General features: G+C 51.6%; 63 protein-coding genes and 4 tRNA genes (2 of these 67 running past the window's edge). 33 read left to right on the forward strand and 34 right to left on the reverse strand.

Annotated elements, in window-relative coordinates; all coding sequences use genetic code 11:
• From A3K92_RS07630 to A3K92_RS07645, 5 genes are all read left to right on the forward strand, one after another.
• On the forward strand, positions 1-422 hold the 3' portion of the coding sequence (locus A3K92_RS07630) for a dihydroorotase (RefSeq protein WP_088885689.1). Its footprint begins 832 nt before the window's first position; the window shows 422 of its 1,254 coding nt (coding positions 833-1,254); its start codon lies off the left edge, out of view; its stop codon occupies positions 420-422.
• Entirely contained in the window at positions 379-1,089 is a 711-nt protein-coding gene (locus A3K92_RS07635) for a dihydroorotate dehydrogenase electron transfer subunit (protein WP_088885690.1), read from the forward strand. Before A3K92_RS07630 ends, A3K92_RS07635 begins: the two co-directional genes overlap by 44 nt.
• Before the next feature lie 39 nt (positions 1,090-1,128).
• A complete protein-coding gene (locus tag A3K92_RS09645; protein WP_232460861.1) occupies positions 1,129-1,344 on the forward strand; it encodes a hypothetical protein in 216 nt (71 codons plus the stop codon).
• Positions 1,345-1,352: 8 nt separating this feature from the next.
• The gene (locus A3K92_RS07640; protein WP_232460862.1) at positions 1,353-2,624 is read left to right on the forward strand and encodes a HEAT repeat domain-containing protein; all 1,272 of its coding nucleotides are present in this window, start codon (positions 1,353-1,355) and stop codon (positions 2,622-2,624) included.
• Positions 2,625-2,695: 71 nt separating this feature from the next.
• Positions 2,696-3,043, forward strand: a complete 348-nt coding sequence (locus A3K92_RS07645) for a carboxymuconolactone decarboxylase family protein (protein ID WP_088885691.1) — start codon at positions 2,696-2,698, stop codon at positions 3,041-3,043.
• Here A3K92_RS07645 and A3K92_RS07650 read toward each other — a convergent pair whose 3' ends face one another.
• The 6 genes from A3K92_RS07650 to A3K92_RS07675 form a co-directional block, all read right to left on the reverse strand.
• The gene (locus tag A3K92_RS07650) at positions 3,044-3,379 is read right to left on the reverse strand and encodes a nascent polypeptide-associated complex protein (protein ID WP_088885692.1); all 336 of its coding nucleotides are present in this window, start codon (positions 3,377-3,379) and stop codon (positions 3,044-3,046) included. It lies immediately after the preceding gene.
• 49 nt (positions 3,380-3,428) lie between these two features.
• Positions 3,429-4,574 (reverse strand): cation:proton antiporter, encoded by a 1,146-nt coding sequence (locus A3K92_RS07655; protein WP_088885693.1) that lies wholly within the window; start codon positions 4,572-4,574, stop codon positions 3,429-3,431.
• Positions 4,574-5,044, reverse strand: a complete 471-nt coding sequence (locus A3K92_RS07660; protein WP_088885694.1) for a CBS domain-containing protein — start codon at positions 5,042-5,044, stop codon at positions 4,574-4,576. Before A3K92_RS07660 ends, A3K92_RS07655 begins: the two co-directional genes overlap by 1 nt.
• A 159-nt stretch (positions 5,045-5,203) precedes the next feature.
• On the reverse strand, positions 5,204-6,232 hold the full coding sequence (locus A3K92_RS07665; RefSeq protein ID WP_088885695.1) for a tetratricopeptide repeat protein: 1,029 nt from the start codon (positions 6,230-6,232) through the stop codon (positions 5,204-5,206).
• Positions 6,220-6,744 carry a methylated-DNA--protein-cysteine methyltransferase gene (otg, locus tag A3K92_RS07670; protein WP_088885696.1) on the reverse strand — a complete coding sequence of 175 codons (525 nt, stop codon included), beginning with the start codon at positions 6,742-6,744 and terminating at the stop codon, positions 6,220-6,222. Before otg ends, A3K92_RS07665 begins: the two co-directional genes overlap by 13 nt.
• A complete protein-coding gene (locus A3K92_RS07675) occupies positions 6,738-7,448 on the reverse strand; it encodes an RNA methyltransferase (RefSeq protein WP_088885697.1) in 711 nt (236 codons plus the stop codon). Before A3K92_RS07675 ends, otg begins: the two co-directional genes overlap by 7 nt.
• Positions 7,449-7,478: 30 nt before the next feature.
• Between A3K92_RS07675 and A3K92_RS07680 the strand changes: the two genes are divergently transcribed.
• From A3K92_RS07680 to rpl12p, 17 genes are all read left to right on the forward strand, one after another.
• Positions 7,479-8,051, forward strand: a complete 573-nt coding sequence (locus A3K92_RS07680; RefSeq protein WP_088885698.1) for a hypothetical protein — start codon at positions 7,479-7,481, stop codon at positions 8,049-8,051.
• A gap of 4 nt (positions 8,052-8,055) precedes the next feature.
• Positions 8,056-8,955, forward strand: coding sequence for a 2-dehydropantoate 2-reductase (locus A3K92_RS07685; protein WP_088885699.1), 900 nt, complete (start codon positions 8,056-8,058; stop codon positions 8,953-8,955).
• Positions 8,956-8,987: 32 nt separating this feature from the next.
• Complete coding sequence (locus tag A3K92_RS07690) at positions 8,988-9,635, forward strand: TIGR00153 family protein (protein ID WP_088885700.1); 648 nt, start codon at positions 8,988-8,990, stop codon at positions 9,633-9,635.
• Between the two features lie 2 nt (positions 9,636-9,637).
• The gene (locus A3K92_RS07695; protein ID WP_088885701.1) at positions 9,638-10,552 is read left to right on the forward strand and encodes a hydroxyacid dehydrogenase; all 915 of its coding nucleotides are present in this window, start codon (positions 9,638-9,640) and stop codon (positions 10,550-10,552) included.
• A gap of 81 nt (positions 10,553-10,633) precedes the next feature.
• Complete coding sequence (locus A3K92_RS07700) at positions 10,634-12,268, forward strand: metallophosphoesterase family protein (protein WP_088885702.1); 1,635 nt, start codon at positions 10,634-10,636, stop codon at positions 12,266-12,268.
• A 75-nt stretch (positions 12,269-12,343) separates the two neighbouring features.
• Positions 12,344-12,421 (forward strand) — tRNA-Ala (locus A3K92_RS07705).
• Between the two features lie 108 nt (positions 12,422-12,529).
• Positions 12,530-12,607, forward strand: a tRNA-Pro gene (locus A3K92_RS07710).
• A gap of 125 nt (positions 12,608-12,732) precedes the next feature.
• Entirely contained in the window at positions 12,733-13,752 is a 1,020-nt protein-coding gene (locus A3K92_RS07715) for an ABC transporter substrate-binding protein (protein WP_088885703.1), read from the forward strand.
• Positions 13,753-13,826: 74 nt separating this feature from the next.
• A complete protein-coding gene (locus A3K92_RS07720; RefSeq protein ID WP_088885704.1) occupies positions 13,827-14,744 on the forward strand; it encodes a phosphate uptake regulator PhoU in 918 nt (305 codons plus the stop codon).
• A 39-nt stretch (positions 14,745-14,783) separates the two neighbouring features.
• Positions 14,784-15,617 (forward strand): D-aminoacyl-tRNA deacylase, encoded by an 834-nt coding sequence (locus A3K92_RS07725; protein WP_088885705.1) that lies wholly within the window; start codon positions 14,784-14,786, stop codon positions 15,615-15,617.
• A gap of 122 nt (positions 15,618-15,739) precedes the next feature.
• Complete coding sequence (ftsZ, locus tag A3K92_RS07730) at positions 15,740-16,867, forward strand: cell division protein FtsZ (protein WP_088885706.1); 1,128 nt, start codon at positions 15,740-15,742, stop codon at positions 16,865-16,867.
• 83 nt (positions 16,868-16,950) lie between these two features.
• Positions 16,951-17,148: a protein translocase SEC61 complex subunit gamma gene (locus A3K92_RS07735; protein ID WP_088885707.1), complete on the forward strand. Its 198-nt coding sequence runs from the start codon at positions 16,951-16,953 to the stop codon at positions 17,146-17,148.
• Between the two features lie 12 nt (positions 17,149-17,160).
• On the forward strand, positions 17,161-17,619 hold the full coding sequence (locus tag A3K92_RS07740; RefSeq protein ID WP_088885708.1) for a transcription elongation factor Spt5: 459 nt from the start codon (positions 17,161-17,163) through the stop codon (positions 17,617-17,619).
• Positions 17,620-17,658: 39 nt separating this feature from the next.
• Positions 17,659-18,156 carry a 50S ribosomal protein L11 gene (locus tag A3K92_RS07745; RefSeq protein WP_088885709.1) on the forward strand — a complete coding sequence of 166 codons (498 nt, stop codon included), beginning with the start codon at positions 17,659-17,661 and terminating at the stop codon, positions 18,154-18,156.
• A 116-nt stretch (positions 18,157-18,272) separates the two neighbouring features.
• Positions 18,273-18,923: a 50S ribosomal protein L1 gene (locus A3K92_RS07750; protein ID WP_088885710.1), complete on the forward strand. Its 651-nt coding sequence runs from the start codon at positions 18,273-18,275 to the stop codon at positions 18,921-18,923.
• A 5-nt stretch (positions 18,924-18,928) separates the two neighbouring features.
• Positions 18,929-19,948: a 50S ribosomal protein L10 gene (locus A3K92_RS07755; RefSeq protein ID WP_088885711.1), complete on the forward strand. Its 1,020-nt coding sequence runs from the start codon at positions 18,929-18,931 to the stop codon at positions 19,946-19,948.
• Between the two features lie 67 nt (positions 19,949-20,015).
• The gene (gene rpl12p / locus A3K92_RS07760) at positions 20,016-20,339 is read left to right on the forward strand and encodes a 50S ribosomal protein P1 (RefSeq protein ID WP_088885712.1); all 324 of its coding nucleotides are present in this window, start codon (positions 20,016-20,018) and stop codon (positions 20,337-20,339) included.
• 7 nt (positions 20,340-20,346) lie between these two features.
• Here the strand turns inward: rpl12p and dcd are convergent, their stop codons facing one another.
• Positions 20,347-20,817, reverse strand: coding sequence for a dCTP deaminase (dcd, locus tag A3K92_RS07765; protein ID WP_088885713.1), 471 nt, complete (start codon positions 20,815-20,817; stop codon positions 20,347-20,349).
• Between the two features lie 47 nt (positions 20,818-20,864).
• Between dcd and A3K92_RS07770 the strand changes: the two genes are divergently transcribed.
• Positions 20,865-20,940 (forward strand) — tRNA-Arg (locus tag A3K92_RS07770).
• Positions 20,941-21,243: 303 nt separating this feature from the next.
• Here the strand turns inward: A3K92_RS07770 and A3K92_RS07775 are convergent.
• The 3 genes from A3K92_RS07775 to tpiA all read right to left on the reverse strand — a co-directional run bounded on the left by A3K92_RS07775 (position 21,244) and on the right by tpiA (position 22,906).
• Positions 21,244-21,321: transfer RNA gene (locus tag A3K92_RS07775), tRNA-Val, on the reverse strand.
• Positions 21,322-21,361: 40 nt separating this feature from the next.
• On the reverse strand, positions 21,362-22,156 hold the full coding sequence (gene dph5 / locus A3K92_RS07780) for a diphthine synthase (RefSeq protein WP_088885714.1): 795 nt from the start codon (positions 22,154-22,156) through the stop codon (positions 21,362-21,364).
• 69 nt (positions 22,157-22,225) lie between these two features.
• A complete protein-coding gene (tpiA, locus tag A3K92_RS07785) occupies positions 22,226-22,906 on the reverse strand; it encodes a triose-phosphate isomerase (protein ID WP_088885715.1) in 681 nt (226 codons plus the stop codon).
• Between the two features lie 161 nt (positions 22,907-23,067).
• Here tpiA and A3K92_RS07790 point away from each other — a divergent pair, with 161 nt between their 5' ends.
• Positions 23,068-23,517, forward strand: coding sequence for a hypothetical protein (locus A3K92_RS07790; RefSeq protein WP_088885716.1), 450 nt, complete (start codon positions 23,068-23,070; stop codon positions 23,515-23,517).
• Here the strand turns inward: A3K92_RS07790 and A3K92_RS07795 are convergent.
• The 10 genes from A3K92_RS07795 to A3K92_RS07840 all read right to left on the reverse strand — a co-directional run bounded on the left by A3K92_RS07795 (position 23,494) and on the right by A3K92_RS07840 (position 31,938).
• Complete coding sequence (locus A3K92_RS07795; RefSeq protein WP_232460863.1) at positions 23,494-23,895, reverse strand: hypothetical protein; 402 nt, start codon at positions 23,893-23,895, stop codon at positions 23,494-23,496. The two genes, A3K92_RS07790 and A3K92_RS07795, sit on opposite strands and share 24 nt — an antisense overlap.
• A 25-nt stretch (positions 23,896-23,920) precedes the next feature.
• Positions 23,921-26,662, reverse strand: coding sequence for an alanine--tRNA ligase (alaS, locus tag A3K92_RS07800; RefSeq protein WP_088885717.1), 2,742 nt, complete (start codon positions 26,660-26,662; stop codon positions 23,921-23,923).
• A gap of 46 nt (positions 26,663-26,708) precedes the next feature.
• On the reverse strand, positions 26,709-27,755 hold the full coding sequence (locus tag A3K92_RS07805) for a DUF5305 family protein (protein WP_088885718.1): 1,047 nt from the start codon (positions 27,753-27,755) through the stop codon (positions 26,709-26,711).
• Complete coding sequence (locus A3K92_RS07810; protein ID WP_157722443.1) at positions 27,736-28,653, reverse strand: signal peptidase I; 918 nt, start codon at positions 28,651-28,653, stop codon at positions 27,736-27,738. The genes A3K92_RS07805 and A3K92_RS07810 overlap by 20 nt, the downstream gene beginning before the upstream one ends.
• 4 nt (positions 28,654-28,657) lie before the next feature.
• A complete protein-coding gene (locus A3K92_RS07815; protein WP_157722444.1) occupies positions 28,658-29,257 on the reverse strand; it encodes a SipW-dependent-type signal peptide-containing protein in 600 nt (199 codons plus the stop codon).
• Entirely contained in the window at positions 29,257-29,439 is a 183-nt protein-coding gene (locus A3K92_RS07820; protein ID WP_157722445.1) for a hypothetical protein, read from the reverse strand. The genes A3K92_RS07815 and A3K92_RS07820 overlap by 1 nt, the downstream gene beginning before the upstream one ends.
• A gap of 41 nt (positions 29,440-29,480) precedes the next feature.
• On the reverse strand, positions 29,481-30,185 hold the full coding sequence (locus A3K92_RS07825; protein WP_088885722.1) for a TasA family protein: 705 nt from the start codon (positions 30,183-30,185) through the stop codon (positions 29,481-29,483).
• A gap of 33 nt (positions 30,186-30,218) precedes the next feature.
• Positions 30,219-30,806, reverse strand: coding sequence for a TasA family protein (locus A3K92_RS07830; RefSeq protein WP_088885723.1), 588 nt, complete (start codon positions 30,804-30,806; stop codon positions 30,219-30,221).
• Positions 30,807-31,041: 235 nt separating this feature from the next.
• Positions 31,042-31,299, reverse strand: a complete 258-nt coding sequence (locus A3K92_RS07835) for a winged helix-turn-helix domain-containing protein (RefSeq protein ID WP_088885724.1) — start codon at positions 31,297-31,299, stop codon at positions 31,042-31,044.
• 357 nt (positions 31,300-31,656) lie between these two features.
• Positions 31,657-31,938, reverse strand: a complete 282-nt coding sequence (locus A3K92_RS07840; RefSeq protein WP_088885725.1) for a hypothetical protein — start codon at positions 31,936-31,938, stop codon at positions 31,657-31,659.
• Between the two features lie 109 nt (positions 31,939-32,047).
• Between A3K92_RS07840 and A3K92_RS09690 the strand changes: the two genes are divergently transcribed.
• Positions 32,048-32,173: a hypothetical protein gene (locus A3K92_RS09690; protein ID WP_257789294.1), complete on the forward strand. Its 126-nt coding sequence runs from the start codon at positions 32,048-32,050 to the stop codon at positions 32,171-32,173.
• Here the strand turns inward: A3K92_RS09690 and hisS are convergent.
• The 5 genes from hisS to A3K92_RS07865 form a co-directional block, all read right to left on the reverse strand.
• Positions 32,170-33,477: a histidine--tRNA ligase gene (hisS, locus tag A3K92_RS07845; protein ID WP_088885726.1), complete on the reverse strand. Its 1,308-nt coding sequence runs from the start codon at positions 33,475-33,477 to the stop codon at positions 32,170-32,172. The two genes, A3K92_RS09690 and hisS, sit on opposite strands and share 4 nt — an antisense overlap.
• A 41-nt stretch (positions 33,478-33,518) precedes the next feature.
• Entirely contained in the window at positions 33,519-34,136 is a 618-nt protein-coding gene (locus tag A3K92_RS07850; protein WP_088885727.1) for a MarC family protein, read from the reverse strand.
• A gap of 101 nt (positions 34,137-34,237) precedes the next feature.
• Positions 34,238-35,362 (reverse strand): cation:proton antiporter, encoded by a 1,125-nt coding sequence (locus A3K92_RS07855; protein WP_088885728.1) that lies wholly within the window; start codon positions 35,360-35,362, stop codon positions 34,238-34,240.
• A gap of 10 nt (positions 35,363-35,372) precedes the next feature.
• The gene (locus A3K92_RS07860) at positions 35,373-36,515 is read right to left on the reverse strand and encodes a cation:proton antiporter (protein ID WP_088885729.1); all 1,143 of its coding nucleotides are present in this window, start codon (positions 36,513-36,515) and stop codon (positions 35,373-35,375) included.
• Between the two features lie 52 nt (positions 36,516-36,567).
• A complete protein-coding gene (locus A3K92_RS07865) occupies positions 36,568-37,122 on the reverse strand; it encodes a CBS domain-containing protein (protein WP_088885730.1) in 555 nt (184 codons plus the stop codon).
• Positions 37,123-37,280: 158 nt separating this feature from the next.
• Here A3K92_RS07865 and A3K92_RS07870 point away from each other — a divergent pair, with 158 nt between their 5' ends.
• From A3K92_RS07870 to A3K92_RS07890, 5 genes are read left to right on the forward strand one after another with little or no spacing between them, the layout of a single operon-like run.
• Positions 37,281-38,744: an NAD(P)/FAD-dependent oxidoreductase gene (locus tag A3K92_RS07870; protein WP_088885731.1), complete on the forward strand. Its 1,464-nt coding sequence runs from the start codon at positions 37,281-37,283 to the stop codon at positions 38,742-38,744.
• 43 nt (positions 38,745-38,787) lie between these two features.
• Positions 38,788-39,714, forward strand: a complete 927-nt coding sequence (locus A3K92_RS07875) for an LEA type 2 family protein (RefSeq protein WP_088885732.1) — start codon at positions 38,788-38,790, stop codon at positions 39,712-39,714.
• Between the two features lie 35 nt (positions 39,715-39,749).
• Positions 39,750-40,277, forward strand: a complete 528-nt coding sequence (locus A3K92_RS07880) for a DUF3201 domain-containing protein (RefSeq protein ID WP_088885733.1) — start codon at positions 39,750-39,752, stop codon at positions 40,275-40,277.
• Positions 40,278-40,288: 11 nt separating this feature from the next.
• The gene (locus A3K92_RS07885; protein ID WP_088885734.1) at positions 40,289-41,440 is read left to right on the forward strand and encodes an RsmB/NOP family class I SAM-dependent RNA methyltransferase; all 1,152 of its coding nucleotides are present in this window, start codon (positions 40,289-40,291) and stop codon (positions 41,438-41,440) included.
• Between the two features lie 3 nt (positions 41,441-41,443).
• Entirely contained in the window at positions 41,444-42,499 is a 1,056-nt protein-coding gene (locus A3K92_RS07890) for a lysylphosphatidylglycerol synthase transmembrane domain-containing protein (protein ID WP_088885735.1), read from the forward strand.
• Here the strand turns inward: A3K92_RS07890 and A3K92_RS07895 are convergent.
• On the reverse strand, positions 42,438-43,274 hold the full coding sequence (locus A3K92_RS07895) for an NAD(+) kinase (protein WP_088885736.1): 837 nt from the start codon (positions 43,272-43,274) through the stop codon (positions 42,438-42,440). The two genes, A3K92_RS07890 and A3K92_RS07895, sit on opposite strands and share 62 nt — an antisense overlap.
• Positions 43,275-43,388: 114 nt before the next feature.
• Here A3K92_RS07895 and A3K92_RS07900 point away from each other — a divergent pair, with 114 nt between their 5' ends.
• Positions 43,389-44,714, forward strand: a complete 1,326-nt coding sequence (locus tag A3K92_RS07900) for an acetate--CoA ligase family protein (protein WP_198361937.1) — start codon at positions 43,389-43,391, stop codon at positions 44,712-44,714.
• Here the strand turns inward: A3K92_RS07900 and A3K92_RS07905 are convergent.
• The 3 genes from A3K92_RS07905 to A3K92_RS07915 are packed head-to-tail and all read right to left on the reverse strand — an operon-like array spanning position 44,703 to position 47,935.
• Positions 44,703-45,389: a potassium channel family protein gene (locus A3K92_RS07905; protein ID WP_088885737.1), complete on the reverse strand. Its 687-nt coding sequence runs from the start codon at positions 45,387-45,389 to the stop codon at positions 44,703-44,705. The two genes, A3K92_RS07900 and A3K92_RS07905, sit on opposite strands and share 12 nt — an antisense overlap.
• Positions 45,390-45,425: 36 nt before the next feature.
• Positions 45,426-47,000, reverse strand: coding sequence for a preprotein translocase subunit SecD family protein (locus A3K92_RS07910; protein ID WP_088885738.1), 1,575 nt, complete (start codon positions 46,998-47,000; stop codon positions 45,426-45,428).
• Entirely contained in the window at positions 47,000-47,935 is a 936-nt protein-coding gene (locus tag A3K92_RS07915; RefSeq protein WP_088885739.1) for a protein translocase subunit SecF, read from the reverse strand. The genes A3K92_RS07910 and A3K92_RS07915 overlap by 1 nt, the downstream gene beginning before the upstream one ends.
• A gap of 322 nt (positions 47,936-48,257) precedes the next feature.
• Here A3K92_RS07915 and speD point away from each other — a divergent pair, with 322 nt between their 5' ends.
• On the forward strand, positions 48,258-48,686 hold the full coding sequence (speD, locus tag A3K92_RS07920) for an adenosylmethionine decarboxylase (protein ID WP_088885740.1): 429 nt from the start codon (positions 48,258-48,260) through the stop codon (positions 48,684-48,686).
• Positions 48,687-48,691: 5 nt separating this feature from the next.
• Here speD and A3K92_RS07925 read toward each other — a convergent pair whose 3' ends face one another.
• The 5 genes from A3K92_RS07925 to A3K92_RS07945 all read right to left on the reverse strand — a co-directional run bounded on the left by A3K92_RS07925 (position 48,692) and on the right by A3K92_RS07945 (position 52,903).
• Entirely contained in the window at positions 48,692-49,237 is a 546-nt protein-coding gene (locus A3K92_RS07925; RefSeq protein ID WP_088886068.1) for an HTH domain-containing protein, read from the reverse strand.
• 26 nt (positions 49,238-49,263) lie between these two features.
• The gene (locus A3K92_RS07930) at positions 49,264-50,010 is read right to left on the reverse strand and encodes a KaiC domain-containing protein (RefSeq protein ID WP_088885741.1); all 747 of its coding nucleotides are present in this window, start codon (positions 50,008-50,010) and stop codon (positions 49,264-49,266) included.
• A gap of 84 nt (positions 50,011-50,094) precedes the next feature.
• Positions 50,095-50,598, reverse strand: coding sequence for a PUA domain-containing protein (locus A3K92_RS07935; RefSeq protein WP_088885742.1), 504 nt, complete (start codon positions 50,596-50,598; stop codon positions 50,095-50,097).
• Complete coding sequence (locus tag A3K92_RS07940) at positions 50,591-51,118, reverse strand: YkgJ family cysteine cluster protein (RefSeq protein ID WP_088885743.1); 528 nt, start codon at positions 51,116-51,118, stop codon at positions 50,591-50,593. The genes A3K92_RS07935 and A3K92_RS07940 overlap by 8 nt, the downstream gene beginning before the upstream one ends.
• Positions 51,119-51,127: 9 nt before the next feature.
• Entirely contained in the window at positions 51,128-52,903 is a 1,776-nt protein-coding gene (locus tag A3K92_RS07945) for a tRNA uridine(34) 5-carboxymethylaminomethyl modification radical SAM/GNAT enzyme Elp3 (RefSeq protein WP_088885744.1), read from the reverse strand.
• A gap of 98 nt (positions 52,904-53,001) precedes the next feature.
• Between A3K92_RS07945 and A3K92_RS07950 the strand changes: the two genes are divergently transcribed.
• On the forward strand, positions 53,002-53,674 hold the 5' portion of the coding sequence (locus tag A3K92_RS07950) for a Nif3-like dinuclear metal center hexameric protein (protein WP_088885745.1). The gene runs 80 nt beyond the window's last position; 673 of the gene's 753 nt are visible here — the first part of the coding sequence; its start codon is at positions 53,002-53,004; its stop codon lies off the right edge, out of view.

A 53,674-nucleotide genomic window follows, 5' to 3' on the forward strand; every position in this document is an offset into this window, starting at 1 on the left:
ACGCACCACACACCCTGGAGGACAAGACCAATGGAGCAGCCGGTATCCCGGGCCTCGAAACGGAGGTTCCGCTTCTCCTAGATGCAGTCAACAAAGGGTTTCTTACCCTCCAGGACATTGTGGAAAAGATGAACGAGAATCCAATAAGGATATTTGGAATAAAGGGAAAGGGCTTCAAATTGGGAGCAGACGCAGATTTTATCATTGTTGACATGAAAAGGGAGTGGACGGTCAGGGCCGACGATCTATACACCAAAGCTGGATGGACTCCCTGGGAGGGAAAGAGGCTTAGAGGAAAGGTAACAACGACTATTCTTAGAGGGGAAGTCGTTATGGAAGAAGACACCATTGTTGAAAAGCCCATGGGGGTGCGGCTTAATGTACACCGTAACGGAGATAGTGGAAGCGTGGGAAGTAGCTAAGAACGTTAAGGCCTTCAGATTCAAGGAGGCGTTTGAATTTACACCAGGCCAGTTCGTAATGGTCTGGCTACCCGGAATCGGAGAAAAACCCTTCAGTCTGGCAGACAGGGATCTTATAGTGGTCAAGAAGGTGGGCCCCTTCACATCGGAGCTTTTCAAGAGGGAAGAGGGGGAAAGACTCTGGATAAGGGGGCCGTACGGGAAAGGCTTCAAGCCGGTGGGCAAAAACGTGGGGCTTATAGCCGGGGGAATTGGAATACCCCCGATATACGCGCTCTCCAAGACCTGGCGGGAGAAGTTCGAAAAAATCACGCTGATCTACGGGGCAAGGAGCAGGGAAGAACTTGCCCTCTTAGATATTGAGAACCACGTAGACGAGCTAATTGTAACGACAGACGATGGTTCAGCCGGAATAAAAGGATTCCCCACAGACGTTCTAAAGAGAAAGAAGGAAGAATTCGACCAGGTTTATGCCTGCGGACCTGAAGGGATGCTGCTAGCAGTTCTTGAAGTTATGAACTATCACAAAACTCAGGTTTCAATGGAGAGGTACATGAAATGCGGAATCGGAGTCTGCGGCAGCTGCAATCTCGGAAAGTATCTGGTGTGCAGAGACGGTCCTGTGTTCAGAGCAGAGGTGCTAGAAGACGTTTTCAGGAAGACTTAAATCGTTCAAGCAACAAATTAAGAATCTGAGTGGTGGATTATGGTAAGGGAAGAACTGATAGTGGATAAAGAGGGCATCAGGGAAGATCTTCTTAACTGGCATATAAAGGAAGTTGCAGAATTGGCTGCAAAATATGACAAAATGTTCAAAATAGTGAAAGAGCTGCTCCACGATAAAAATCCACTCATCAGGGCCAACGCCCTCCAAACTTTGAAGGATATGGTAAAAAAAGGTAACCTTGATCAAAAAAGATAGAGGCCGTTTTGGATGACATAATAGACCTGCTAAAAGACTACAACGAGAGGGTCTCCCTGAAAGCAATTGAAACTCTGAACTTGATTCTCGAAAAGGGCGAACTAAATGAGAAGGACTACGAAAAGGTAACGGATGCCCTAATGGAAATCGTGAAGAAGGGAATGCCAATTCTAAGCGAGTACGCTGCCGAAGGGCTGGGTGAGATAGGAGCTAAAGCCCTCAAGGCTGTCAGGAAATTAATAGGATGGCTTTTCAACCTCATAAGATCCTCAGAAGACAGGCAGGTTCAGAGTGCTGCCATAGCGGCACTCACTGAGATAGCATACAGAACTGAGGATAAAACCGTTTTTAACGAAATATTTGACAAGATGACTGACCTTCTCGGCCATCTTGATCCCTATATCCAGGAGAGGGCTCTCTCGTCCATAGACAGGCTCACGGGAAGGGCGGAATTACTGACAAAGAGGAACAAGATAAAAGCCCTTCAGAAAATTAAAGAAATCAGTGGAAACGTCCGCACGGCCTCAAAGGCAAACCTGATTATGGAGAAGCTGGAGAAGCTCACAGGGGAGGAGGAAATATTAACAATCGAAGACGTCAGAAAGAAACTGGAAATAGCCGAATATGGGCCAGAAGACGTTGAAAAGCTTCTCGACTCCGGTAAAGCTGACGTAGTTGCAGAACTGGCAAAAATGGATCCGATAGTAGTGTCAAAAGTGATAGAGCTCCTGGAATCGGAGGATCCAACACGAAGAGCAGATGCCCTATGGGTCATCTCAAAGATAGTTTCAGTGCTGACACCAACGGACGCCTATTCAATACTCCCTGTTCTCGGGGAGTTCCTCAAAAGTAGAAACCCCTGGATCAGAAAAACCGCGGCTGAAACCATGGCCGAAATCTACGTTCTCTATCCCGGAACCGCCCAGTTCTTCACGTCTCTGCTTAACGTCCTCCTGAGCTCGGGCAAGCCAACTGACACGGAAGGGGCACTTGAACTGATCTATGCCCTCCAGAAAAAGTTACTCGATCCCGAGTTCAGCAAGGCGACGATACGCGTTCTCGTGGATTTGATAAAAAGGAAAGAAACGAGAGGCGTCGCCCTCAAGTTCATAGCCAGAGAGGCCCAGGAGCTCATCAACATGGACTACGAAGCCCTCACTACTCTAAAGAAAGCCTTCAAAGAAGTATATGGGGACGAAGGAGGAAAATACGACAACCTGGTAGGGGCAATAATAGACGTTGTTGATGACCTACTAAAGCTCAAATCTCAGAGCAGTTAAACCCATTGTTCTCAACCTTTTGTTCTGGAAATCCCTTTAAGCTGTCTCTCCAACCTTAAACGGTGACGGTAATGGAGAGCGGAGACGTTGAGGTTAAACTTAAAGAGATTGAGGAACTCCTCGAAAGGCTTGGGAAGGAACACCCCAAGGAGATATCGGCCTTCTCACGGTTCCTCCGCGAGACCCTGGACAACAAGGCCCTGACGACGAGGGAAAAGGAGCTCATAGCAGTTGCCCTTGGAATAGCGGCGGGCTGTGAGTGGTGCATCTACCTCCACACCCAGAAGGCCCTCGAAGCCGGAGCAAAGTCCGAGGAGCTGATAGAAGCTGGTCTCGTCGCCGTCCTGATGGCCGGCGGTCCGGCACTGATGCACCTCATACCGCTCATGAAGGCCATAGAGAAGTTTAAGAAGGAGTGATCACTCCCCCGTCAGCTTGAGGATAGCCTCCGCTATGTCCCCTTTCGTTTCTTTCAAGGCCTTGAGCGCGGTTTCTCTGTCAACACCGGCCTGCTCCATAACGAGCTGAACGTCTTCCTCAGGAATCTCAAGGACTTCCCTCACTTCCTCGCTTCCCGGGACAATCTGGTAGGTCTTCTCACCTTGGACGACCATGACGGTAACTGCTGGCTCTTTGAGAACTATTTCCTTCCCTTCAAACCTTAAAACAACTTCCTTAACGCCCTCAAGCTCCTCCATCTTTATGCCAAGCTGGCGCATGAGCTTCTTCATCTGCCTGGGGTTCATTCCCATCATCATGACCACCTGAAGAGAATTGAGGGAGGATTTTAAAAAGGTTGGGAAACTACGATTGCTCCCCTCCAAAGGTAGCCTTCAGAAGACTCGGGGTTATCAGCGTGCTCAGGAATATCATTAGGATTATCACAACGTAGGCATCTGGTCCCACTATGCCCTCCTTCAGCGCTATGGCGAGCATGGCAAGCTCTACACCCATCCTCGGTATCATACCGACGCCTATTCTCAGGGCAGACTTTGAATTTAAACCTGCCACCAACGCTCCAAGACCGCAACCTATGATCTTGCTGAGTATTGCGACGACGCTGAAGAGCAGGGCGAAGAGGCCAACTGAGGAGAGGTTCTTAAGCGGGATGTTCATGCCGACGTCGACGAAGAAGAGCGGGACGAAAAGGGAGTGCGCAATCACCCTCGTGTGCTCGAATATCGGCTTTCTAAACTCCGTCTCGCTGAGTGCAAGGCCAAAGAGATAAGCCCCGAGGATAGATGCTAGGTTCATGTGCTCTGCAAGGTATGCGAAGGCAAAGAGCGAGGCCATCGAGAGGGTAACCGTCGAGTCCGCGAAGCCTATCCTGACGACCTTTCTCAGGAGATAGTCCATAATTCCTGGAACGGCGTAGACCATTAAGACAAGAAAGAGGAGAACCATCAGGAGTATCTCGGCTATTCCTACGGCATTCACACCACCCTCCCCGAGGGCAGATATGACGATGGTCAGGACGATGATGCCGAGTATGTCGTCCACTATCGCGGCGGTGAGTATCGTGTTACCTTCAACCGTCTTCAGCTTGTCCAGCTCCATAAGGACTCTAACGGTCAGGCTCACACTCGTTGGAGTTGTTAAAGCGCCGTACAGGAGGGCCTGTTGAAAGCCCTTGAAGGGATACGCTATGCCAAAACCCATCAGAAAAGCCACAAGGACACCTATTCCAGCAACGGAGATGCCAGCTTTCCCTGCCTCCTTGAGTTCATCGATACTGCTTTCCAAACCGGCCAGAAAGAGGAGCATGAGGACGCCTATCATTGAGATGTCCTTAACTTCCTCCGTGGGAGGCATGGTTATTCCAAGAAGTATTCCCCCGACTATCTGGCCGAGAACCACGGGCTGGTTTATTCTGGCAAAGATCCAGCCGAAGATCTCAGCCGTTGCGAGCATGGCAGCTATGTAGAGTATCAACTCGGGCTCCACGGTCATCACCGCGCGAATACCCTAAGGAGCCTTATGACGCTCTGAGCCGAGAATGTTCCAACGACCTTCTTATTCTCGACCACAGGGAACTGCCTAACACCCGTTTCAAGTATCATTCCTAAAGCGTAGCCGAGGGTGTCCCTGGGTGACAAAGTTATCGGCCTTGGATTCATTATTTCCTTCACCGGCCTGTCCCAGTCAAAGTGGGCCTCTTTGAGGGCGTCCATACCCACGAGAACGTAATCCATCGGCGGGACTATGAGGTTGATTATCTCATCGACTGAGATGAAGCCGAGAAGCTTTCCGGCCTCGTCGGTGACGACGGCGCAGGTTCTGTGTTCGAGCCCCTTGATAAGGTCTTCAATCCTGTCATCAGGCGAAAGCCTGAGGAATTTCTCGTCCATAACGAGCTTCAGGGGCATCTTGGAGAGCTTGACGATGTTGAGCTTCGGCTTTTCCTCGTTCTCACTGGCCATCGCTAACACCTCCGATTAGCTTGGATTGGAGCCCAAAGTTTAAAACTTTTTAGGGGAGCCAGGAAGAGTGAGATTATGCCAACCTTCAGAACATTCTAGAGAACCGTCAGAACAACCGCGATTTCGACAAAATTAAGAAAATAAAGAGGGTCTTTTAGCTTACTCACCCTTCTCCTCAGGGAAATTTGATGTCTCCTCGTTGGCCTTCATAATTTTCTGCCGGTACTCCTCGTACTTCCTTCTAGCTTCTTCCGCCTTCTCCTTCTCGCCTAGATATTCATAGGCTTCAGCCACGTGCTTCCACCACATCGGGTCTTCTTCGGCCTCTTTCAGACAGTATTCGAGGAACTTCTGATAGGCCTCTCTAGCGAGCTCCTCCATTCCAAGTTTGCGCGCTATGTTGCCGACATCTTCCCAGAAGACGCCCTCCTCTTCCGCCTCCTTCTTGTAGTACTCAAGGGCCTTCTCCCAGGCCTCTCTGGCCTTCTCCTCGTTTCCGAGCTCCTCGTAGAGCTTTGCCACGTCCTCCCAGAACCAGGGCTCCTCTTCTGCGTAGCGCTCCAAAGCCTTAGCCGCTCTCTCCATATTTCCAGCCTTCTTCCAGTACTCATGGGCCTCCTTGAGGTAGTAGGTGTCCTTCTCCTTCTCGTAAAGCTGCTCGTAGATTTCAGCGGCTTTTTCATACTTCCCGGCCTTTTCATAGGCCCAGGCGGCGCTCTCAAGCCAGCCAAGCTTGAGGTACATTTCAGCGGCCTTCAGGTAGTTTCCGGCCTTCTCGTACTTTCTGGCGGCCTGCTTATACTTGCCGGCTTTTTCAAGGCTCTCGGCGCTCTTAAAGCGGTCAACCAGTCCGAGGTCTGGCTCGCTGATGTACCAGATTCCGAAGGCAATCACCGCGATGAAGAACACGATAATTCCAGCCACGACGTTGAGCTTCTGCCAGGTGGCGCTCAGATAAAGGCCATAGCCACTTATAGCCGTGAAGATGGCGAGTATCGCTCCATACTTCCAGCTCTCGGCGTAGAGCGTTAGGGCCGTGAAAAACAGCAGCATCAGCGTGACGCCGAGAAACCCGAGTGTGAGTATCACCTGGAGCAGTAGCTTCCAGCCGCCATACCAGACTATACCCACCGCTATGGCTATTACAGCTATCAGAAAACCTGTGAGGTAAGCCTTCAGCTTGTCCATTCTTTCACCCCCTCAATTTCCAGCAGGAACTTCTTTTCCTCAATCCCGGAGCTGTAATAACCTATTCCGTTTTTTGCAACGACTCGATGGCAGGGAACCACTATCGGATAGGGGTTTCTCCTCATGGCCCCCCCGATGGCTCTGGGGGACGTTCCGAGTACTTTTGCCAGACTACCGTACGTTATAACGGAGCCTCTTTTAACGTTTTTTGTAAGCCACTCGTAAACCCTTCTCTCAAACGCCGTGACCCCCTCAAAGGAGAGCTCAGACAAGAGATGCTCGTTGTCGAGTTCCCCCACTATTACCTTAAAGATTTTCTCGGGGTAATCACTTGGCCGAATGTCAAGGGAAACGTTAATCCCCCTTTTGATCAGATAGTTTGCCAACGAGTTTATCCGCTCAATCAGTGTTTTCCTGTCGAAGGCAAACGCTGTCCCGTAAATCCTTCCGGAAAAGAGAACCCCGATCCAAACTTCCCGGTCATTAACCCGGAACTTCTCAACGCTCAGCATTCGCATTCCTCCAGCTTTTTAACAGCCCTTCTTAGGGGACCTATGAGGGTGTGAACCTCCCTCCCGTACAGAAAAGCCTTTCCAAGGGACTTCCGGAAGAGTTTGATGAAAATCTCCCTTCTTTTCCGGTCCTTCGGATAGTCGAGAACGTTTAGAAGATCGGCCCATGTTTTCACAAGTACTTCCTTTTCCTCGGGGGTTGCAGGCTTTAACGACTCATCCGGTGGTTCAGGCCTTTCTTTAGACAGCTCGTAGAGTATCACCGCAACTGCCTGGGCCAGGTTCATAACTGGATAAGCCTCGCTCGTGGGTATCGTCACAGTTATGTCCATGGCGTTAAGCTCTTCGTTGGTCAGCCCCCTGCTCTCACGCCCAAAGAAGATTCCCACTTCCCCGGGATAACCCTTTAGCACCTTCGATAGCTCCCAGGGCATTAAGGGTGCCCTGTACGGAATAAATCTCCGCCCGGGTTTTCCTGTCGTGCCAACAGTGAGATCAAAAAGAGAGACGGCCTCTTCAAAGGATTCCAGTATTATGGCGTTTTCAAGCACGTCCTTGGCATGGACTGCATAGCTGTAGCTTTCCTCTGCTAGGTTTGGATTTACAAGGACTAGCCTGGAAAAACCGAAGTTCTTCATTGTCCTGGCTACCATCCCGATGTTAACCGGCCCCTCCGGTTCCACTAAGACCACAGTAACCCCCATGACGAAAGTATTAAATGAATGGGGGGTTAAATGATTTCTGGTGAGATGATGGAAAAAAGAAAAGAACTGATTCCGCTCATCATTGGAGTGCTCATCATGACTTATCTAGTGGAAAAAATCCCTTCCGATAAAGTTCTGTACGTTCTACCCTACGGACTGCTAACTCTAGCAGGAATAAAGAGACGTGCATTCCCCTATGCCACGGCTGCCCTTTTCAGCGGTTCGTTCATTGAATGGGTTCTAACTAGAGATTACCTCGCTCTGGCCGGAATTGCCGTAGCAATTCTCGCAATGCCTGTAAGAGTCGAGAAGCAACAGGTGAGAATGTGGGAGAGGGTCATAAACACAGCAGTAGCCGGAACGGTTGCGTACGTATCGGTGGTAGGCCAAGACATCGGAATCAAAGTTGCAGGAATATTCGCGGCCATAGCCATGCTCTCTGGGAACAGGGGAATTTCAAGCGGAGGCATTTTGGTTGGTTCCTCCATCTTCATGGCAATCCCCCTGGGAAATTTGAGCGATATGGAGCCTATGTTCTTTATTGGAGCCTCAATTATCCTCCTGGTGTACTCTCTCCACCATCTCAGGAAACTGCTGAGGTGATAACGTGAAGATCTATGTTCTCGGTGCGGGATCAATAGGCTCTCTCTTTGGTGCCCTTCTTACTAAGGCGGGCCACGAGGTGACTTTGATAGGCAGAGAAGAGCACGTGAGGGCGATCAACAAAGAAGGACTGAGAATATCGGGCGTCGAAAGCTTTACCGTTTATCCCGAGGCAACCACCCGGGCACCAGAGGAGCCACCAGAGCTGCTCCTGCTCACCACAAAATCGTACTCCACAAAAACCGCACTGGAATGTGCAAGGTATTGCATAGGGGAAGAGACATGGATCTTAAGCGTTCAAAACGGTCTCGGAAACGAGGATCTTGCCCTGAAGTACACCCCCAACGTGATTGGGGGAATAACAACCAACGGAGCAATGCTCGTTGAATGGGGCCACGTTAAATGGACGGGAAGGGGAATTACAGTAATCGGCAGGTACCCAACTGGAAGCTCATCCTTTATCAAAAAGGTAGCCGGGCTGTTCACAGATGCGGGAATTGAAACCGAAGTCAGCGAGAACATCCTGGGCTGGAAGTGGGCCAAGACCATTGTCAATTCAGTTATAAACGCATTAGGGACCATTTTGGAGGTAAAAAATGGCTATCTGAGAGACAACCCCTACCTGGAAGGCATATCCGTAGAAATAGCCAGAGAGGGCTGTGAAGTTGCAAGACAGCTTGGAATAGAGTTTGAAGTTCACCCCCTCGAGCTGCTCTGGGACACGATAGAGAAAACAAAAGAGAACTACAACTCAATGCTCCAAGACATAAGGAGGGGCAGGAAGACCGAAGTTGACTACATAAACGGCAAGATAGTGGAGTATGCAAAATCAGTTGGCCTCGGCGCACCAAGAAACGAACTCCTGTGGGCACTTATAAAGGCAAAGGAAGAGCAAAGTAGATAAAGAGAAAAACCGAGTATCTCCAGGGGATGAGTATGGCGATATTTGGAGGAAAAGAAAACGACGTCTTCAAGGCCATAGAGAACCACATGACGGCCGTTGAAGAGACCTTAAAGGCTTTCAGGGCTCTGGTTGAGGCTTATATGGCGGGAAACCATTCTCAAGCGGAGGCCTTCGAAAAGGAAGTAAGCGAGCTTGAGACGAAGGCAGATAAGCTCAGAAGAGAAATAGAGATGATGCTCTACGAGGGTGCGTTTCTGCCAGCTAACAGAGGGGACTACGCCAGGCTGAGCGAGCTGATAGACCAAGTAGCCGATGCCGCTGAGAGCGCAGCTCACACCATAATCCTGGCACAGCCGAAGTTTCCTGGGGAGCTTAAGGACACTTTCATCGAGCTCATTGAGTCAAGCGTGGAGACGTACAGCAAACTCAAAGAGGCCGTGAAAGCCCTCAATACCGACGTCGATAAAGCCATGGAACTGGCAAAAGCCGTTGAGGACGCCGAGGAAAAAGCCGACGAAATTGAATACAGGCTGAAAAAAGCTATATTTGAAAGCGACACGATAACAACTTACGCAAAGCTTATCTGGAACCAGATACTAACGAAGATCGGCGATATAGCCGATCGCGCTGAGGATGCCTCGGATCAGGTTTTGTTAATGTCAGTTAAGAGGAGGGGATGAATATGAAGGTGCTTGTTGCCGCGCCACTCCACGAGAAGGCGATAGAGGTTTTGAAGAACGCTGGCTTTGAGGTAGTTTATGAGGAATACCCAGATGAGGAAAGGCTGATTGAGCTAGTGAAAGACGTCGACGCGATAATAGTAAGGAGCAAGCCCAAAGTCACCAGAAGGGTCATCGAGAGCGCGCCAAAGCTTAAAGTAATCGGAAGGGCTGGAGTTGGCCTCGACAACATAGACCTTGAAGCGGCGAAGGAGAGGGGCATTAAGGTCGTCAACAGCCCGGGAGCATCGAGCAGGAGCGTTGCGGAGCTTGTCTTTGGCCTGCTGTTTGCCGTTGCCAGGAAGATAGCCTTCGCCGACAGGAAGATGAGGGAAGGCGTCTGGGCCAAGAAGCAGGCCATGGGCATCGAGCTCGAAGGCAAGACCATCGGTGTTGTCGGCTTCGGCAGGATAGGCTACCAGGTTGCCAAGATAGCCAACGCCTTCGGAATGAATGTCCTCCTCTACGACCCGTATCCGAACGAAGAGAGGGCCAAGGAAGTTGGCGGGAAGTTCGTTGACCTTGAGACGCTCCTGAAGGAGAGCGACGTCGTTACGCTCCACGTGCCCCTTGTGGATGCAACCTACCACCTCATAAACGAGGAGAGGCTTAAGCTGATGAAGCCGACCGCCATACTTATCAACGCAGCAAGGGGAGCGGTAGTAGATACAAACGCCCTCGTCAAGGCCCTGCAGGAGGGCTGGATTGCCGGAGCTGGCCTCGACGTCTTCGAGGAAGAGCCGCTCCCAGCTGACCACCCGCTCACCGAGTTCGACAACGTGGTTTTAACGCCTCACATTGGAGCCTCTACCGTCGAGGCCCAGATGAGGGCTGGCGTTCAGGTTGCCGAGCAGATAGTCGAGATTCTGAAGGGTTGATCATTCTTCTCTCTGCTCTCTATTTCTTCCAACCAGAAAACTACTTAAAAACAAGTGACCAAAAGTCAAAAGGTGAGTTCTATGAAGAAAGTTCTTCCGCTTATTATTGCGGTGATAGTAATAACCTCAGGGTGCATTGGAGCCCAAAATGGATCAACGAGTACAACGGGGACATCGCCGACTACCAGTAAGGTTATGCCAGTCGACTTCAAATCCTACGGAAAAGGTGAAGTACTCGCCAACTGGTTTAAAATCGCCGACACCTCGGAGGTCTACGTTAGCATAGGCTACGAAGATTTAGCTAGACATTACTTCCCAAACGCCAAGATACTCCCGGCTGAGGATTACAAAGGAGGAATAGCCCTCCTCTCCCCGAAGGACGCCAGGACAGTCCTAAGGGGAAAGCCGATTCTGATAACGGTGAACGACTACTTCGGCTACATCGTTTACAAGTCCGGACTCAAGTTCGTCGGGCCGGACAAGGGCGTTATGGCAGCTTTCAACGATAACGGCAAGGCCCACTTTGTCTTCACCGGGACAAGCAAGGCAGGGGCTGGGGCGGCCCTTGAGTACGCGATGAGGCTGAGAGAGGGTGCAAAAGTCAATGTGGACGACATCGTAAGGAGCGGCGACTTCGAGGGAGTTGTCCTGAAGGTCATAGGAGACAACGACTGGGACGGAATCCCGGACGAGGGCGAGAGCTGGTACCTCACCTCTTTCAAGGCCATTGAACCCTTCATCTACTACTGGAGGATTGTGGAAGGGGAGAACGTTACCGTTAGCGGGGGCTTCATAAGGCTCGTAAACGGCTCAACCGTCTACATCCACGCCCTCGGGTTCAACGTAAGCATAAGAGTGAAGAACCCGAAGAACAAAGAGCTTACCTACATTATCGAAAACATCAACCCCCGCTACGTTGAGGTATCCGGAGAGACCAAGTCAGTGGACATGGGTGGAACTGAGGTAAAGGTCGTAAGCTCCTCCGATGAAGTTAGTATAGTCCCGAAGGATGTCGCCGACTACAGGATCATCGCCTTTGGCGACCACAGGCCCGATGGAGGAACGAAGCCGCCTGAGGTGTTCCTGAAGATACGCGATGAGATCAACAAGGACGAGGGAGTTTTCATAATCGACGGAGGCGACCTGGTATACACGGGAAGGGTTGACGAATGGGCAGCCCTGCTCAAGGAGTGGAAGTGGAACAAACCGATCTTCGTCGCTCCAGGCAACCACGAGTACCGCGGCGAGGGAATAAACGTCTTCCACATGCTCTTCGGCCCGGACAACTACGCCTTCTCCTTCGGAAAGTACCGCTACATAATCGTTAACGACGTTGAGGAGAACTACGGCCTGAGCGATGAGACGTTTGCATGGATAGAGGAGCAAATGAAAGCAGCCGTTTCAAATGGGCAGAGGCCGGTCTTAGTTCTCCACGCTCCGCCGATTGACCCACGGCCCAATGGAGACCATGCCATGAACCCAAGTGACGGGGAGAAACTCCTCCAGCTTATGAAGAAGTACAATGCCTTTGGAATCTTCAGCCACATCCACATCTACTGGTACGGAGAGGAGGACGGCGTCCAGATGCTCATAACGGGCGGCGGGGGAGCACCGCTCTACGCACCGCCAGACCGGGGTGGCTTCTATCACTATGTCAGAATGTACATGGCAGACAATGGAACCATAACGGTTGAGCCCGTTAAGGTTGAACCATGATACTATCTCTTATTTCTTTTGTTTGAGGCAACCAAAACTTTTTAAAGCCAGGTAGATTTCAATATTACCGGAAGTGGGCCGGTAGCTCAGCCTGGTATGAGCGCCGCCCTCGCAAGGCGGAGGCCGCGGGTTCAAATCCCGCCCGGTCCACCATCCGATTTCTACGGTTTTAAATCGATAGTTGCCTCGTTCTAACTCTCACATCGTTCAGAGCCCACCACAAAATTTATAAGCCCGCCCCCGTGATGGCTATACGGGCTTGGGGCCGTGGGGTAGCTTGGTCTATCCTTCCGGCTTCGGGAGCCGGAGACCCGAGTTCAAATCTCGGCGGCCCCACCAGCTTGTTCTCCTTTTGATCAAAAGCAATTCAGGGAGCTGTTTCTATGGCTGGAGATTTTGTCCAAAAGCCTTATATACCTTCTACACACTCTTGAGCTGGACAAATAATCCACCAGGTGATCAAAATGAAAAAGACGTTTCGTGTTTTGATAGTGTTTATCCTAGCTATAGCAGTCTTTACAGCAGGTTGCATAGGAGGAACCACCTCAAACTCAGGCAAGACCACAACCTCTAGCCTGAGCAAGACAAATACCACTACTACGACCAAGACAACAATCCAGACGACCTACCCGCTCACAATTAAGGACGATATGAACAGGATCGTCACGATCACGAAAGAACCGCAGAGAATAGTGTCGCTTGCACCGAGCATAACCGAGACCCTTTTCTACATAGGAGCCGGCGACAAACTCGTTGGAGTGACCCAGTGGGCAGACTGGCCCCCGGCTGTAAAGAACATCACCCGGGTTGGGGGATACGGAAAGTACGCCAACATTGAGATCATTGCAAATCTCTCACCTGACCTCATAATAGCAGATGCCTATTCACTCGACATACTGAGCGAGCTTGAGAAGATAGCGCCGGTGGTAGTAGTGAACCCGAAAGACGTAAACGGCATCTACCACCAGATTGAGCTTCTTGGAAAGATAACCAACAGGCAGGGGCAGGCTGAGAGGGTAATAGACGAAATGAAGGCCAACATATCACGCGTTACCGAGAAGGTGAAAAACCTTCCAAGGCCAAGGGTTTTCTTCCTTCTAAGTGCTTACAACGGGGAATACTGGACCGCAGGCAAAAACACTTTCATGGACGACATCATAAGGCTTGCCGGTGGAAAGAACATCTTTGATGACATCAGCGGATGGGGGAAGCCCAGTAAGGAGGAGATACTGGCCAGGGATCCCGAGGTTATAGTACTACTGCCAACCTCCGGAATAAATGCCACCCAGCTCTGCGACACATTCTTTGCCCAGACCGCCGCAGTTAAGGAGGGAAGAGTGTACACCGCAAAGGACGCAAACGTTTACCAGAGGCCCAGTCCCAGAATAGTCAACGCAATCATGGAGATGGCGGAGTTCCTCCATCCCGAGGCCTTCGGGGCCACGTACAGTCCTCTCACCTGCCAGGCAAAGGCCGAAACTTAGATTTTAATTTCTTCCCCTTTTTCTCACCGGAATCTATTTAAAGCGTGCATTGACTATATAGACGGTGTTTCTTAATGGAGTTCAGAAAGATACAGTTTACGGGCAGGAGTTCGTACATAATATCACTGCCCAAAAAGTGGGTGCTCGAGAACGAGCTTAAACAGGGCGATACAGTTCCTCTGATCATTAACCCAGACGGGAGCATAACCATACTTCCCAGAAAACCCAGGGGAAGCGGTGAAAAAATGGCGATCAGTATATCAAAGGAATTCTCCCCCGACATGGCGGTTCGTCTGGCTATTTCAGCATACATCCAGGGCTACGATACCCTTGAGATAAAGTTCCAGGAGGAGATGCCGTTCTACAAGGTCAAGCTGAGGAAGACACTCCAGAGCCTTCCGGGAGTTGAGATAATACTGGACGAGCCCCAGAGGATAATAGCAAAGAGCCTCCTTAACGAGAGCGAAGTTAACCTCTCGGATATTCTCACGAGAATACGGTCAATTTTGATGTCAATGATAGGAGACCTCCAGCTTTTGATCCAGGATCCAAAGAACGAGGAAGTCCTGAGGGATATCTACGATCTGGAGAACGAACTCGACAGATTCTACTTTCTCGTGATAAGGACCGTCAGCAGGCTCTTGACCCAGAGGACGGTAACCGAAGAGAGCGGGATAATCAGGAGAAGCTTTGACATGATCGGGATACTGTTCATAGTTAGGAACATTGAAAGGATAGGGGACCACATAACAAGGATCGCCGAGAATCCTGAAAAGCTGGACTTCGAAAAACTGGGGAGACTTTTCGTAGAGGTTTTAGACAGAATCGAAGATAGGGACCTCAAAAAGATTGACAGATTAATGCTAGAGCTGAAAAGAGAGATAAGAGGAATAGACTCAAAGGAATCAACCGCAAAGGAGAGCTACCGGAGAATCCTGGAATACCTCGAGAACATAGGGGAGACGATAATCAACATGGCAATAGGCCAGTGAAAGGTTATAAACCGTTCATTCTTTTTTCCGGTGATGAAAATGGAGCCAGCAAAGGTAATAATGACAACCAGGGTCGATCTCGCATCTATGAACATAAAAGAGAAGCTGATCCAGAATTTCGGATTCAAGAAGACAGAGACCACCTTTGACGGGAACACTGTGTTCAAGCTAAAGGACACCGTGATATTAACCACGAACGAAGAGATGATATACTACGATGGCCTTGATTCCGAGATAGAAAAACAGATCGGGATAAAGCCAGAGATCATTGTCTTTGCGTCCAGACATTCCAGCAAGCAGAAGCTTCCAGCGCTTACTACCCACGTTACCGGAAACTGGGGAAAGGCCATGTATGGAGGAAAGGACGAAAGCCTCGCCATTGCCCACCCAGTTGCCATGAAGCTTGCCCTTCTCAAGCTCCACGAACTGAACGACCTTGACTGGACGGTGTGCTACGAGGCGACCCATCACGGGCCAAGCGAGCTAGAGGTTCCAAGCCTGTTCATAGAGATAGGCTCAAGCGAAGAGGAATGGGTGAATGACAGAGCAGGCGAGATACTCGCCGAAACGATAATCTACGTCATTAACAACGTGGAAAAGACAGAAAAGAAGTTCAAACTGGCTTTGGGAATAGGAGGGGGCCATTACGCGCCCAAACAAACAAAGAGAGCCCTTGAAAGTGATCTGGCCTTCGGCCACATACTGCCAAAGTACGCTCAGCCTGTAAGCAGGGAAGTTTTGATGAAGGGAATAGAACGAAACTACGGAAAGATTGAGGCCATCTACGTGGACTGGAAAGGAAGTCGCGGAGCCACTAGACAGATGGCAAAGGAACTTGCCCAAGAGCTGGGACTCGAATTCATCAAAGATTGATGGCCATGACGAAAGGTTTAAAGAGTTCCACATCAATATACTCCAGCTTCGAATATCCGAACATTTATATACTTCCAACTCGAGTTTGAGAAAGGTGTTAAATTGCCCCGGAGGGTCGGAGGATGTTGAAACTGATTGAAGACGCCATGGATAAAGCCGCTTCAGGTCAGGTAGGATCCAAAGTTCCAGAGGCTTCGTTTTCAGAGCAGAGTGATATAGACGAGGAACTCAAAAAGCTTCTCGAGCAGATTCAGGCAAAGATATACGTTGTTGGTGTCGGCGGTGCTGGCTGCAACACAATAAACAGGATGATGCAGGTTGGCATTCAGGGAGCAAAGATAATAGCCGTTAACACCGACGCTCAGGACCTTCTGAAGATAAGGGCCCACAAGAAAATCCTCATAGGAAAGGAACTTACCAGGGGCCTTGGAGCAGGAAACAACCCGAAGATAGGTGAAGAAGCTGCCAAAGAAAGCGAGAGGGAAATAAGAGAAGCCCTGGAAGGGGCAGACATGGTCTTTGTTACCTGCGGTCTCGGTGGTGGAACCGGTACCGGTGCCGCTCCGGTTATAGCGGAGATGGCCAAGAAGATGGGCGCCCTCACGGTTTCGGTTGTAACGCTACCGTTTACGGTTGAGGGAATAAGGCGCATCAAGAACGCTGAGTACGGTCTCGAAAGGCTCAGGAAAGCCAGCGACACCGTCATAGTCATCCCGAACGACAAGCTCATGGAAGTTGCCCCGAACCTGCCGATACACATGGCATTTAAAGTGGCGGACGAGATACTTGTCCAGGCAGTCAAGGGCATCACCGAACTTATAACCAAGCCGGGCCTCGTTAACCTCGACTTCAACGACGTTAGGGCCGTCATGAAAGACGGCGGCGTAGCCATGATCGGTATCGGAGAGAGCGACAGCGAGAAGCGCGCCCTTGAAGCTGCCCAGCAGGCTTTGAACAGCCCGCTCCTTGACGTTGACATCAGCGGTGCGAAGGGCGCTTTGATAAGCATCAGTGGAAGCGACGTCAAGCTCGAGGAGGCGCAGCAGATAATTGAACTCGTTACCAGCAAGCTCGACCCGGAGGCTCAGGTCATCTGGGGAATCCAGCTGGATGAAGAGCTGGGCAAGATGATAAGGATTTTACTCGTTGTCACTGGTGTTAGCTCACCTTACGCAGTTTCAGAAGAAGAGCCATCCACCTATGAGGGCGAAGAGAGAAGAATTGTGAAGCTAAGCGTTGATGAGTTCTGACCACCGTTACCTTTTTATTTGCTTTTGGAAGCTTAAGCTAAGTCAGTAAAAACCGCCGTTTGATCATACGTGGGGTGTTCATTATGGCTGAAGGGTACGCTGAGAAAATTAAGAACTTCCTGGCCGAATCAAGGAGAGTCCTCCTGGTCACGAGAAAACCAAGCTGGAAGGAGTACAAGATGGCAGCAAAGATAACCGGAGTCGGAATGATCCTTATAGGAACCATCGGCTTAATAATAACCATAATCGGCTACCTCATCCTTGGCGGACAAGGTCTCTGATCGGTGGTAGGGATGAGCGAGGGAAAGATCTACACAGTGCGTGTCACTGTAGGCCAAGAGGAAACAACTGCGAAACTCATATACAGTAAGGTAAAAACGTACAACCTACCCATCTACGCTATCCTGGCCCCATCAAAAGTTAAGGGGTACATATTCATAGAGGCGCCGAGCAAGAGTGCCGTTGACGAGGCCATAAAGGGGATAAGACACGCCAAAGGAACCCTGCCGGGCGAGATAAAGTTCGAAGAGATAGAGCACTTTCTCGAGGAGAAGCCAGCTGTTAGCGGCTTCGAGCCTGGAGATATCGTTGAGCTTATAGCGGGGCCCTTCAAAGGCGAGAAGGCCAAGGTTGTCAGGGTTGACGAAGCCAAAGACGAGATTGTAGTTGAGCTCATAGGTGCCATAGTCCCGATACCGGTCACGGTTAGGGGCGAATACGTTAGACTTATAAGCAAACACCAAAAGGATTGAAGGACATGATAACCAATTTAACGGTAAGAGGTGAGAGAAATGCCACAGGTCGTTGAAGTGCTCGTTGAGGGTGGAAAAGCATCTCCCGGACCCCCGCTCGGTCCCGCTATCGGTCCGCTCGGACTTAACGTTAAGCAGGTTGTTGATGAGATCAACAAGGCCACCAAGGAATTCGAGGGGATGCAAGTTCCCGTAAAGATCATCGTTGAAGATCCAAAGAAGAAGACCTTCAGAATTGAAGTAGGTATTCCACCGACCAGCCAGCTCATAAAGAAGGAACTGGGGATTCCAAAGGGTTCAAGCGAGCCCGTTCACAGCCCTGTTGGAAACCTGACCATGGAGCAGGTTATCAAGATAGCCAAGATGAAGATCGACCAGATGCTCTCACCAACTCTCAAGGCAGCAGCCAAAGAAGTTATCGGTACGGCACTCAGCATGGGCGTTACCGTCGAAGGCAAGGACCCAAGGGAAGTTCAGAGAGAGATCGACGAGGGGGTTTACGACGAGCTCTTTGCCAAGGCTGAGGAGGCCGAGTGAGGCCTCTTTTTCAACATAATTTCGGGGAAAACTTTAAAAATACATGCCTCAAGCCATTTTTGGTTCTTCGTTTAACTGCTTAAATCGAGAACGAAAAGAAAAGGGAGGGCTGTAAAGTGGCCTTCGACAGGCAGAAACTCGTGGAAGCGGTGAAGGAGGCGAAGGCCCGGGCTAAGCCGCGCAACTTCACACAGACCGTCGAGATAGCAGTCAACCTCAAGGATATAGACCTCCGCAAGCCGGAGAACAGGTTCAAGCTTGAGGTTGTACTGCCCCACGGTCGTGGGAAGGAACCAAAGATCGCGGTCATCGCTGATGGTGCCGTTGCCGAGGCGGCTAAAAAGCTCGGGCTTGATGTGATTAGTGGAGAAGAGCTTGAGGAGCTCGCTAAGAGCCCAAGGCAGGCCAGAAAGCTGGCGAAGAAGTACGACTTTTTCATAGCGGCAGCTCCATTGATGCCGAAGATCGGTAGGTACCTCGGTAGGTACCTCGGTCCAAGGAACAAGATGCCGGTGGTCGTTCCGCCAACGATGACAAACCTCGAGCCGATAGTTGAGAAGCTCAAAAAGACCGTCAGGATACAGCTCAAGAACAACCCCGTTGTTCACGCCAGAATAGGGACGGAGAACATGGACGACGAAAAGCTCGCCGAAAACGCCGAGGCCGTTCTCCAGGCTATCATCAACAAGCTGGAACGCGGAGAGAACCAGATAAAGTCAGTGTACGTCAAGACGACAATGGGCCCGGCCGTGAAAGTTGAGAGGTGAGGGAAATGGCCCACGTAGCCGAGTGGAAGAAGAAGGAAGTTGAAGAGCTCACCAAGATAATCAAGAGCTACCCAGTGATAGCGCTCGTTGACGTGGCCGGCGTCCCAGCTTACCCGCTCAGCAAGATGCGTGACAAGCTCCGCGGAAAGGCACTTCTCCGCGTGAGCAGGAACACCCTCATCGAGCTGGCCATAAAGAGGGCCGCCCAGGAGCTCGGAAAGCCCGAACTTGAGAAGCTCATCGACTATATACAGGGCGGAGCAGCTATACTCGCCACCGAGATGAACCCCTTCAAGCTCTACAAGCTCCTTGAGGAGAGCAAGACTCCTGCACCTGCCAAGCCGGGAGCCGTTGTTCCAAAGGATGTAGTTATTCCCGCAGGACCAACTTCAATCGCACCGGGTCCTCTCGTTGGTGAGATGCAGGCCCTCGGTATTCCGGCGAGGATCGAAAAGGGTAAGGTGAGCATTCAGAAGGACTACACTGTCCTTAAGGCGGGTGAGGTCATAACTGAACAGCTCGCAAGGATCCTTAACGCCCTCGGCATCGAGCCGCTTGAGGTTGGTCTTAACCTCCTTGCAGCCTACGAAGATGGCATAATCTACACCCCAGAGGTCCTTGCAATAGACGAGAGCGAGTACATCAACATGCTCCAGCGGGCTTACATGCATGCCTTCAACCTGTCCGTCAACACGGCTTATCCAACCAAGCAGACAATCGAGGCAATCATCCAGAAGGCATTCCTCGGAGCGAAGAACGTTGCAGTCGAGGCTGGCTACATTACCAAGGAGACTGTGGAGGACATCTTTGGCAGGGCCCTTCGTGCAGTCCTGCTCATAGCTCAGAACCTGCCCGAGGAGTTACTTGATGAAAAGACCAAAGAGCTTTTAAACGCTCAGGCCCAAGTGGCCGTTGCGGCTCCTCAGCCGGCAGAGGAAAAGGTTGAGGAGGCCGAGGAAGAGGAGGAAGAAGAGGAAGCCTCTGAGGAGGACGCGCTCGCTGGACTGGGCGCGCTCTTCGGCTGATTTCCTTTCCCCGTATCCCTAACCACATGATATAAAAAGAAAATGAAGATGATTGGAGGTGTGAAGAATGGAGTACGTGTATGCCGCTCTGCTGCTCCACGCCGCTGGTAAGGAGATAAACGAGGAGAACCTTAAGGCAGTCCTTGAGGCCGCAGGTGTTAGCCCGGACGAGGCTAGGATAAAGGCCCTCGTGGCAGCCCTCGAGGGTGTTAACATCGACGAGGTCATCGAGAAGGCCGCCATGCCGGTTGCCGCCCCGGTTGCTGTTGCCGCCGCTCCGGCTGCCGGTGAAGGCGGCGCCGCTGAGGCCGCCAAGGAAGAGGAAGAAGAGGAAGAAGAAGAGGTCAGCGAAGAGGAGGCCCTCGCCGGTCTCGGCGCCCTCTTCGGCTGAACTCCTTTTACTTTTGTCTTCTTTTGGAAAGCGCTATTCTCCTGCTCCCCTGATAATTTCCGCGATATGGGTTCTTTGCAGGCCCTTCAAGTCTGATAAAGGCTATCTGAACGAATCTTTCCCCATATTTGAGCTCAACCGGTTCGTCAGAGGCATTGAACAGCATGAGGGTCAGGTTTCCATCCCATCCCGGGTCGACCCAGGCAAAAGAACCCAAGATGCCTTCCCTCGCCAAGCTGCTCCTGATCTTCATGTCCCCCATGATATCGTCCGGGAGCTTAACTCTCTCCAGAGTTAGAACGAGGGCATGGGTTTTTGGAGGGATTACTATTCTGCCCTCCTGCTCGACGTCGATAAGCTTGCCGTTTATATAGGCTTCTTTTCCTACCCTCAGGTCATAACCCGCAGGCTGTAGCGAATCCTCCGAGAAAGGCTCAATCAGTATTTCCTTTCTGATTTTCCAGTCGGGGAGCATCATGAAAACCACCGCAAGCTTTATTTTGCAAACTCTTAAAACACTTCCGAGGGCCCGTGGCCTAGGGGATATGGCGCCGGCCTTCGGAGCCGGTAGTCGCGGGTTCGAATCCCGCCGGGCCCGCCAGCAGAATTCATGAAGATAATTTGCCTTTGAAAACAGGAAGCTTTTGGAAAAGCTTGACCAAAAGAGTTTTTCTTGTGAAAAAGCAGAAGATCAGTTGTGTCCTGTCCAAGGAGCACGTTTTAGGGGTTTAAACTCAAACTAACCTTTTTCAAACAGTTTCAACTTCATTATCAGCGCCCGAAGGGCACTTTAGGGAGTGAAACACTCTCAAAAAGAGCAAGCGAGTAAAAACCCTTCCAGAATTTGAATCTTTAGAAGAAGCATCTCATCTTCCGCCAGCGCTTTCGTCAGAAAGGGCTGTAATGGTGGGCCCGCGGGGATTCGAACCCCGGACCTCCACCTTGTAAGGGTGGCGTCATAACCAGTCTAGACCACGGGCCCGCCCGAATTGAAAAACCGAAAAGCGAATATAAAGCTTTCGCTAGACGTCCCTGAGGATTTCCTCTGGAGCCCCCGCGAACTCGACCAGATACTCCGCCTCCACTATGTGAAGCCTTCCGGGGACTATCAGGACGTGCGGCTGTCTGCCAAAGTCCTCGTTGATGAGATCCTTAACGTAGCCTGCCCTGAGCGTTGGGTTCAACGAGCCAGCCCTTGCGAGGACTACGACAAGAGTGTCAGGCGTAAAAACTCCCTGCCCCTTCATCTCCTCCACCTTAAGAAGGATCTCCATCGCCTCGTTGGCAGTCATGTAGCGGCCCTGGTCAGCTTTTATATCTAGGAACAGAAGCGTGTGGAGGTTTCTCTCCTTGTTTTCCCGTATCACATCGTAGTGACTCGTAGGAAACCAGTTCTTCTCGGGATAGGCAACGGTGGCGCTCTTCCCGAACTTGTAAATGTGTAGCCCGGTTATTGCCACTGCTGAGTATATGCTGGGCGCGTGGATAACGTAGCTCTCTACTCCAGCTTTCTTCGCCCGTATTCTAAGATCGGAGTGCGTCGTTGCCACCATCGGGTCCCCAGCTGTTAGGAAGGCCACATCCTTCTCCTTCGCCGCAGGCAGAACTATCCTCTCGAAGTTCAGCTCAACGTCTTCCCTGCTGAGCCTTCTTATTGGCTTTCCTATGAGCTCCTCTATCTTCTCTATCGTCGTCCCGGCAAGGAGGGAAGTGTAGAACTCGGCAAAGACCTCGTCGCATTTTCTAGCTATTTCCAGCCCCTTGAGGGTGATGTCCTTCTCATCGTAAAGGCCAAGGCCTATGAAGTAGAGCACCATCTCAACCACCGGAACTGGCTTGGAGAAAGGCCTTAAAAAAGCTCTCCAGAAAATCAAAAGAGGGAAGAATCAGACTATCAGGGAGACGAGGTCCCTTATAGCCTTCTCGGGGTCTTTAGCCTTCGTAACGCCGCTCGCGAGGAGAACACCAACGCTACCGAGTTCGAGGGCCTTCTTGACGTCCTCGCCCGTTGAGATGCCCGCTCCCGTGAGAACCTTAACCTCGGGGTTAACCTTCTTAACGAGTTCCACGGTGTTGGTTATCACTTCCGGCTTGGCCTTGCTGACGGGAATTCCGGTTCCTATGAGTTCAGGCGGCTCAACTGCCACGTAATCCGGGCCAAGAGCTGCTACAGCAGCTGAAACCGCCGGGTTGTTGGAGCAGACCATCGTCATGAGGCCGACTTCCTCTGCCCTCCTGATGCTGGCCTCAAGGTCCGCCAAGATCATCCTGTTCTCCGAGTGGTTGAGGAGCGTCCCAACCGCGCCGGCTTCCTTCACGGCCTCTGGAAGAACGTGCCCGGTGTGGCTTCCTGGCTTTATCGGGTCGATGTGCTGTGCAAAGACGGGAATCTCGACGCTCTCCGCTATCATCCTGAGGTCTGCCAGCTGGGGCGCCACTACTATGGTTATCCCCGTCTCCTTCCAGACCTTTTCAGCTGCCTTCGCTATCGCCAGCGCCCTCTTTCCGGTGGCCTCGATGTAGGTCTTGAAGTTTATCGCTATAATCGGCTCCTTTAGCTTCTCCATAGGTATCACCGGAGGTGTTATGCTTTCCTCCCTTAAACCTCTTTTGGTTATTGTAGCGAGGGCTCTTTGAACTGGCTTCTGTTATTTTCGGAAGAGACCGTGTAATCACCTACACAAAAGAGTTAAGTATCAGCCGACCGTTATGAATAGGGGGATGAGACATGAACAAACCTCTGCTCATAATGGCTATCATAACACTGGCGCTGTTCGGTTACGCAGTGAAAACGGCCCACCTGCCTCCGGCCAGCGTTGGCTACCACGAGGTCTTTTATCTCGACAACCAGAGCGTCGTCTTCGTTGAAAAGGACGGCTGGGGCCTCTTTGACATGGACATAAACCCGAAGGTCAAAGGATTTGAGATGCAGATCACCTTCCCCGAGGGAACGGAGTATCTGATCGAGCACAACGGAGAGCAGAAAAGGGGAAGCGACGAGTTCAAGACGACCGTAAGCAACGAGGGTACCATGTACGTCCACTTCAAGGTCCCCGACGATCTCGTTAAGTCACTCTACTATGAGAAGGGCACTGCCCAAGTCAAAATACACCTTGAAAAGGCCCCCTTCTGGAGGGACGATTACACACTGACCCTAGCCCCGAGGAAGTCCGATTGATTGGGCTCCGCCCCTACCTTCCAATTTCTCCTCGAGTTTCTCCAGAAATTCTCCTGCCTCTATAATCTCCAAATTGAGCCCTATCTCTTGAGCGTAGTTCAAAACCCAACCGGGTTTGGCGTTTCTGAACGGGGTTACAACCCAGAGCTCGGGAAAGCCAGCCCTGTGGGCCTTAACCACGTCGTAGAGGAGCCTCTGCGGAAACCACTTGAAGGACGCTTCAAGCTCTATCGCGAGGAGCTTTTTCTCTCCGTTGAGAACGGCTATGTCTATCCTCGTGCCGTCAGACGTTCTGTACTCGGGAACGGCCTTCAGGCCCAGCCCTTCCGCCAGAGAGACGATTTCCCGCGTTAGGGTTTTGACCTTGATTTTGGACACCTCAGAAAAGAGAGTAAAAGAAAGCTCAGCCGAGCCTCTTCTTCACCTCTTCAATGGCCTCCTCGGCCTTGAGCGGGTTCTTGATTCTTCCCTGCGCTAATTCTTTCCTTCCGCCGCCGCCACCTCCGGCGACGCTCGTTATTACCTTCGCCAGCTCGCCGGCCTTGATATCAAGGCCGTCTCCGACCGCAACGACGAAGTGCCCCTCTCTAGTAATGAGGACGATAACACGCTTGTCCTTCCTGAGCTTGTTGGCAGCCTCGCGGAGGTCGTCTATCGTCCCCTCGACTACCCTGCCGATGAACTCTATCTCGCCAACCTTCTCGACCTCGCTTTCAAGCTCGTAGACGAGGAGCTTCGCCAGTTCTTTCCTCAGCTTCTCGACTTCTTTCTTGGCCTGCTTCCACTCGTTGAAGAACCTCTCGGCCGTCTCAGGCACTTTCTCCGGCGGCACGCGGAATATCTCGGCGGTCTTCTTGAGTATCCTCTCTGTCTCCTGCATCCAGTTTACCGCGGCCTCTCCAGCCGCGAAGATTATCCTCTCCACGCCGTCCTGTATTCTCTCGGTCCTTAGAATCTTTATCGGGCCGATAAGGCCAGTGTTAGGCAGGTGCGTTCCACCGCAGGCCTGGACGTCCCAGTCCTCTATCTTCAGAACCCTGATAACTCTTCCCGGAACGACTCCACCCTGATATAAGCGGAAGCCGTACTTTTGCTCTGCCTCCGTCCTCGGGAGCCACTCCCAGGTGACCTTCCTGTTCTCCATCACAACCCTGTTGGCGAGGCGCTCTATCTCCCTCAGCTCCTCCTCGGTTATGCGCTTGTAGTGGGATATATCCAGGCGGGCCCAGTCGGTGTGGAGCTGCGAACCAGCCTGCCAGACGTGCTTTCCTAAAACGCGAACAAGTGCACCCATGAGGACGTGCGTTCCGGTGTGGTGGCGCATGTGCTGGATTCTCCTGTCCCAGTCGAGCCTTCCGTGGACTTTGGCTCCCACCTTAAAGAGCTCCGGCTTCTCGACCTTGTGCAGGATGACCTTTCCGACCTTCTGGACGTTTGTAACCTTGACTTCCTCGCCATCAACCACCAGAACGCCCGTGTCGTAGGGCTGGCCTCCGCCTTCCGGATAGAATGCCGTCTGGTTGAGGACTACCCAGTCGTCTATGACCCTGAACACCTCAGCATCGAACTCTTTCATAAACGGGTCCTCGTAGTAGAGCGTCCTCGTGTCCGGTAAATCCTTCACCAGCTCGAAGTCAACGACGTATTCCCCAGCCGTCTTTTTCTCGGTCTTCTCGGCCTGCTTGGCGACGAGAGTGTAGAAGTTGTCGGGTATCTCGACCTTGACACCTTCCTTCTTCGCTACCTCTTTGACTATCTCTGGTGTCAGACCGTGGCTCTCGTAGAACAGAATGAGTTTCTCCAGCGGGATCTCGTTGATGCCCTTCTTCTTGAGCTTCGCTATTTCGCGCTTCACGAGGTCGCTTCCCCTCTTCAGCGTTTCCTGGTAGCGCTTCTCCTCGACGTTGATTATGTCGAGGATAACCTCTTCCATCTCCTTGAACTCTGGGAACGTTGGAGAAAGCTCCTTTATGTGCATAGCGACGATTTCAGCGAGCGGTATCTCAAGGCCGAGCTCGCGGAGGTGCCTTATGCTCTTCCTTATGAGGAGCCTCGCGAGGTAGCCCGCTTTGACGTTGGACGGAATCACTCCATCGGCTAGCATGAATGTTAAGGCCTTGGTGTGGTCGGCTATGGCGTAGATGAGCTCGTAGGGCCTTACAGCTTTCTCAAGCTCTTCGACGCTTATCCCAACCCTTTTGGCAACCTGCTCCCTCAGATAGCGAAGGTCGCCCATGTCCTCGATGTCGAACATTCCAGCGAGGCGGGAGTTCTCCATCAGGATTTTCTCGTCTATCTTCTCAACTCCGGCCATCTTCTTAAGGGGTTCGATAACGTAGCCTAAGACCGCGTCGTAAGCCGTCGGCGTTCCGTGGCTCATCCAGACAAGCCTCTCGAGACCGTAGCCGGTGTCAACGACCTTTGTCTCCATTGGAACGTAGAACTCGCCCTTTATCTCGACGACCTGGCTCAGGTCGGCGTTTTCGGGAGCCTTCTTGTACTGCATGAAGACGAGCGTAGCCACCTCAAGACCGCGGTAGAGCACCTCGAAAGCCGGACCGGCGTTTCCACCACCTGCCCAGGGGTTCTCCTTGAAGGTTATGTCCTCGGGCTTCATTTTGAGCTCCTTGGTGAAGAACTCGAAAGCTAACTCAACGGTCTCGTCCATCCAGTAGATAGGCTTGCCCGGGTAGTTGAAGGCGTGGTGGGCCATCATCTCGAATATCGTGAAGTGCCTGCCGGTTATTCCGACGTTGTCTATGTCCGTGAACCTTATCGACGGCTGGCTTATTGTGAGCGGGTTCGCCGGAGGGTCAGCTTCGCCGCTTATGACCCAGGGCTGGAAGTCCATGATTGAAGCGCCGACAAGGAGAACGTCATCACGCCAGCGCGGAAGGACGGGATAGCGCTTAACTCTTCCGTGGCCCTTCTTCTCGAAGAAGCTCAGGAACTTCTCGCGCATCTCGTCGAGGGTGTACTTCTTTGGAATGCCTGGCTTTCCGATGAACTGGTACTCGTCACACGGCGGGTCGCCGCAGGTCTCCCTATCGGGGTCGAGCGTCCAGAAGTATTTGCCGCACTTTGGGCACTTCTTTCTTATCCATCCCTCTTCTTTAAACATCCTCGTGGTCATGTCCATGCTCATGAGAACCACCTCTCCTCTGAAACTAAAGGTCTAAAAAAGGGAAATGCTAATTAAGGTTTTGGTTCTTCCTGAGACCCTCTGGTTCGGGGTAGTAATACATTATGCCCTCTTTTACGAAAAAGTACACGCCAGAACTTTCATCGTATATGACCCTTTCGTTCATGTCTATCGCCGCGTTTACGAGGTCTTCGAGCGTATCGGCCCGTATTTTGATGTACGGGACAAAGTTCTCAAGGCGCCCCCTGCTTATCCACTTCCTGTACTTCCTCTCCTGTTCGATGTGTTCCAGGAACTCTTCAGGGATTTCCATCTTTCTATTCCCGAACCAAAGTCCTAGTGAAAGCACCCCGCCCACGGCAGAGACCAGAGCAAGAGTCTTGTATGCTGTGCGCTTTTTCTGGTTGACTCGAACGGTGTAGGGAACTTTTTTTGACGTCGTCATGGTGGAGTTTTGGGAGTCGCCCTTTATCGAGTAGAACCCCTGGTAGGGAAAGGTTATCTCACCCCTTAACTTTTGGTTGCCCTTCACCGGGATGCCGTCCACAGTGCCGGAGTAACTGACTTCCCCGATTACATCAACTCCCGCACTTTCCTTCGGGAGCCTCAGGTAGGAGCTTGCCGCTTCAAGCTGTCTGTAGAGATCCGTTACGTTTAGCGTTATGGAGTCGCTGAAGCCACTCCCACTCCCGCTTTTGGAGAGAGTCGCGTACGTGGCCTCAAATATTCGGTCTTTGTCGTATGCGATGTAGTACACCACCTTCAGCGTTCTGTTGAACTGAAGGTGAACGTTCCTGCCAGAAACGTTGAAAGAGAACTCCAGCCTGCTCTCAGGAAACACATCCACAGGGTATATTGGAAGGGAGACCAGAGAGCCCTCCGGCCAGAGGGGATTGCTCTCACCGACAATGCCCTTTCCATTGACCTGTCCCATCCAGGAGTAGAGGTCCTGGGTAACGGTTCTCGTTTTGTGGAGGCTGGTAGGGGTCGTCAGATATGCGTGGGCCGAGTAGAGAGCAATCAGAAACAGGAACACCGCGAGGGGCACTCCGTATTTCCTGAAAAAGAAACCCGAGCTATGCCCTCCGGGTGACATACTTATTCCTCCTCCGAACGATTCTAAAGTTTGGTTCCTCCTTTAACCAGAGGGGGAACGCCAATATAGTTATGGCTAGGGATAGTATAAGGTTGAGCCCTCTTAGTATAAAAGGGTTGACCTCGTAGAGGCGCACTACCCACATTACCGGGAGAACCGAGTTAACCGCGTAGTCATAATCCCCCACGAGTTCCTCCCCAGGCCGAATCAGTTCGTAATCCGGAACTCCTCTCCTGAGAACAAGGACTGGGAGCCTTCCGGTGTTTCTACCGTCCTCAATGGAAGGGGACAGCAAGAGAGTGAAGAATATCAGGGACACCAGAAACACTCCTCCAAGCCTTGGAAACAGCACGACCTCCCTTGATCTCGCCCTCACGAGGGAGAGCCTGATCAGCTGCCGGTCCAGTTTGGGGGAGTAGTGGAGGATCTTGGGGAGCTCGGTAAGGACAACGGCCATTCCAGGAACCAGAATCGTGAAGAGGTAGAAAAGAAACCTTGCCCTCTTGTCGGGGTTGTGCCGGGTCAGGAAGCCGAGCTTGGGTATCGAGAAAACCGCCTTTCCGTAAACGTTCTCTTGCGGAACCAGAAAGGGATCTTCATCGCCGTTGTTGTCACCCTTGGTCTTGAAATAGCGCGTCCCGTTCTCCTCAACGATATCAACCACGCGGTGGGTCACGAAGGTCGTCTCGTCTTTCGAGTTGGGCGGGTGAAAGGCCACGACGTCCCCAACCTCAACCTGCGCCGGGTCTGTTTTCTCGAGCAGAACTATATCGCCGGGGTTGAAGTAGGGAATCATTGAGCCGCTCAGAACAACCATGGGAGTGAGCCTCGTGAGGTAGGGAATGACCGGAAGGAGGAGTAGGATGATAACCAGGAGAATAATCGAACGGATCTTCACACCCTCACCCCCCGAGTCTGAAGCTGATGGTTCTGGTGTAGTTCCCGTCAAAAAAGAACGTTATCGTGAAGGAGTAGCTCTCCCTGAGCTCCATCCCCTTGAATTCGAAGGCTATCGGGTACCATATCCCTTCCTTGAGCATCTTATTCACCGTGAAGACCGCGGGGGAGGTCTGGCCTATTCTCCCGATCCTGCAGCACCCTATCCAGAACCTCTCCAGCTCTCCTCCACCGCTCCAGCTGATTGAGACTTTCCTCAGGGTGGCGTTGCCTCCGACGGAGCGGATCCATACGTTGGTGAGAACCCCCTTGCACGAGGATCCCCAGCACTCCGTTCCGCCGCGAGGGGGCCCTATCACTTCGCCTGCTGTGTCCTTCCAGCCCCGAGGAGTCACGTTAAAGCTCAAATCACCCCGACTTCCCCCGCAGTGCAGAACCAGAATGGGATTGGGGTATAGAACCTCAACTTCAGGCGTCCAAGTCCCGGCCTTTATGGTTACGTTCTCTATTGTTTCGATGTCAGAGAAGTAGGAAAAGGTGCCATAGTAGGAGTAGAGGGAGAGAACTGATGATATAATGACTATCAATGTTAACAGTCTCTTCATCATTTCACCACCAGGCCGGTAATGGCCACTATGAGCAGTCCAACGGCAGACACTTCCAGTGCTATTTTAGCCGCGAGATCAACTACTTGCACAAGGGTTGTTAAGAGCCCCGTCTGGGGATCCGCCGGCGAGCCACTTTTCGGCATTCCGGGGAGGAGCAGCCATATGGCAGCAGCAGTCATCAGGAACAATAAAAGAAAGATCAGACGGGCCCTCATCGGCCTCACTCAGGCAGCACTGGAACTGGATATTCTGTGAACCCATAGGGGCTCAGTATCTGCTGGCTTGAATCCTGCGCTAGTGCAACGTGGACGATTATCTCGCACACATCGCCCTGCCAGTAGTTCTGAGGCTGTCCGGTGTCCTCTATCCAGAGATACATGTCAAACTGCCCATATTTTTTATTCCATAGTGCGTCATTCACATCTCCGTTTACCCTGGGCGGCGCGGGGAGGTTGTACACGTTGTATACTACATCTCCCAGCGCAGCGCCATTCTCTAGCTGAAGTGTCGCCGAAGGGCCAATCCACTCTTCTCTGTACTGCATGTTCACTTTAATTTCCTGCGGAAGGTCTCCTACACCGTTTACTTCATCCGGTTCTGGGCCCCATGCCCGGCCGTTATCGATGTTGCCATCGTCGTCTTCCCAGCACACAAGCTCAATTGCTATCTCCACGTGGTCGGCATCAACCGTGCCGTTGTTTATTATTTTGATATCCCCATTATACAATGACCCCGGAACGGCGTTGGGAATAAACCACTGCCCATTTGCTACAGGAACACCATCGGTCAGCACGAGGTCAAGCGTTCCCAGCTCTATGGAGTTTCCTTCACTGGTCTCGGTGTCCTGGTAAATTGCCCACGTGCCGTAGCCGGCCCCTGCAAAGACAAGGCCGATGAGGAGGAGAGCCACTGCAATGCTTTTCATCTCTGGTCACCCCTGTAAAGAATTAAAATGGGGTCAGCTCTGCTCGAGGTAGAACTCGATGTCAAACTGTATCTTGTCACCCTGTATTCCGTTGTCGGCGTTCGGGTCAATCGTCCACGTAATGGTAAGGGTCTCGCTAGTCCCGTGGGCGAGAGCTCCAAGGTCAATCTGCTGGTTCTCAAGCTCACTCAGGGATACATGGGTGTCTCCGTTGGTGTCATAGCTGCTCAGATCGACAGGGTTTCCGCCCAGGGTCATCGTGATGTAGGTAACATCCCTAAGGTCGCTCGTTCCAGTAATGTCAGGGTCTGTAGAGGAGCCTTCAGTAGTATAAACATAGTTCTTAAATGTCGCGGTTAGGGTTCCGTCAACGCTTCCTGCATTGTGTATGGTTATGTCCCAGCTGTCCGAGTCGCCAGGGGCAATGCCGTCTCCTCCAACTCCTCCAACAACTTGAGATGTGTGGAACTGCCCGACTCCACTAACTTCCAGATCAAGGGTTCCAGCCTGGATGTAGTTCCCGCTGCTCGTCTCGGTGTCGCTGAAGTAGGCCCAAGTTCCTGCTCCTACTCCTACGGCCACAAGGCCGACCAACAACATAGCAACAAACACGGCTTTCATCTTTCATACCTCCTTGTACGGGGGTATCCCCCGATGGATACTGTGGTTCAATTGGGTATTTAAGCAAAAAGAAAAGAGATTACTAAGGTGAGTTACTAAAGTGAATTAAGGTGGCAAAATCAGAAACTTAGTTCCGGAACAGAGTTACTGGTAACAGCTGGACTCCACCATAAGCGTATTTAGAAAAAAACCAGCTCTTTCTATCTCTTTCTTTTCAGACCGCTCAACTTGAAGATCAAAGGAAAGCGTCCAGATCCCTTGCTATTTCGAAGAACTTCCTCAGGAAGGCTTGTCCCTTTTCAGTTGAGACAAAAACTTTCCTCCCATTCCGTTCTGCTTCCTGGATATAACCACTTTCCAGGAGGTGTTCCAGATACTTGGTGGCTAACTTAAAGTTCAGGTTTGCCCTGTAAACTATCTGGGTTTTGGTGGCCCCGACACCGTTCGTGGACCTGATTATGTCAGCTATAATCTCAACTTTCGACCTTCTCATCCGCCGAGCCTCCGGGTTTTTCCGTGGCGGATTTTATACCCCGGATTCAAGTCCCATCGATATAACAGTGTTATTCCTCCCATTTCTTTCGAACTTCATGTATTTAAATCTTTCGAAGTCTTGTTACTAAAATTTTCACTAACATATACACGCTATTACTTAACATACAATAATTTCAAAATTGTGAGTACGTAACGGCATAACATCCAAATATTATCTGCCTGGCGTTATGTATCTTTAATAAGGATCTATGTTTCATAAGAATTCTCTAGAACACTATTTCTCTGGTTGGATATATTACGTACAGTTCGATGTTTCATCTGGATACATGACATCATGGTGACAGGTGTTTTCGGACTATTCCTCAGAAAAGTCGATGTCCTCAAACTCTTCCTCATTTACCAACACTAGGGGCACCTTCAGCTTTTTGAGAAACTCCAGAATCTGTCTCTCCCTGCGCTCTAGGAGATCCACCTTGTGCCTCAGGCTGGTGTTCTCTATGCTCAGGCTCGTTACCTCTTCGGTCTTCTTCCTGAGCTGCATCCTGAGCTCTATTATCTCCTCCTCAAGCTCCCTGACCGAGAGCTCAAGCCTCTTTATCTCCTCGATATACTCCCTGCAGAGGCGCTTCTTTATCATTTCGGTCAGCCCCGCGAAACCTCCTCACCGCTCAGGGGGCTCCAGATTCATCATCCCTACGACACAAAGGGTTTTAACGGTTGCCACTTATAAAGGCTGGGGATTGTTGATGGCTGGATTCCTCCGGAAGGTATTCCATAAGTGGCGCTCCAAATGTCCGTTCGTGAGGCGCTTTGAGGAGTGGAGGATGAAGAGAAAGGCGAAGGAGTTCAAAGTGAAAAAAAGGCTAAGCTAAAGTCCAAGTAATCCGAGGATTTCCTCTACAACCTTTTCCTTCTCAACCGCCTTCTGTTCACCGCTGCCCATGTCCCTTATAGTTACCTTGCCCTCGGCCAGATCCCTCTTTCCGATGAGGACGACGTAGGGAACGCCAAGCCTTCCTGCGTAGTCGAGGGCCTTGCCTATCTTTCTGCCGGTGAGCTCAACGTCCGCTTTAACTCCTGCCATCCTCATCGCTGAAACGATCTCAATAGCGGCTTTTTTGACTTCGAGGTCTTCTCCTATGGGAATGACGTAGACGTCCGGCCTGAGCTTTGGCTCTGGTATAAGGCCCTTCCACTCCAGGATGGGAATCAGGCGTTCGATTCCTATGGCGAAGCCCGTTGCTGGAGTTGGTTTTCCGCCGAAGACCTCTATGAGGTTGTCATACCTGCCACCGCCTCCGATCGAGCCGATTCCAAGGTCGTTCGGTGCTATCGCCTCGAAGACGACGCTCGTGTAGTAGTCAAAACCCCGCGCTATTCCGAGGTCTATCCTTATCCACTTGGAGACGCCGTAAGCATCGAGAAGATCCACTAGTTGATAAAGGCGTTTAATCTCCGCTTTTGCTTCATCGCTCGTAAAGAGCTCCTCAGCCTTGGGAAGAACCTCATCCGGCTCGCCTTTGATTTCAATCAGCGATAGAACCTTCTCAACACCGTCGTCGCTTAGCCCGAAGTCCTCAAGGGCCTTAATGAACTCCTCCCTTGAGAGCTTGTCCTTCTTGTCTATGAGCCTCATTAGACCGATATCATCCTTAACGCCGAGCATCTTGGCGAACTCGTCGAGCAGAATCCTGTCGCCAATATTGACTGTGAAGTCCTCTAAACCCGTCGCGAGGTAGCTCTCGACGAAGAGCGCTATGACCTCTGCATCGGCCTCAACCTTATCGCTCCCGATGAGCTCAACGCCGGCCTGCCAGAACTCCCTATACCTGCCGCTCTGGGGTTCCTCATAGCGGAACATGTTGGCCATGTAGTACCATTTTATCGGCTTTGGAGCGGTCTGGAACTGGTTAACGTAGAGCCTTGCCACGCTCGATGTCATGTCCGGTCTAAGCGAGATGTCTCGCCCGCCCTTGTCGAGGAAGGCGTAGAGCTGTTTAACGACCTCCTCACCGCTTCTCAGCTTGAAAAGCTCTGTGTATTCGAAAGTCGGCGTGAGGACCTCGTGAAAGTTGTAGCGCTCAAAGACCTCGCGGATTCTCTCGAAGACCCACCGTCTCTTCGCCATCTCCCCAGGGAGAAAGTCCCTCGTCCCCTTAACGCGCTCAATTTTCATCCCTTCCACCTCCCTAGAGAAAGGATAGGAAAGTTAAAAGGTTATCCTCCAGCCGAGGTCATTAAGAGGTATATTCCAACGACACCCTCAACCATCATCTGGGCCCCAATGGCCATTATGAAGAGACCTATTATCCTTATCGTCACGCTGAGGAACGTTTTGTTCACCGATTTCATCATGTAGAGGGCTACAAACATCGAGAGGGCCACGATTGCTATCGCTATGGCTGTTGCCGAGAGGGAAACCACATAGCCGTATTCGGCCGTTAGGGTTATGACAGCTGTTATCGCGGCTGGACCAGCTATGAGGGGCATCGCGACTGGAACGGCCGCTAGGGCCAGTATATCCTTCTCCCTCTTGAGGGTGAACATTCCACCGCCTTCAAGTGCCTCAAGGCCTATCTTAAACAGGACGAAGCCGCCAGCTACCTTGAGTGCGTTTATGTCGATGTGGAATATCTCCTGCAGGATTATCTGACCTGCTATCGCGAAGCTCGCAAGGAGAAGAAAGCCTATGAGGTTCGCCCGGATTATAAGGGCCTTTATGTCCTCTATGTGAAAGTCCTCGCGCAGGAAGGTAACGAGGAGTATCTTGTCGCTCGGGTCAATCATGATGAGCATGAGCAGTGCCGAACTGAGTATCGTGGAGAGCTCGCTCATATCTAAAGCTTCAGAAACCCATTTAAAAAGCTATGCCAACCTTCGAAGGCGATGACGAAACCGGCACTGGCTGAATCGTGATGAGCACTCGGTTGGCGGAGCTATTTGGAGTATATCCACTTCAAAAGCGGCGGCGTTATGATGGTCGTCGTGAAGACCATTAGTATGGCCACCGTGAGCGCGTCGCCGCCAACGATACCGCTCGCCATTGCAACCGAGAGCATTGCGAGTTCTACACCCATCCTCGGTATCATGCCCACCCCAATTCTCAGGGAGGGGAACCAGTCAAAGCCCGCTATCTTTGCACCGATTCCACAGCCGATGACCTTGCTGAGAACGGCCGCTATCGTGTAGAGAACCGCGAAGAGGCCCGCGTGGAGTATGTATGAGAGCTCTATCCTCATTCCGATTTCAACGAAGAAGAGAGGGATGAAGAGGGAGTAGCCGAGGACGTTCATGTGCTCCATTATCGCCTTTTTCTTCGAGCTCTGACCGAGGGCGAGGCCCGTTAGGTAAGCGCCGAGGATTGAGGCGAGGTTGAGGTGTTCGGCTAAGAAAGCAAAGACGATGAGAAATACCAGCGCAAAGGACGTCTCCACTTCGGGAAGGTCCACCCTTGAAATGTACCTGAAGATCCTCTCCGCCAGCTCCGGGCCGAAGTAGAGGAAAAAGAACAGCAGGAGGGAGACCGATATTACAACCTCCGCGAGATTCGCGTAGTTGACCCGGCCACCCCTTACTATCGAAATTGCTATGGTCAGAACAAGAATTCCAAGGACGTCGTCGACGACCGCTGCTGCCAAAATCGTCGTTCCCTCTTTTGTGTTCAGCCTTCTGAGCTCCATGAGAACCTTGACGGTTATGCTTACACTTGTGGGCGTCATAAGTGCACCGTAAAGTATCGCCTCGTGAAAAGGCACGAAAAAGTAGGCAACGGAAAAGCCAAGAAGAAACGCAACAACCACGCCGAGGCCTGCAACGATAACGCTCTGCTTCCCCACGCGCTTGAACTCTTCAAGCTCACTCTCAAGGCCTGCTATAAAGAGAAGAAGCAAAACACCGAGGTTTGCAAACTCGCCGATTACGGGGTTGGTCTCAAAGAATATCCCAATCAAAAGGCCACCGAATATCTGGCCGAGAACCACAGGCTGGCCTATTTTCTCGAAGAGGTATCCCATGACCTTCGCCGTTGCAAGCATTATGGCTATCAGGAGGAGTATCTCCATCCTATCGCCCCTAATCCTTTGAGAACGCCCACTTCAGCAGGAAGGGCGTTACTATTGTCGTTATCACCACCATGGTCACGGGTATGGCGAAAGTGCCCCTGTCAAAGACGCCCTCCCTCAGGGCGACGTTGGCCATTATCAAAGCCACCTCCATGCGGGGTATCATGCCGACACCGACCTGGAGGGCCTCTCTGGGTTTGAAGCGGGAGACGAATGCTCCCAGGCCACAGCCGAATATCTTCCCGAGGATTCCCAGGAGCGAGTAGACGAGAGCAAAGACTCCGGCGTGGGTCAGAACGCGGACGTCGCTCTCTATTCCAATGCTGACGAGGAATATCGGGATGAAGAGGGAGTAGCCTATTGTCATTGTCTTGTTGCTTATCTCCCTCGCCTCCTCCGTACTGGCGACCAGGATTCCGGCAAGGTACGCACCGGTTATGCCCGCTATCTGGAACTGCTCCGCGAGATAGGCGAATATGAGCATTATTGCTATTGCCATAGCAGTTAGAGTTTCGGGGAGAGTTATTTTTTCCGAGGCTTTGAGGGCCTCTTTAACGGCAGGATGCCCCACCAGGAGGCCCAGGGCAAAGTAGACCGCGACCTCACCAAGGATAATCAGCAGGTCCTTCGCATAGACGCTCCCGCGGGTGTTTATACCGACCAGTATCGTCAGCACTATTATACCGAGCACGTCGTCGACGACCGCTGCTGCCAAAATCGTCGTCCCCACCCTCGTGCGGAGCTTCTTCATCTCCATGAGTATACTGGTGGTAAGACCGACGCTGGTGGCTGTGAGAATGCCGCCCAGAAAGAGCGCCTGAATACTTGAATATCCCCAAGCCATGGCACCGAGGTAACCTAAGATAAAGGGCACGAGGACACCGAGAGCGGCTATTATAAACGCGGGAACGCCGACGTGCTTGAACTCCTCGACGTCGGTTTCAAGACCGGCCAAGAATAGGAGCATGACGACTCCCAGCTCCGCCAGGAGTTTTACCCCCTCGTCATAGCCAACCAGCCCAAGGACTGACGGTCCTATGAGGATTCCACCGATGAGCTGGCCGAGGGCCGCTGGAAAGCCGAGGCGAACGGTCAGGTAGCCAAACAGCTTTGCCACTATCAGTATCAGCGCGAGCTCAAGGAACACGTCCATGATTATCATCCCTGTGCACTTATTCTGACCACACTAAGGATTGCCTAAAGGGTTACATTGAGACTATGCGTATGAGACGAATTATGTCTTTAACCTCCAGGAGGCCGTGAACGCGGTTCTCATCGTCAACAACAGGAAGGTGGTGCTTCCCGGTTTCAAGCATCAGCTTTATGGCCCTCCCGAGGTCGTCCTTAACGTTGATCGTTATTGGTTTCTTGACCATTATGTCCTCAACGCGCGAAGCCCGGTTTAGAGAGTACTTTTTCAACAGGTTAACCCCGACTATGGAGTACCTCCTCGGAGGCTCAAAGAAGTTTAGGAGGTCTTTCATGGTTATAAAGCCGAGGAGCCTTCCCTCCTCGTCAACGACAACGGCTGAGCTCTCCTCCCCTCTGAGGTCCTGTACAAGCTTTGAAAGCGAGTCGCTGGGGTGGAGGGTCAAAAATTCCGTGTCCATCACCAGCTTCACGGGCACCTTTGAAATGTAGCGGATGTTGTGGCTGAGCTCCTCCTTTCTCTTCATCTGAATAAGCCGTCTCTTGCTGTGGATTATGTGTATCTTTTTAGCTTTCGAGTTCTTGGCTTTGTCTGAACTTTTATCTTCCATACCCCCCACTGACAAACACTAATGCGCAGAGGTGTTTAAAGCTTTCGGGAATTTTTTGACACTCAATACTCAAAAATTCTGGAATTTACCCAATACTTTAACCACAAAATTGCCAAAAGATTTTTAAGGGGCCTTCCATAAAAGTTGGCAAGGGAAATATGGTTTCTAACAACGAAAGCGGAAAAGCCTATGACGTTGTTATTATTGGAGCCGGCCCGGCAGGTCTTTTTGCGGCCTACGAGCTCGCGGAAAGGAGCGATTTTAGAATTTTAGTTATCGACGAGGGCGGAGACGTTGACCAGAGGAAGTGTCCGATGTACGAGCTCGGCCACTGCATAGGCTGTCAGCCCTGCCACATAATGAGTGGTGTTGGAGGAGCAGGTGGGCTGAGCGACGGGACGATAAACCTCCGCCCCGACATCGGCGGCGACCTGAGGGAACTCACTAACGACGAGAACTACGCCTGGCAGCTCGTCTGGGAAGTTGACCAGATTTTTCTGAGGCACAAAGCGCCAAGGAACCTCTTCAAGGGCGACCCTGAGCAGGTCCGCTACTGGGAGCAGAGGGCGGCACAGGCGGGAGTGAAGTTCATCCCAATAATTCAGCGCCACATCGGTTCCGACAGGACGCCTGAAGTCATAGGCGACATCAAGAGGCACCTTGAGGGCAAAGGCGTGAAATTCCTCTTCTGGACTAAAGCTTTGGAGTTCGGTCAGGGATGGGTTAAAGTTAAGCACGGAAAGGACGTCTTCAAGATTAAGGCCCGCTACATAATCGTCGCGCCCGGAAGGGGTGGAGCGGAGTGGTTCCACGACGTTGCCAAAAAGATAGGCCTGAAAGCCAGACACGGGCCCATTGACGTCGGAGTTAGGGTTGAGGTTCCGGCCATAGTGATGGAGCCGATAACGAGCATAAACCACGACCCCAAGTTCCACATCTACACCGACACCTACGACGACTTCGTGAGAACCTTCTGCACCAACCCGAACGGCTTCGTCGTTGAGGAGCGCTACGACGGCTACGTTGGGGTGAACGGCCACTCGATGCACGGGAAGAAGAGCAACAACACCAACTTCGCCTTCCTGAGCAGGATAGAGCTGACGGAGCCCGTTGAGGATACAACCGCATACGGCAGAAGCATAGCGCAACTGGCAACGACCATAGGCGGCGGAAAGCCCCTCATTCAGCGCCTCGGCGACCTGAGGAGGGGAAGGAGGAGCACGTGGGCGAGGATAAAGAGGAGTGACGTCGAACCCACTTTAAAGCACGTCACACCTGGCGATATAGCCATGTCCCTGCCACACCGCGTCGTCACCAACATCATAGAGGGTCTTGAGAAGCTCGACCGCGTTCTTCCGGGAGTTGCGAGCGACCACACACTTCTCTACGCCCCGGAAATCAAGTACTACGCGATGAAGGTTGAGGTTGATGAGAACCTTGAGACGAGCATAGAGGGCATTTTTGCAGCGGGAGATGGCGCTGGGCTTAGTAGGGACATCGTTAACGCCGCCGCAACCGGCCTCTTGGCAGCGAGGGGAATACTCAAGAAGGAGGGCCTATACACCGAGAAGGACTTCAGAATGCCAGGGAACTGGAAGGAGAAAATTGAAAACATCAGTTAATTTTTTTAACTCCTTTTAACCGATATTTTTAGAGGGACTACGTATGGGGGCAATCGCCAAGCTCTTTGGAATGGTGTTTTTGATATTCGTTCTCTGGCTGGGATATGTGGGCTATTCTATTAGTCAGGGTATCTCGGGCTTACATGCTCAGTGGGGACCAGTCAGCGAGGAGAGAACTTCGATAGAAATAACCGGCTCTTTTAAAAGACCGCTCTACGCCCCAATATCGCTGAAAGACGCAGAAGTTATTTTCATGAACGAAAGTGTGGCTAAGCTAAGCAGAATGGAGTACTCACCCACCTCAACCGATTTCAAGAGCGAAATAGTGATATTCAACAGGGAAGTGGTGGACGCGATTCTCAAATACCTGGAAAACAACGAAAGTGGGGAGATAGTGGTAAAGATAGTTCCCGCTCTTTTTGGAGCACTCTCAACCGAAATTGAGACTTCAATTCCCTTTAGGGAGAAGATACTGGAGAGCATCCATCTGACTGCAGAGAGCCACGAGGTGGCTGGAATTCCGGGCGTCAAGACGCCAGAGCTAAGGGATACCCTGGTGAGGTACGACGGTAGGGAAGGAGACAAAGCAGTCTTCACCACGGTTCTGGTACTGTACAACCCAAACTCTTACCCGCTCCCACTGGTGAAAACCTCTTACAGGGTGTGGATCAACGGGATAGAAGCCGCCTACGGTGAAAGCGAGAGAAACGTTGTTATTCCAGCGGGAGGAACCGTTGAACTGCCGGTCAAGACATACGTAAACCTGTCTTCACTACCAAAGGTATGGGCCCTGCACGTCAAAAATGGCGAAGAAAGCACCGTAAGGGCCAAACTCTACTTCAGAATCCAGATAAATCTGCCTCTGACAGGGAAGATAACCAAAGAGGTGGAACTAACCACCATTGAAAAGACCGTCAAAACCAACATCATGGATCAAATAAACTCCAAGCTTTCCGGGCTCAACACTTAAAAAGTACACCTCTTTTTTTCTTCTTGGTGAGACACATGGCAAAGCCAAACGTTCGTGAGATTCACGACTTTCTGAACGAGATGTGGGAAAGCATTTTCACGCTCAACGAAGAACTTAAGGCCGAGCTCCCGGGTGAAGGCTTCAAGGTCGAGGATGTTGAGGAGGTCTTCGGTGCTTACGTCTTCCTGGACGGCGAGTGGAGGCTCATGAAATACCCTCACCCGGCATTCGAGATAAAGCCTCAGATTGAAGTCGGCGCCACACCGGAAAGTTACTACTTCGTCGTTGCTGTTCCGAAGGAGAAGGTGAGCGAGAACTTCGTCGGGCTGTTCATCGAAATCTTTCCTCGGAGCTTCATCTATGGTGCAGAGGACTTTCTGAACGACGTCTACAACTGGAGGCGCGACGGAAGGGTCTCCCCCACTGAGGTTCTTGAGAAGATCTCCCGGAGCGACGAGAAGGTCTTCCAGTTCGAGGCCAACTTCGGCTCCGCGAAGGCCCTGAAGCAAGGGGTAAAGAGGCTCATAGAGCTTGGAAAGCGCTTTGAAATCTTCGATCTCTGAGGTGTTCCCACGTGAGCTACGAGGAAGCCTTTCCCCAGGAGCTGAGAGAATACTATAAGAAGCTCTTCGGGAGTGAAGCCGAGGAGATAATGGCCTCCCTCAGAACTCCAGTGGAAAAGTACTACATAAGGGTGAACACACTCAAAACGAGTCGCTCCAAACTAATTAGCATCCTGAAAAAAGAAGGCCTCAGGCCAAAGAGGAGCCCCTACCTCAAGGAGGGCATCTACTTCGAGAGGGAGGGGCCCAATTTCGATGACGACTACGATCCTGGTCTCAAAAAAGTCGTTGCCAATAAGTTTGCGGCGGAGAGCGTTTACCAGGGGGCGATGCTCTACGCACCTGGGGTTCTGAAGGCAGACAAGGACATAAAACCCGGTGACGAGGTGGAGATAAGGGATCCAAGGGGCCTTTTAGTTGGAATTGGAATCGCCAGGATGAGCGCCAAGGAGATGGTGGCCTCAACGAGGGGCTTAGCTGTCGAGGTCACACTCCCCAAGTTCAAGCTACCCAGCCTTAGCGAGCTGGAGTCCTTCAGGGAGGGCCTATTTTACGCTCAAAGTCTGCCTTCGATGGTAACCGCGAGAGTTCTTGAGCCGAACGAGGAAGACTTGGTTATAGATATGGCCGCCGCTCCCGGCGGAAAGACCAGCCACATAGCCCAGCTCATGCAGAACAGGGGAGAGATAATAGCAATCGACAAATCGAGGAACAGACTGAGAAAGATGGAGGAAGAGTTAAAGAGACTTGGGGTTAAAAACGTTAAGTTGCTCCACATGGATTCCAGGAAGCTTCCCGAGCTGGGAATAAAGGCAGATAAGATCCTCCTCGATGCACCGTGCACGGCACTGGGCATAAGGCCCAAGCTCTGGGAGAGCAGAACGCCGAAGGACATAGAGGCCACGGCCAGGTATCAAAGAGCCTTCATCTGGGCAGCCATAAAATCCCTGAGGAAGGACGGAGTTCTGGTTTACTCAACGTGCACGATCAGCTACGAGGAGAACGAAGCAAACGTGAAGTTCATGCTTGAAAAAGGATTAAAGCTCGAGGAGCAGCCGATATTCATTGCTTCACAGGGGATTGGAATCGAAGAAGTCCAGAGGTTCTACCCCAACAGGCACATGACGCAGGGCTTCTTCATAGCGCGGCTGAGGAAGGTGTGAAGGATGGAGTGGAAAAAAGCGCTGCCCTTCCTCGCTGGCTTTGCGGTAATACTGGCCCTCATCTGGTGGGCCGGAACCGAGGACGTGCTCACAATACTCAGTAGAGCCAGCCTAACATGGCTGGGAGTAGCTCTGCTTGCCTATCTGGGAGGTATAATAACCTGGGCCCTGAGATGGCATGTTCTGCTCGAGGGGGTCGATGTTAAAGCCAGATTTAGGGACACTTTTGCAGCACTGTTTGTAGGAATACTCTTCAACAACATAACCCCTGGTGCCAGGGGCGGGGGGGAAGCCCTCAGAACCTACTACCTTGCAAAGAGAACAGGATCATCATACGGACAAATACTCGCGAGTGTTACGGCAGATAGAATCCTAGATCTAATCCCCGTCATGGTTATGATGCTTCTCTCAATGTTCTACGCTTACTGGGGAGGAGTCTACTCTCTCTTCACCCTGCTTCTTCTCCTCAACATTATCCTTATTTCCATTACAGGGCTCGCAACCGTCGTAATAGCCAGCGAGAGGAGAATGAGAAAGATTGTGTTTGGGCTTTTCAGGTTACTGGTAAGGATAATGCCCTCGAGGGTGTTAAAGTATGAGGAAAAATTCAGCCAGCTCGTTGACACAAACATACCTCACTTCACGAACAGCCTGAGAACTGTATCAAAGGACAAAAAAACGTTCACAGTGGCCCTAGGATATTCATTTCTCACGTGGTTCTTTGTAATCCTCAGGAACTATCTCGTCTTTATAAGCTTGGGCTACTGGGTGAGTTTCACCGATGTGATGATAGTGCAGATGATAGGGACTGCAGTCGGACTAATAAGCATCATACCTGGAGGTGCCGGATTGATAGAAGCGGTCACCGCGGGATCCTTTGTCCTCCTGGGGATAACAAGGGAAATGGCAGTAACTGCAAGCATTTTGGATAGAATAATCTCGTTCTGGCTTCCATTGATTGTTGGAATTATCCTCGTTGCAAAGTTTGGTTTAAAGCCTAAAACCGCCTCTTTAGGCGGAGAGGATACTTCGGATAAATCTCGTGAGAAAAACGAATGAATTTCGTCTTTCTAGGGGATTTTCTTATTTTTATCTCGGCTTCCGGCTCAAGCCTCGTGTAGAACTGTCCGTCCACCGAGAGGATAAGCTCCCTCTCTGGCGGGAGAGAAATTACCTCAATTTCACTCGTCGAGGGAACAACCATTGGCCTGGAACCTAGTGCTATCGGGTTCAGAGGGGTTATCACAAAAAGCTCCAGCCGGGGATCAACGAACGGTCCACCTGCAGAGAGGGAATAACCCGTCGATCCAGTTGGGGTCGCTATTATAATTCCATCTGACCGGAGCTCATCGGCCAGACCACCATCCACATAGTATTTGAGGTGCACTATCTTGCCCGGAACTCCAGTAAGTATGGCGTCCTCATTAAGGGCATCCGGGATAATGTTTTCCCCGTTTATGTACGTCCTCAGCTTCATCCTCTCATCGATGTAGTATTCTCCCTCAAGAAACCTGCTGAGGGCAAAAAAGGTCTCGTGGGGCTCAACCTCCGTAAGAAAACCCAGAGTACCCATGTTGATGCTGAGTATCGGGAAATCCCTCTTTGTCTTGTGCTCCACTCTAAGTATCGTACCGTCTCCGCCTATTACGATTATTACGTCCACGTCGAACTCTTCGAGCGGAAGAACACCTCCCGGGTCAAACTGAGGAAGGTTCTGGTACGTTTCTGAATCAACTACCACATCGTACCCGCTAATCCGGAGGAAGTCGTACACCCTGTAGGCGAGTTTTAAGGCTTCTTCTTTGTCCCTACGGGCAACTATCCCGAACTTCATGGAACCCCCTTAAAAGAAGTTGTCCCAAACACCTTTAAGGCTTTTGGAAGCAGTTAGAACGAAAATTCAAACAAACCATCGGGGGATATCCATCCCAAAAAGGGAGGTGAAAGTATGGCCGAGCTGTCTTTCTTCTTCTACCCGAGAAGCGTTGCCGTTTTTGGATCATTTAAAAGAGGGGCCATAGCCTACGAAATCCTGAGGAACATCGTTGAGGGTGAGTTCACCGGGAAGATTCTACCGATAAATCCAAAGGGGGGAACTGTAGAAGTCAACGGAAAAACCTTCCGGATAAAACCAAAGCTCAACGAGCCTGTTGATGTTGCAATAATAGCGATTCCGGCAAAGATAGTTCCGGCTCTAATCGATGAGATAGGACCGCTCATCAAGGGTGCCGTCGTCATAAGTGCGGGCTTTTCTGAGGTTGGAAACGTTGAGCTGGAGCGCGAGCTTGTTGAAAAGGCGAAAAAACATGGCATCAGAATAATAGGTCCCAACTGCGCCGGCATCTTCGGCGTCCACGGAAAGTTCTTCGGCTCCTTCGAAGTCCGCGTGAAGCCGGGCGGTTTGGCGCTAATCAGCCAGAGCGGGGCCTTCGGAGGAGCGGCTTTAGCTATGGGCAACGATGAGGGTATAGGATTCTCGGCCTTCGTTTCCTATGGAAACGCCGCTGACCTCAACGAGAGCGACTTCCTTGAGTACTTCGCCGATGACGAGAACACCAAAGCCATAGCCCTCTACATCGAGGGCGTTAAGGACGGAAGGCGCTTCATGAAAGCGCTCCGCTACGCGGCAAGCAAAAAGCCCGTCATAGTACTCAAGGCCGGAAAGAGCGCGAGCGGTGCCAAGGCAGCCGCCAGCCACACGGGTTCGCTGGCTGGAAGCTATGAAATCTACCGCGCGGCCTTCAAACAGGCCGGTGCCATAGAGGTCGATGAGATGGAGGAGCTCTTTGATGCCGCCAAAGCCTTCGAGATGTATCCAAAAGCAGGGAAGAGGGTGGCAGTGATAACCAACTCCGGCGGGCCGGGCGTTTTAGCAACGGATAAACTGGAAAAGCTCGGCCTTGAGATGGCTAAGCTTAACGAGGAAACCGTGCAAAAGCTTCGCTCCTTCCTGCCGCCCCAGTGCTCCGTCAGGAACCCCATCGACCTCATAGCGGATGCAGACTACGAAAGGTACAAGAGAACCATCGAGACGGTTTGCAGGGATGAAAACGTTGACTCGCTTCTCGTGATCTGCGTGCCACCGATCTTCATCCCGAGCGAGGAGATAGCCAGGGCAGTAATTGAAGCCGAGTGTGACAAGCCTTTGATTGTGAACTTCATGGCTGGAGAGCTCGTTAGAGAAGGGGTTAAGCTGCTGGAAGAAAAAGGAATAAAGAACTTCCCAACACCAGAGAGGGCAGCAAAGGCCCTGAAATGGCTCTCACTCCGATGATTTTTTCCTCTCGAATATCTCTTTGATGCTGTCGAGGACTCCAGTCTTGGCGAAGATTATGAGCGAACCCCTGTCCGGGAGCCTGGTGTCACCGGAGGGAATTATCAGGGAGCCCTTTTTGTCGTAGATGGCAACTATCAGAGAGTCCTTCGGAAGATTCAGTTCTTTAACGGACTTTCCAGCAACCCAGCTCTCGGGAGTTATCTCAAACCTGACTATCTCAGCCCCTTCCTTCGGGAAGAGCACCCTGTCAAAGCCAGGGCTCGTTATGCTCCTCGAGATGTACTCAGCCGCTATCTCCTCCGGGGAGATTATAAAGTTGAAGTACTTCTTCAAATCCTGAACCTGCTCGAATATCCTCTTGTTCTTTGGGTTGCTAACCCTGAGCGCAGTGTATATCTCAGGGTTCAGGTTCTTTGCCAAAATGCAGGCCAGTATGTTTGCATCATCCTTCCCGGTCAAGGCCGCGAAGGCATCCGCCTGCTTTATGTTCGCATCTTCGAGGGTTTTTGGATCGGTGGCGTCTCCTTCAATGACGAGGCCGTTTATAAGAAGGGAAAGCTCCTGAGCCCTCTCGCTGTTCTGCTCTATCACGGTAACATCGTGTCCCTCACTCTCCAATAGCTTGGCAACCAGGTATCCAACCCTACCGGCACCCATTATGACCACGAACATCCCTACCACCTACCGAGTATTGTAAAAAGAAAAAAATCACTCGAGCGAGAGCAGGTACTTGGCCATCTCAGCGTAGGCTGGCCTTGTTATGAGGACGCCTATGAGGACACCCAGTATCGTCGTAACGGCAAATCCCTTCAAAGTTCCAACGAAGTAAACCAGGAGAAAGCTCATTGCAACTATTGTGGTTGTCGCCGAGGCCAGTATTACAAAGAAGGCCCTGGCCATTCTCCTTAGGAGACCCATTCTCCTGCTCACTCCTCTAGCGCTCGACCCGCCGAGGAGTTCATCCGTTATGACTATCTGCTGATCGACGCCGGTACCTATGGCCGCTATGATACCCGCTATACTTGGCAGATCCAAGTTCCAGTGGATAAGGGACGCCATGCCGAGGATTATGATAACCTCAAAGAGACTCGTGCTGGCAACGGGAATAGCTATTTTCCATCTCCTGTAGTGGAAGTATATCACCAGGAGAACCGCTATTAAAGCCCCAAGTCCCGCTATGAGGGCCTGCTTCTTAAAGCTGGATCCAAGGGTGGGTGAGATGTACTCCTCGCTTATAACCCTGAGCTTGGTCGGAAGCGAACCGCTCCTCAGGACGCTGTATATTCTCTTAGCTTCCTGGAGGGCTTCCTCCTTAGTTGCGGCTCCTCCTGTGAGCTGGAAGCTATTGCTATCACCCATCACTACCTCTTCACTCAGGACGTAAGGCCCGTATAAGTGCAGTATTCTGGCGACAAAGCCTTTCAGGTCTTCACCCTGCTGTGGTACGTAATAGGAAACACGAACGTTCACGTTGGACCGAAGAACCTCGTTCTTGATCTGAGTGTACAACTCCTCTGGAAGATCCGCCACGATTATCTTGTCCTTACCTAAGGACGTGGCGTTCTTCACGAGCTCTTCAGCACTCTGATTCTCGTATTTGACCACGGTAATGTTGAAGGCCTCACTGATCCTCTGGATAAGGGGCTTGGGAGTCCCGGATGCCGGTTCACCCAAAAAGTCCTGCATCGTGTTATAAACTTCGTCCGAAACAACGATCAGAGAGTTGACAGGGGGATCCAGGAAAATATCAACAGGCCAGCCGACCTTTCCCTTTTTCAACTCGTTGAACTTTTTCAGAGAGTCTCCAGAGAGGGTAAAGCCAACGTACCAGCGGGGGGCAGGGCTCCTAAGGTCAAGGCCGTAGTTGCTTGAGTAAACTGTGACATCACCGCCTGTTGCAAAAACAACACCGTCCAGCTCCATGTAGAGGACACCCTGGCTTTCAATCAGGGCCTTTATACTCTTAGCCTCGTCCAGGGTTACGTTGGCAACCTTAACAACGAAGAGAGTTTCTCCGGTCTCCGGATCGTGCTGGGTCTCAATGGAGATGTCCTTTAGACCAAAGGTGTTAAGCCTGTTCTGGAGAGATGAAGTTACTCCATCGACTTCATCCCCGCTGAGAGGTCTATCTGGCTTGGCAATTAGGGCAACACCGCCCCCAATGTCTATTCCATAAGTGAGGCCGTTCACGGCTATTGCCGCTATCGAACCGATTAGGAAGAGTATGAGCAGGAGAACCCTCCAGTTGAGCAGGAGGGCTTTGATGCCTCTTCTTTTAGCCATCAGCTACCCCTCCTGAGCTTTATTGAGAACCTGTAAGGACTCGCTATATACCATCTCAGCACACCGGCGTTTAATATCCACGTGTTCATAAAGTCCGCGAGGAGGCCGAATATGAGGACTATCGTTATGCTATCTATTACGTCCGAAGTTGAGACGAGCCACAGCACTATGAGGGCACCGAGGGTTGTCGTACTCATCGTAAAGCCGGTGGAAACAGCCGAGAGGTAGGCGTCTTCAACCGTGTCCTCCTTTCTCCTTAGAAGTCTGGTCGTTAGAAGAATGTTGCTGTCAACGGTGTACCCTATGAGCATGAGCAGTGCCGCTATTGTTGCGGTTGTCAGTTTTACACCCAGAATGCCCATGACGGCGAGGGCTATCACCATATCCGAGAACGCTGAAAAGATTATCGTTCCCGAGGGTAGGAGGTCCCTGAAGAACAGGAAGACCACGATGGCCATGCCAATAAAAGCATATGCCACCGCCTTTATTCCCTGCCTCTGTGCAATCTTGCCAAAGGTCGGATCAACCACCCTTGGAGTAACGTCAGCATTGGGATACCTGGCCTTGATTAAATCCGAGATAAGATCTGGATTTGCATCGGCCGGAGCGTATACCCTTATTCCAGTTATCCCGTTTATCGGGTCGTGGAACCTTTCAGCGTGGAGTTCAATTCCCGTCTTATCCGTCAGATATGAGGCGAGCTCATCGGGTGAAGCATCAACATTGTAAACCGTTACAACAACTCCGCCCTTGAGGTCGATGCCCCTGTCAGGGGGATGTACGGCCAAAAGGAGAAGCGCAAGAACGAACACCACAAGAGGATAGAGAATCATTTTCTTTGGTTCAATATCGACAAGGAATGCAAGTCTTTTTTGCTTCTGATTCATAATCCCTCTACTGGAGGGAGCTTTCCTCTTTGATTTTTTAGTTGCCATAACCACACCCCGCCAGATTTTGTTTCACTACCTGTGGCTTTAGATAGCCAACTACCGCAATAATGGACGGAACGGTTTTAAAATTAGTGGTCTGAAGGAAGCCAAAAACAGGGGAGTTAAGCTAGATAAAAGAACAAAAATCAACCCTAGAGGGATTTTATCAGTAAACCTTCTCAAATTCCGAAAACGGTCAGTAACTTCACGTTCATTGGATTTTAAGTCCGTTCTGAACTGTTCAAAACAGAAAAGGCCAGTTAGTTTCTCTTCGATTGAGGCTTAACTTTAAAAAGGGTTAGTTATAGCTGGGATAGAGGTGAGAGCCATGAGCGAGATAGAGACGATCGGGTTTCACTACGTGGTTGAAGCGGCCGGTTGCGATCCCGAAGTTCTCGGTAACGCTGACAAGATAAGACAGATATTCCTTGAGGCAGCGAAAGTAGGCAATATGGAAGTCAAATCGAGTTATTTCTTCAAGTTCTCACCGACCGGCGTTAGTGGAGTTGTTATCGTGGCCGAAAGCCACATCTCAGTCCACACCTGGCCGGAGAAAGGTTACGCCGCTCTGGACGTCTACACCTGCGGAACCAAGGCCAATCCTGAGAAGGCCGTTGACTATATCCTCGAGCAGTTCAAGGCCAAGTACGCCCACGTAAGCGAGATAAAGCGCGGAATCGAGGAAGACGACGGAACCTTTACCCACATGATAATGACCTGGGAAGAGAGCCTAAAAAGGAACAACGGAGAGGGTTGAAACCCTCAGAGGAGCTTCTCTATTTCTTTCACCCTCTCAAGCGTGTCGGCCAGAATCTTTCTAACGTTGTCGATCTTAACCTTAAGCGTGCGGTTTTCCTCTTCCAGAGCTTTAACCTTTTCTTCCAGTTCCCTGACTTTGGCCTCAAGTTCCTCCTTCTCCTTCTTGAGCTTCTCGTACTCCTCCATCGCAACGAGCTGGCCACCTTTAGCTAGAATTTCGACGTTCTTAACCAGTTCGTCGAGCTTGCCCTGCTTAATGAGCTCGTAGGTCTCCCTGACGAGCTGGCCCGCTTTCGTCTCGCCCTTGAGGTGCTTTCTAATAGTCTGTTCAGTCCTGCCGAGCTCTTCAGCTATCTCGCTGATTGTCATGCCGGCCTTTTCTCTGGCTATGGCTCCAGCGGCAACCGCTAAGCTGTCAACCCAGGTGAGCCTCTCGGCCGGGTCCTTTATCAGCTCTATGACCTCCGGCCTGAAGAGCGTCGCGAAGAGGAGTATGCTCTCGAGCCTGTGTATCTCCTCCCTTCCAATCGGGTTCAGTGGAACCTCCACCATCTTCACCACCTCCTTTCAGTTTTTCACTCGATTTCGACAATACCACCTCTCTTCAGAACCTTGTCGTGGTGGACGATTATCCCCCTGTCGGTTATCTCGAAGGGGTGCCTCCTCATGCTGTGGCTCGTCCCGCGCATCTTCCAGACTATCAGCGAGCGCTTGAGCTCGCCGTCTATCTCATCGAGGTCAAGGCGGATTATTCCATCGACGCCGTGCTCAACTCCAGGCCCACCGAAACCACGCTCGCCGACGCTTATCTGGCTGACGAAAATGCTCGTGACGCCAAGTCCAGCGAGAACCCTCTTTAACTGCATGACTATGCTCCTCGCCATTGCAGGCTTGTTTATGTAGAGGGTCGTTACAGAGTCGACGACTAACCTCTTAGCTCCAATGTCCTTCACGGCCGTCCTTAGAACGTCTATGAACTCCCTAAGGTCCGTTAAGTCGTGGACTATGTACTTTTCGTACTCCTTGCTCTTGCCGATTCCTGCTGTGAATGCATCAACCATAGCGAAAAGTCCCTCTTCCTCGTACTTCCTAACGTCCCAGCCGAACTGGGCCATGTTCTGTCTCACTTGAACGGGGTGCTCCTCCAGGGCCACGTATATTCCGGGCTCACCCATCTGGAGGCCGTTCCACAGGAACTGCTGGGAGAATATGCTCTTTCCCGTTCCAGGCCCACCGCTGAGCAGGACGACGTTTCGCTCCGGGATCCCCCCGTGCAGTATCTCGTCCATTCCAGGGATGCCCGTCTTCACCCTTCTGATCATGAGCGTCACCCCCTTTAGTAACTTCTAGTTACCATTAAGCTATAGTGCGAATGTTCTTAAAAAGGTTACGTCTGGTGAGAAAAGTCAGCGGTTTCTCCTAAGGAACTCCCCGATGTCGGTGACGTTGAGAATGAACTTTTTCCTGCTCTCAGGGTTTATCCTGCCTATGCCAAGGATTATTCCGTTCTCGTCATAAATTACGAGCTTCTTGGTGCCCTGCCAGTTATACTCCCTAACGCCGCTTCTCGGTACGTCCTTTCCGGTCGTGAAAAGAAAGCCCGCCTTGTGAGTTAGGACTGCGTAGTTCTTCTGAACATCAACGAAGTAGAAGAACTCAACGTTGGGGTAGAACTTCTCAACGAGGTTGTCAACTTTTATCGTGCCAACGAAGGTACCGTAGGCGTAGGGCTTCATTTTGAGGCCCTCTATCTCCCGCCAGACTCTCTCGTTTACCGCGTAGACGTCCCTGAACCTGCCCTCAACCACCGCGAATGTGTGGTGCTTAAGCTCGCCGTACTTCTCGGCCTCGCGGAGGATTAGGTCGTACTCCCAGGCAGAGGCGCGGCGGTAGCGGAGAACCTCACTCATCGCCATCCCCTTCAAGCCGCTCTATCAGCTCCGCAAAACCTCCCATGTCCGTCCTCTCGAGCTTTCTCTCGAACTCGATGCCGAGTTCGGCTATCTCCTCCGGGCTTATCATCGTTTCCGGCTCTTCGGCGTTTATCCCCGGACAGCTTTCATCGTAGTAGAGCCAGAGCTTTTCGCCTTTATACTCAAAGGGTTTCTCCCCCTCGACGCCGAGCGGTTTCCGGGAGACCATGAAGGGATAAATCCGGCATATGAGTGGCCTCACCGGGTGAATCCTGCACTTCCCAGTTTCAGGGTCGTGGAAGACGCAGCCGAGGTCCCACTCCCTCACGCTGAGGACGAAGCGGAGTTTACCCCCTTCAATCGAGAACGTAACGAAGTCCTGCGGGTCATGGCCTTCTCCTGCAATCTTCTCAATGTCCTTCAGCGTTAGATAGACGTGCCTTCCACGACAGCAGTCGAGGCAGTAGAGGCATTTGAACGGCACGGGCTTGGTGAATGGTCTGGGTTTGAAGCGCATGGAATCACCTCAGGTATTGAGGTGGGCATCAAACTCTTTGCTCTTTTTGTAGTCAGCGTAGCTCTTATCGAGCCTTTTGGCAACGTAGGGGCCGTTCTTACGGTAACCGAACTTACGATAGTACTCCCTTACACCAACACCGCTTATGACGAGCATCTTCTTCACGTCAAACTCCTCTCTGGCTATCCTCTCTGCCTCGCTCAAAAGCTCCCTGCCGTAGCCTCTGTGCTGCCACTCGTATTTTGGTTTCTCCCCTATGGGCACGAGGGGGCCGTAGACGTGGAGCTCCCTGACTATAGCCGAGGGACAGCAGTTTATCTCCTTCCTGTGGGCCTTTTCGCTCGGAATTCTCAGGCGGAGAAAGCCAATGAGGATGTCGTTTTTGACGTCTTCGAAGCTGAGGAAGATTTCCCTTCCGCCAGCGGCATCGTAATCCTCGCGAAGGAGCTTTATGTGCTCCATTTCAGGCTCAACTCCAAACTTCTGCATCTGGTGGCCCACTTCCCTGAAGCGAATCTCCCTCGGCCTTATGCCGCGCTTAATCAGCTCGTTGAAGACGAGCTGGCCAAGGTTCGAGTGCTTCACGCCCGCAACTATGAGCTTTGCCGGGATGTCGCGCTGGATTCTCATCACCCTAACCCACTTGGGGAAGTACTTGTAGGCCTCGACGAGAAGCTCAACGGCCTCTTCCGTTGTATAGGGACGGTATTTTCCGGCCTTGTACCACGCGTAAAGGGGTGCATCAGCAGTCACAAGCGTCGGGTAAATCTTGAGCATGTCGGGCCTGAAGCGGGGATCTTCGAATATCGTCCTGAAGGTGTAGAGGTCCCTTTCGAAGTTGCTCCCGGGCAAACCGGGCATTATGTGGTAGTTGATTTTAAGACCAGCGTCCCTCAAAAGCTGGGTGGCCTTAACTATCTCCTCAACTCCGTGACCTCTCTTCGTTCTCTCGTGGATGAAGTTGAAAATCGTTTGAACACCCAGCTCAACCCTTGTGGTTCCAAAGCGGAGCATCCTGTCTATCTGCCTCTCGAAGGCCCAGTCAGGTCTCGTCTCTATCGTTAAACCAACCATCCTGACTTTGGCTTTCTCGTTCTTCCTTTGCTCGTCTTCAAGATAGTAGTAGGGCTTCCTGTGGGTTCTCTCCCATGCTTCCCTGAACTTTGGGTCTTCCTCGAAAACGGACTCGTCTTTCTTAACAATCAGCCGTATGAGCTTCTCCTCAAGGTTCTCGATGTCTTTGAAGTATGGGAAGTCGTTCATCGCCTTGAAGGCGCATTTGATGTACCACTCCTGATAATCAAGGTCAACGGCTGGAAACGTTCCTCCCTGGATTATCACCTCAACCTTGTCAACGTCATGACCGATGTCGGTGAGCTGCTTTAACCTGCGCATCATGATGATGTATGGATGATAGGCACTCTGAACTGCCCTTAAAGCTGAAGGTTCTTTCCCCGTGTAGCTCTGTGGAGAACCAATGGCCGGCCCGCCGGGGCAGTAGATACACCTGCCGTGTGGACAGGGGAAGGGTTTGGTCATCATGGCGACGACGGCGACACCGCTTATGGTTCTGGTGGGCTTCCTCTTGAGGAGCTCCCTAAAGCGCTCGCGCTCCTCCTCTGGAATGGCCTTGAGTATGTCCGAGTTACCAGGAATCTTGGAGAGATGATACTTCCGGGAGACGACTATCTTATAGCGGTTGAGCTCTTCTCTGCTCTTTATCTCGCCAGACAGGACAGCCCTCGCTATCTCCTCAACTGCCTTTTTGAAGTCCTTATCGTACATGTCCCTCACTCTCAACCCAGCTTAGGGGGCGGTTTTAAAAGGGTTTGCTGGGCATATTCAGTTAGTGAACAATTCACCAGGTGAATAGGGGTGAGAAGATGAACCGCGACGAACTCGTTGCCTTTCTTGATGAGTACCTAAACATCTCGGCCTACCCGGACAAGTCCAGTAACGGCCTCCAAGTAGAGGGGAAGGAGGAAGTCGAGAGGGTCGCTTTTGCCGTTGACACAACGCTGAAAACCATCGAGAGGGCCGCAAAGGGAAAAGCCGACATGCTGATCGTCCACCACGGAATGATATGGGGCGGATTGAACTACATCACTGGAGTGCACTACAGGCGTTTAAAGACACTCTTCGAGAGCGGGATAAACCTCTACGTCGCCCATCTTCCGTTGGATGCCCATCCGGAGGTCGGGAACAACGTTGGGCTCTTGAGGCTTCTAGACCTCGAACCGAAGGGCCCCTTCGGGGAGTACAAGGGGCTCTCTATAGGCTTCTGGGGCGAGTTCAACGAGCCTCAGCCAATTGAGAAGGTAGCGCAGGTAATAGCGGAGAAGCTCGACTCGACTGTTAAGACATATAAATTCGGGGAGAGGGAGATAAAGACCGTTGGAGCGGTAAGTGGTGCAGGGGCCTTTGCCCTCGAAGAGGCGTGGAGGAAGGGGATTGACTTACTCATAACCGGAGAGTTCGGTCACGCGGATTACCTGACGGCGATGGACCTTCCGCAGAGCGTCCTCGTTGCGGGTCACTACAAGACTGAGACGCTGG

Source organism: Thermococcus gorgonarius (assembly GCF_002214385.1).
Lineage (GTDB): Archaea > Methanobacteriota_B > Thermococci > Thermococcales > Thermococcaceae > Thermococcus > Thermococcus gorgonarius.

What these genes read in the sequence shown, in the direction of transcription:
- A3K92_RS07635 (WP_088885690.1), top strand. Translation starts at nt 379, where the DNA reads ATGTACACCGTAACGGAGATAGTGGAAGCGTGGGAAGTAGCTAAGAAC.
- A3K92_RS09645 (WP_232460861.1), top strand. Translation starts at nt 1,129, where the DNA reads ATGGTAAGGGAAGAACTGATAGTGGATAAAGAGGGCATCAGGGAAGAT.
- A3K92_RS07645 (WP_088885691.1), top strand. Translation starts at nt 2,696, where the DNA reads ATGGAGAGCGGAGACGTTGAGGTTAAACTTAAAGAGATTGAGGAACTC.
- A3K92_RS07650 (WP_088885692.1), bottom strand. Translation starts at nt 3,379, where the DNA reads ATGATGGGAATGAACCCCAGGCAGATGAAGAAGCTCATGCGCCAGCTT.
- A3K92_RS07655 (WP_088885693.1), bottom strand. Translation starts at nt 4,574, where the DNA reads ATGACCGTGGAGCCCGAGTTGATACTCTACATAGCTGCCATGCTCGCA.
- A3K92_RS07660 (WP_088885694.1), bottom strand. Translation starts at nt 5,044, where the DNA reads ATGGCCAGTGAGAACGAGGAAAAGCCGAAGCTCAACATCGTCAAGCTC.
- A3K92_RS07665 (WP_088885695.1), bottom strand. Translation starts at nt 6,232, where the DNA reads ATGGACAAGCTGAAGGCTTACCTCACAGGTTTTCTGATAGCTGTAATA.
- otg (WP_088885696.1), bottom strand. Translation starts at nt 6,744, where the DNA reads ATGCTGAGCGTTGAGAAGTTCCGGGTTAATGACCGGGAAGTTTGGATC.
- A3K92_RS07675 (WP_088885697.1), bottom strand. Translation starts at nt 7,448, where the DNA reads ATGGGGGTTACTGTGGTCTTAGTGGAACCGGAGGGGCCGGTTAACATC.
- A3K92_RS07680 (WP_088885698.1), top strand. Translation starts at nt 7,479, where the DNA reads ATGATTTCTGGTGAGATGATGGAAAAAAGAAAAGAACTGATTCCGCTC.
- A3K92_RS07690 (WP_088885700.1), top strand. Translation starts at nt 8,988, where the DNA reads ATGGCGATATTTGGAGGAAAAGAAAACGACGTCTTCAAGGCCATAGAG.
- A3K92_RS07695 (WP_088885701.1), top strand. Translation starts at nt 9,638, where the DNA reads ATGAAGGTGCTTGTTGCCGCGCCACTCCACGAGAAGGCGATAGAGGTT.
- A3K92_RS07700 (WP_088885702.1), top strand. Translation starts at nt 10,634, where the DNA reads ATGAAGAAAGTTCTTCCGCTTATTATTGCGGTGATAGTAATAACCTCA.
- A3K92_RS07715 (WP_088885703.1), top strand. Translation starts at nt 12,733, where the DNA reads ATGAAAAAGACGTTTCGTGTTTTGATAGTGTTTATCCTAGCTATAGCA.
- A3K92_RS07720 (WP_088885704.1), top strand. Translation starts at nt 13,827, where the DNA reads ATGGAGTTCAGAAAGATACAGTTTACGGGCAGGAGTTCGTACATAATA.
- A3K92_RS07725 (WP_088885705.1), top strand. Translation starts at nt 14,784, where the DNA reads ATGGAGCCAGCAAAGGTAATAATGACAACCAGGGTCGATCTCGCATCT.
- ftsZ (WP_088885706.1), top strand. Translation starts at nt 15,740, where the DNA reads ATGTTGAAACTGATTGAAGACGCCATGGATAAAGCCGCTTCAGGTCAG.
- A3K92_RS07735 (WP_088885707.1), top strand. Translation starts at nt 16,951, where the DNA reads ATGGCTGAAGGGTACGCTGAGAAAATTAAGAACTTCCTGGCCGAATCA.
- A3K92_RS07740 (WP_088885708.1), top strand. Translation starts at nt 17,161, where the DNA reads ATGAGCGAGGGAAAGATCTACACAGTGCGTGTCACTGTAGGCCAAGAG.
- A3K92_RS07745 (WP_088885709.1), top strand. Translation starts at nt 17,659, where the DNA reads ATGCCACAGGTCGTTGAAGTGCTCGTTGAGGGTGGAAAAGCATCTCCC.
- A3K92_RS07755 (WP_088885711.1), top strand. Translation starts at nt 18,929, where the DNA reads ATGGCCCACGTAGCCGAGTGGAAGAAGAAGGAAGTTGAAGAGCTCACC.
- rpl12p (WP_088885712.1), top strand. Translation starts at nt 20,016, where the DNA reads ATGGAGTACGTGTATGCCGCTCTGCTGCTCCACGCCGCTGGTAAGGAG.
- dcd (WP_088885713.1), bottom strand. Translation starts at nt 20,817, where the DNA reads ATGATGCTCCCCGACTGGAAAATCAGAAAGGAAATACTGATTGAGCCT.
- dph5 (WP_088885714.1), bottom strand. Translation starts at nt 22,156, where the DNA reads ATGGTGCTCTACTTCATAGGCCTTGGCCTTTACGATGAGAAGGACATC.
- tpiA (WP_088885715.1), bottom strand. Translation starts at nt 22,906, where the DNA reads ATGGAGAAGCTAAAGGAGCCGATTATAGCGATAAACTTCAAGACCTAC.
- A3K92_RS07790 (WP_088885716.1), top strand. Translation starts at nt 23,068, where the DNA reads ATGAACAAACCTCTGCTCATAATGGCTATCATAACACTGGCGCTGTTC.
- alaS (WP_088885717.1), bottom strand. Translation starts at nt 26,662, where the DNA reads ATGAGCATGGACATGACCACGAGGATGTTTAAAGAAGAGGGATGGATA.
- A3K92_RS07805 (WP_088885718.1), bottom strand. Translation starts at nt 27,755, where the DNA reads ATGTCACCCGGAGGGCATAGCTCGGGTTTCTTTTTCAGGAAATACGGA.
- A3K92_RS07815 (WP_157722444.1), bottom strand. Translation starts at nt 29,257, where the DNA reads ATGAAGAGACTGTTAACATTGATAGTCATTATATCATCAGTTCTCTCC.
- A3K92_RS07820 (WP_157722445.1), bottom strand. Translation starts at nt 29,439, where the DNA reads ATGACTGCTGCTGCCATATGGCTGCTCCTCCCCGGAATGCCGAAAAGT.
- A3K92_RS07825 (WP_088885722.1), bottom strand. Translation starts at nt 30,185, where the DNA reads ATGAAAAGCATTGCAGTGGCTCTCCTCCTCATCGGCCTTGTCTTTGCA.
- A3K92_RS07830 (WP_088885723.1), bottom strand. Translation starts at nt 30,806, where the DNA reads ATGAAAGCCGTGTTTGTTGCTATGTTGTTGGTCGGCCTTGTGGCCGTA.
- A3K92_RS07835 (WP_088885724.1), bottom strand. Translation starts at nt 31,299, where the DNA reads ATGAGAAGGTCGAAAGTTGAGATTATAGCTGACATAATCAGGTCCACG.
- A3K92_RS07840 (WP_088885725.1), bottom strand. Translation starts at nt 31,938, where the DNA reads ATGATAAAGAAGCGCCTCTGCAGGGAGTATATCGAGGAGATAAAGAGG.
- A3K92_RS09690 (WP_257789294.1), top strand. Translation starts at nt 32,048, where the DNA reads ATGGCTGGATTCCTCCGGAAGGTATTCCATAAGTGGCGCTCCAAATGT.
- hisS (WP_088885726.1), bottom strand. Translation starts at nt 33,477, where the DNA reads ATGAAAATTGAGCGCGTTAAGGGGACGAGGGACTTTCTCCCTGGGGAG.
- A3K92_RS07850 (WP_088885727.1), bottom strand. Translation starts at nt 34,136, where the DNA reads ATGAGCGAGCTCTCCACGATACTCAGTTCGGCACTGCTCATGCTCATC.
- A3K92_RS07855 (WP_088885728.1), bottom strand. Translation starts at nt 35,362, where the DNA reads ATGGAGATACTCCTCCTGATAGCCATAATGCTTGCAACGGCGAAGGTC.
- A3K92_RS07860 (WP_088885729.1), bottom strand. Translation starts at nt 36,515, where the DNA reads ATGGACGTGTTCCTTGAGCTCGCGCTGATACTGATAGTGGCAAAGCTG.
- A3K92_RS07865 (WP_088885730.1), bottom strand. Translation starts at nt 37,122, where the DNA reads ATGGAAGATAAAAGTTCAGACAAAGCCAAGAACTCGAAAGCTAAAAAG.
- A3K92_RS07870 (WP_088885731.1), top strand. Translation starts at nt 37,281, where the DNA reads ATGGTTTCTAACAACGAAAGCGGAAAAGCCTATGACGTTGTTATTATT.
- A3K92_RS07875 (WP_088885732.1), top strand. Translation starts at nt 38,788, where the DNA reads ATGGGGGCAATCGCCAAGCTCTTTGGAATGGTGTTTTTGATATTCGTT.
- A3K92_RS07880 (WP_088885733.1), top strand. Translation starts at nt 39,750, where the DNA reads ATGGCAAAGCCAAACGTTCGTGAGATTCACGACTTTCTGAACGAGATG.
- A3K92_RS07890 (WP_088885735.1), top strand. Translation starts at nt 41,444, where the DNA reads ATGGAGTGGAAAAAAGCGCTGCCCTTCCTCGCTGGCTTTGCGGTAATA.
- A3K92_RS07895 (WP_088885736.1), bottom strand. Translation starts at nt 43,274, where the DNA reads ATGAAGTTCGGGATAGTTGCCCGTAGGGACAAAGAAGAAGCCTTAAAA.
- A3K92_RS07900 (WP_198361937.1), top strand. Translation starts at nt 43,389, where the DNA reads ATGGCCGAGCTGTCTTTCTTCTTCTACCCGAGAAGCGTTGCCGTTTTT.
- A3K92_RS07905 (WP_088885737.1), bottom strand. Translation starts at nt 45,389, where the DNA reads ATGTTCGTGGTCATAATGGGTGCCGGTAGGGTTGGATACCTGGTTGCC.
- A3K92_RS07910 (WP_088885738.1), bottom strand. Translation starts at nt 47,000, where the DNA reads ATGGCTAAAAGAAGAGGCATCAAAGCCCTCCTGCTCAACTGGAGGGTT.
- A3K92_RS07915 (WP_088885739.1), bottom strand. Translation starts at nt 47,935, where the DNA reads ATGGCAACTAAAAAATCAAAGAGGAAAGCTCCCTCCAGTAGAGGGATT.
- speD (WP_088885740.1), top strand. Translation starts at nt 48,258, where the DNA reads ATGAGCGAGATAGAGACGATCGGGTTTCACTACGTGGTTGAAGCGGCC.
- A3K92_RS07930 (WP_088885741.1), bottom strand. Translation starts at nt 50,010, where the DNA reads ATGATCAGAAGGGTGAAGACGGGCATCCCTGGAATGGACGAGATACTG.
- A3K92_RS07935 (WP_088885742.1), bottom strand. Translation starts at nt 50,598, where the DNA reads ATGAGTGAGGTTCTCCGCTACCGCCGCGCCTCTGCCTGGGAGTACGAC.
- A3K92_RS07940 (WP_088885743.1), bottom strand. Translation starts at nt 51,118, where the DNA reads ATGCGCTTCAAACCCAGACCATTCACCAAGCCCGTGCCGTTCAAATGC.
- A3K92_RS07945 (WP_088885744.1), bottom strand. Translation starts at nt 52,903, where the DNA reads ATGTACGATAAGGACTTCAAAAAGGCAGTTGAGGAGATAGCGAGGGCT.